This window comes from Candidatus Acidulodesulfobacterium ferriphilum (genome assembly GCA_004195035.1).
GTDB classification, from domain to species: Bacteria; SZUA-79; SZUA-79; order Acidulodesulfobacterales; family Acidulodesulfobacteraceae; genus Acidulodesulfobacterium; species Acidulodesulfobacterium ferriphilum.
Genome location: SGBD01000004.1, coordinates 1 through 57671 on the forward strand (window position 1 = coordinate 1; position 57671 = coordinate 57671).

At 36.0% G+C, this 57671-nt stretch carries 60 protein-coding genes, 2 tRNA genes and 1 other RNA gene (1 of these 63 running past the window's edge); 25 read left to right on the plus strand and 38 right to left on the minus strand.

Annotated features, from left to right (window positions below):
• Together EVJ47_07030 and EVJ47_07035 are read right to left on the minus strand one after the other, a co-directional pair.
• Positions 1-244: nitroreductase (locus EVJ47_07030; protein RZD13987.1), on the minus strand; the 244-nt coding region annotated here is incomplete at its 3' end.
• An 81-nt stretch (positions 245-325) separates the two neighbouring features.
• Entirely contained in the window at positions 326-547 is a 222-nt protein-coding gene (locus EVJ47_07035) for a hypothetical protein (protein ID RZD13988.1), read from the minus strand.
• A gap of 346 nt (positions 548-893) precedes the next feature.
• On the opposite strand from EVJ47_07035, the gene EVJ47_07040 reads away from it, so the two are divergent.
• Positions 894-1007: a hypothetical protein gene (locus tag EVJ47_07040; GenBank protein RZD14191.1), complete on the plus strand. Its 114-nt coding sequence runs from the start codon at positions 894-896 to the stop codon at positions 1005-1007.
• 144 nt (positions 1008-1151) lie between these two features.
• On the opposite strand, the gene EVJ47_07045 is transcribed toward EVJ47_07040, so the two are convergent.
• The 3 genes from EVJ47_07045 to EVJ47_07055 all read right to left on the minus strand — a co-directional run bounded on the left by EVJ47_07045 (position 1152) and on the right by EVJ47_07055 (position 2473).
• Positions 1152-1523 (minus strand): type II toxin-antitoxin system VapC family toxin, encoded by a 372-nt coding sequence (locus EVJ47_07045; protein RZD13989.1) that lies wholly within the window; start codon positions 1521-1523, stop codon positions 1152-1154.
• A gap of 1 nt (position 1524) precedes the next feature.
• Positions 1525-1728 carry a hypothetical protein gene (locus EVJ47_07050; protein RZD13990.1) on the minus strand — a complete coding sequence of 68 codons (204 nt, stop codon included), beginning with the start codon at positions 1726-1728 and terminating at the stop codon, positions 1525-1527.
• Between the two features lie 145 nt (positions 1729-1873).
• Positions 1874-2473, minus strand: a complete 600-nt coding sequence (locus EVJ47_07055; protein RZD13991.1) for a hypothetical protein — start codon at positions 2471-2473, stop codon at positions 1874-1876.
• A 117-nt stretch (positions 2474-2590) separates the two neighbouring features.
• On the opposite strand from EVJ47_07055, the gene EVJ47_07060 reads away from it, so the two are divergent.
• Positions 2591-2731 (plus strand): DNA-binding protein, encoded by a 141-nt coding sequence (locus EVJ47_07060; GenBank protein RZD13992.1) that lies wholly within the window; start codon positions 2591-2593, stop codon positions 2729-2731.
• Positions 2732-3088: 357 nt separating this feature from the next.
• Here EVJ47_07060 and EVJ47_07065 read toward each other — a convergent pair whose 3' ends face one another.
• Complete coding sequence (locus tag EVJ47_07065; GenBank protein ID RZD13993.1) at positions 3089-3280, minus strand: hypothetical protein; 192 nt, start codon at positions 3278-3280, stop codon at positions 3089-3091.
• Between the two features lie 72 nt (positions 3281-3352).
• Between EVJ47_07065 and EVJ47_07070 the strand changes: the two genes are divergently transcribed.
• The 11 genes from EVJ47_07070 (at position 3353) to EVJ47_07120 (ending at position 13751) form a co-directional block, all read left to right on the plus strand.
• The gene (locus EVJ47_07070; protein ID RZD13994.1) at positions 3353-3655 is read left to right on the plus strand and encodes a hypothetical protein; all 303 of its coding nucleotides are present in this window, start codon (positions 3353-3355) and stop codon (positions 3653-3655) included.
• A gap of 11 nt (positions 3656-3666) precedes the next feature.
• Entirely contained in the window at positions 3667-4194 is a 528-nt protein-coding gene (locus EVJ47_07075; GenBank protein ID RZD13995.1) for a hypothetical protein, read from the plus strand.
• A gap of 25 nt (positions 4195-4219) precedes the next feature.
• A complete protein-coding gene (locus tag EVJ47_07080; GenBank protein RZD13996.1) occupies positions 4220-5113 on the plus strand; it encodes a DUF3987 domain-containing protein in 894 nt (297 codons plus the stop codon).
• Positions 5114-5345: 232 nt separating this feature from the next.
• Entirely contained in the window at positions 5346-6587 is a 1242-nt protein-coding gene (locus EVJ47_07085; GenBank protein ID RZD13997.1) for an IS256 family transposase, read from the plus strand.
• 886 nt (positions 6588-7473) lie between these two features.
• Positions 7474-7884 (plus strand): hypothetical protein, encoded by a 411-nt coding sequence (locus EVJ47_07090; protein RZD13998.1) that lies wholly within the window; start codon positions 7474-7476, stop codon positions 7882-7884.
• A gap of 43 nt (positions 7885-7927) precedes the next feature.
• The gene (locus EVJ47_07095; GenBank protein RZD13999.1) at positions 7928-8398 is read left to right on the plus strand and encodes a pyridoxamine 5'-phosphate oxidase family protein; all 471 of its coding nucleotides are present in this window, start codon (positions 7928-7930) and stop codon (positions 8396-8398) included.
• Between the two features lie 22 nt (positions 8399-8420).
• Positions 8421-8993, plus strand: coding sequence for a transglutaminase family protein (locus EVJ47_07100; GenBank protein ID RZD14192.1), 573 nt, complete (start codon positions 8421-8423; stop codon positions 8991-8993).
• 38 nt (positions 8994-9031) lie between these two features.
• The gene (locus EVJ47_07105; protein RZD14000.1) at positions 9032-9967 is read left to right on the plus strand and encodes an NAD-dependent epimerase/dehydratase family protein; all 936 of its coding nucleotides are present in this window, start codon (positions 9032-9034) and stop codon (positions 9965-9967) included.
• 34 nt (positions 9968-10001) lie between these two features.
• On the plus strand, positions 10002-10676 hold the full coding sequence (locus EVJ47_07110) for a class I SAM-dependent methyltransferase (protein RZD14001.1): 675 nt from the start codon (positions 10002-10004) through the stop codon (positions 10674-10676).
• A 187-nt stretch (positions 10677-10863) separates the two neighbouring features.
• Complete coding sequence (locus EVJ47_07115; GenBank protein ID RZD14002.1) at positions 10864-11655, plus strand: class I SAM-dependent methyltransferase; 792 nt, start codon at positions 10864-10866, stop codon at positions 11653-11655.
• Positions 11656-12866: 1211 nt separating this feature from the next.
• Positions 12867-13751 carry a hypothetical protein gene (locus tag EVJ47_07120; GenBank protein RZD14003.1) on the plus strand — a complete coding sequence of 295 codons (885 nt, stop codon included), beginning with the start codon at positions 12867-12869 and terminating at the stop codon, positions 13749-13751.
• Positions 13752-13775: 24 nt separating this feature from the next.
• Here EVJ47_07120 and EVJ47_07125 read toward each other — a convergent pair whose 3' ends face one another.
• Positions 13776-14867 (minus strand): hypothetical protein, encoded by a 1092-nt coding sequence (locus EVJ47_07125; GenBank protein RZD14004.1) that lies wholly within the window; start codon positions 14865-14867, stop codon positions 13776-13778.
• 122 nt (positions 14868-14989) lie between these two features.
• Between EVJ47_07125 and EVJ47_07130 the strand changes: the two genes are divergently transcribed.
• From EVJ47_07130 to EVJ47_07140, 3 genes are all read left to right on the plus strand, one after another.
• Positions 14990-15772 (plus strand): restriction endonuclease, encoded by a 783-nt coding sequence (locus tag EVJ47_07130; protein ID RZD14005.1) that lies wholly within the window; start codon positions 14990-14992, stop codon positions 15770-15772.
• 95 nt (positions 15773-15867) lie between these two features.
• Complete coding sequence (locus EVJ47_07135; GenBank protein ID RZD14193.1) at positions 15868-16932, plus strand: site-specific DNA-methyltransferase; 1065 nt, start codon at positions 15868-15870, stop codon at positions 16930-16932.
• 21 nt (positions 16933-16953) lie between these two features.
• Entirely contained in the window at positions 16954-17427 is a 474-nt protein-coding gene (locus EVJ47_07140; protein RZD14006.1) for a toll/interleukin-1 receptor domain-containing protein, read from the plus strand.
• A 63-nt stretch (positions 17428-17490) separates the two neighbouring features.
• Here the strand turns inward: EVJ47_07140 and EVJ47_07145 are convergent, their stop codons facing one another.
• The 11 genes from EVJ47_07145 to EVJ47_07195 all read right to left on the minus strand — a co-directional run bounded on the left by EVJ47_07145 (position 17491) and on the right by EVJ47_07195 (position 26805).
• Positions 17491-18423 carry a hypothetical protein gene (locus EVJ47_07145; GenBank protein RZD14007.1) on the minus strand — a complete coding sequence of 311 codons (933 nt, stop codon included), beginning with the start codon at positions 18421-18423 and terminating at the stop codon, positions 17491-17493.
• Positions 18411-18854, minus strand: coding sequence for a hypothetical protein (locus EVJ47_07150; protein RZD14008.1), 444 nt, complete (start codon positions 18852-18854; stop codon positions 18411-18413). The genes EVJ47_07145 and EVJ47_07150 overlap by 13 nt, the downstream gene beginning before the upstream one ends.
• Positions 18823-19875: a site-specific integrase gene (locus EVJ47_07155; GenBank protein RZD14009.1), complete on the minus strand. Its 1053-nt coding sequence runs from the start codon at positions 19873-19875 to the stop codon at positions 18823-18825. The genes EVJ47_07150 and EVJ47_07155 overlap by 32 nt, the downstream gene beginning before the upstream one ends.
• 148 nt (positions 19876-20023) lie before the next feature.
• A tRNA-Pro gene (locus tag EVJ47_07160) sits at positions 20024-20100 on the minus strand.
• 10 nt (positions 20101-20110) lie between these two features.
• Positions 20111-20761: a ribulose-phosphate 3-epimerase gene (locus tag EVJ47_07165; GenBank protein RZD14010.1), complete on the minus strand. Its 651-nt coding sequence runs from the start codon at positions 20759-20761 to the stop codon at positions 20111-20113.
• A gap of 9 nt (positions 20762-20770) precedes the next feature.
• Positions 20771-21631, minus strand: coding sequence for a zinc metalloprotease HtpX (gene htpX, locus EVJ47_07170; protein ID RZD14011.1), 861 nt, complete (start codon positions 21629-21631; stop codon positions 20771-20773).
• Between the two features lie 187 nt (positions 21632-21818).
• Positions 21819-22499, minus strand: a complete 681-nt coding sequence (scpB, locus tag EVJ47_07175) for an SMC-Scp complex subunit ScpB (protein RZD14012.1) — start codon at positions 22497-22499, stop codon at positions 21819-21821.
• A gap of 77 nt (positions 22500-22576) precedes the next feature.
• Entirely contained in the window at positions 22577-23335 is a 759-nt protein-coding gene (locus EVJ47_07180) for an MBL fold metallo-hydrolase (protein ID RZD14013.1), read from the minus strand.
• 37 nt (positions 23336-23372) lie between these two features.
• Positions 23373-24080, minus strand: coding sequence for a methyl-accepting chemotaxis protein (locus tag EVJ47_07185; GenBank protein ID RZD14014.1), 708 nt, complete (start codon positions 24078-24080; stop codon positions 23373-23375).
• A 100-nt stretch (positions 24081-24180) separates the two neighbouring features.
• Positions 24181-26271: a hypothetical protein gene (locus EVJ47_07190; protein RZD14015.1), complete on the minus strand. Its 2091-nt coding sequence runs from the start codon at positions 26269-26271 to the stop codon at positions 24181-24183.
• 42 nt (positions 26272-26313) lie between these two features.
• The gene (locus EVJ47_07195; protein ID RZD14016.1) at positions 26314-26805 is read right to left on the minus strand and encodes a universal stress protein; all 492 of its coding nucleotides are present in this window, start codon (positions 26803-26805) and stop codon (positions 26314-26316) included.
• A gap of 187 nt (positions 26806-26992) precedes the next feature.
• On the opposite strand from EVJ47_07195, the gene EVJ47_07200 reads away from it, so the two are divergent.
• On the plus strand, positions 26993-27250 hold the full coding sequence (locus EVJ47_07200) for a ferritin (GenBank protein ID RZD14017.1): 258 nt from the start codon (positions 26993-26995) through the stop codon (positions 27248-27250).
• Positions 27251-27257: 7 nt separating this feature from the next.
• Here the strand turns inward: EVJ47_07200 and EVJ47_07205 are convergent, their stop codons facing one another.
• On the minus strand, positions 27258-27497 hold the full coding sequence (locus EVJ47_07205; GenBank protein RZD14018.1) for a hypothetical protein: 240 nt from the start codon (positions 27495-27497) through the stop codon (positions 27258-27260).
• Between the two features lie 85 nt (positions 27498-27582).
• Between EVJ47_07205 and ffs the strand changes: the two genes are divergently transcribed.
• The 4 genes from ffs (at position 27583) to EVJ47_07225 (ending at position 31584) form a co-directional block, all read left to right on the plus strand.
• An RNA gene (gene ffs, locus EVJ47_07210) (signal recognition particle sRNA small type) lies at positions 27583-27676 on the plus strand.
• Between the two features lie 106 nt (positions 27677-27782).
• A complete protein-coding gene (locus EVJ47_07215) occupies positions 27783-29651 on the plus strand; it encodes an indolepyruvate ferredoxin oxidoreductase subunit alpha (protein RZD14194.1) in 1869 nt (622 codons plus the stop codon).
• A gap of 18 nt (positions 29652-29669) precedes the next feature.
• Positions 29670-30254, plus strand: a complete 585-nt coding sequence (locus tag EVJ47_07220; protein RZD14019.1) for an indolepyruvate oxidoreductase subunit beta — start codon at positions 29670-29672, stop codon at positions 30252-30254.
• 43 nt (positions 30255-30297) lie between these two features.
• The gene (locus EVJ47_07225) at positions 30298-31584 is read left to right on the plus strand and encodes a phenylacetate--CoA ligase (protein RZD14195.1); all 1287 of its coding nucleotides are present in this window, start codon (positions 30298-30300) and stop codon (positions 31582-31584) included.
• Positions 31585-31596: 12 nt separating this feature from the next.
• Here the strand turns inward: EVJ47_07225 and EVJ47_07230 are convergent, their stop codons facing one another.
• Genes EVJ47_07230 through EVJ47_07245 form a run of 4 tightly spaced genes read right to left on the minus strand, consistent with a single transcriptional unit; the run spans position 31597 to position 34782 of the window.
• A complete protein-coding gene (locus tag EVJ47_07230) occupies positions 31597-32358 on the minus strand; it encodes a DUF116 domain-containing protein (protein RZD14020.1) in 762 nt (253 codons plus the stop codon).
• Positions 32359-32371: 13 nt separating this feature from the next.
• The gene (locus EVJ47_07235; GenBank protein ID RZD14021.1) at positions 32372-33583 is read right to left on the minus strand and encodes a methionyl-tRNA formyltransferase; all 1212 of its coding nucleotides are present in this window, start codon (positions 33581-33583) and stop codon (positions 32372-32374) included.
• A 45-nt stretch (positions 33584-33628) separates the two neighbouring features.
• On the minus strand, positions 33629-34210 hold the full coding sequence (gene def / locus EVJ47_07240; GenBank protein ID RZD14022.1) for a peptide deformylase: 582 nt from the start codon (positions 34208-34210) through the stop codon (positions 33629-33631).
• A gap of 38 nt (positions 34211-34248) precedes the next feature.
• Positions 34249-34782, minus strand: coding sequence for a hypothetical protein (locus tag EVJ47_07245; GenBank protein RZD14023.1), 534 nt, complete (start codon positions 34780-34782; stop codon positions 34249-34251).
• A gap of 329 nt (positions 34783-35111) precedes the next feature.
• Here EVJ47_07245 and EVJ47_07250 point away from each other — a divergent pair, with 329 nt between their 5' ends.
• Positions 35112-35540 carry a hypothetical protein gene (locus EVJ47_07250; protein ID RZD14024.1) on the plus strand — a complete coding sequence of 143 codons (429 nt, stop codon included), beginning with the start codon at positions 35112-35114 and terminating at the stop codon, positions 35538-35540.
• A 42-nt stretch (positions 35541-35582) separates the two neighbouring features.
• Positions 35583-35759 carry a hypothetical protein gene (locus EVJ47_07255; protein RZD14196.1) on the plus strand — a complete coding sequence of 59 codons (177 nt, stop codon included), beginning with the start codon at positions 35583-35585 and terminating at the stop codon, positions 35757-35759.
• 5 nt (positions 35760-35764) lie between these two features.
• Here the strand turns inward: EVJ47_07255 and EVJ47_07260 are convergent, their stop codons facing one another.
• Entirely contained in the window at positions 35765-36202 is a 438-nt protein-coding gene (locus EVJ47_07260; protein RZD14025.1) for a universal stress protein, read from the minus strand.
• A gap of 260 nt (positions 36203-36462) precedes the next feature.
• On the opposite strand from EVJ47_07260, the gene EVJ47_07265 reads away from it, so the two are divergent.
• Positions 36463-37161, plus strand: a complete 699-nt coding sequence (locus EVJ47_07265; protein RZD14026.1) for a hypothetical protein — start codon at positions 36463-36465, stop codon at positions 37159-37161.
• Complete coding sequence (locus EVJ47_07270; protein RZD14027.1) at positions 37145-38326, plus strand: aminotransferase class I/II-fold pyridoxal phosphate-dependent enzyme; 1182 nt, start codon at positions 37145-37147, stop codon at positions 38324-38326. Before EVJ47_07265 ends, EVJ47_07270 begins: the two co-directional genes overlap by 17 nt.
• On the opposite strand, the gene uvrC is transcribed toward EVJ47_07270, so the two are convergent.
• From uvrC to EVJ47_07340, 14 genes are all read right to left on the minus strand, one after another.
• On the minus strand, positions 38284-40257 hold the full coding sequence (uvrC, locus tag EVJ47_07275) for an excinuclease ABC subunit UvrC (GenBank protein RZD14028.1): 1974 nt from the start codon (positions 40255-40257) through the stop codon (positions 38284-38286). The two genes, EVJ47_07270 and uvrC, sit on opposite strands and share 43 nt — an antisense overlap.
• 7 nt (positions 40258-40264) lie before the next feature.
• Positions 40265-42268 carry an excinuclease ABC subunit UvrB gene (uvrB, locus tag EVJ47_07280; protein ID RZD14029.1) on the minus strand — a complete coding sequence of 668 codons (2004 nt, stop codon included), beginning with the start codon at positions 42266-42268 and terminating at the stop codon, positions 40265-40267.
• 42 nt (positions 42269-42310) lie between these two features.
• Complete coding sequence (locus EVJ47_07285; protein ID RZD14030.1) at positions 42311-45529, minus strand: PD-(D/E)XK nuclease family protein; 3219 nt, start codon at positions 45527-45529, stop codon at positions 42311-42313.
• Positions 45526-49203 (minus strand): hypothetical protein, encoded by a 3678-nt coding sequence (locus EVJ47_07290; GenBank protein ID RZD14031.1) that lies wholly within the window; start codon positions 49201-49203, stop codon positions 45526-45528. The genes EVJ47_07285 and EVJ47_07290 overlap by 4 nt, the downstream gene beginning before the upstream one ends.
• 56 nt (positions 49204-49259) lie before the next feature.
• The gene (locus EVJ47_07295) at positions 49260-49865 is read right to left on the minus strand and encodes a hypothetical protein (GenBank protein ID RZD14032.1); all 606 of its coding nucleotides are present in this window, start codon (positions 49863-49865) and stop codon (positions 49260-49262) included.
• Between the two features lie 62 nt (positions 49866-49927).
• Positions 49928-50003: transfer RNA gene (locus tag EVJ47_07300), tRNA-Gly, on the minus strand.
• A gap of 123 nt (positions 50004-50126) precedes the next feature.
• Positions 50127-50945: a hypothetical protein gene (locus tag EVJ47_07305; protein RZD14033.1), complete on the minus strand. Its 819-nt coding sequence runs from the start codon at positions 50943-50945 to the stop codon at positions 50127-50129.
• A gap of 15 nt (positions 50946-50960) precedes the next feature.
• Positions 50961-51347, minus strand: coding sequence for a glycine cleavage system protein GcvH (gene gcvH, locus EVJ47_07310; GenBank protein RZD14034.1), 387 nt, complete (start codon positions 51345-51347; stop codon positions 50961-50963).
• Between the two features lie 106 nt (positions 51348-51453).
• Positions 51454-52794 (minus strand): acetyl-CoA carboxylase biotin carboxylase subunit, encoded by a 1341-nt coding sequence (accC, locus tag EVJ47_07315; protein RZD14035.1) that lies wholly within the window; start codon positions 52792-52794, stop codon positions 51454-51456.
• Positions 52795-52800: 6 nt separating this feature from the next.
• Entirely contained in the window at positions 52801-53310 is a 510-nt protein-coding gene (gene accB / locus EVJ47_07320; GenBank protein ID RZD14036.1) for an acetyl-CoA carboxylase biotin carboxyl carrier protein, read from the minus strand.
• A gap of 33 nt (positions 53311-53343) precedes the next feature.
• Positions 53344-53910 carry an elongation factor P gene (gene efp, locus EVJ47_07325; GenBank protein ID RZD14037.1) on the minus strand — a complete coding sequence of 189 codons (567 nt, stop codon included), beginning with the start codon at positions 53908-53910 and terminating at the stop codon, positions 53344-53346.
• A 147-nt stretch (positions 53911-54057) separates the two neighbouring features.
• Complete coding sequence (locus tag EVJ47_07330; protein ID RZD14038.1) at positions 54058-55203, minus strand: aminopeptidase P family protein; 1146 nt, start codon at positions 55201-55203, stop codon at positions 54058-54060.
• Positions 55204-55244: 41 nt separating this feature from the next.
• Entirely contained in the window at positions 55245-55487 is a 243-nt protein-coding gene (locus EVJ47_07335) for a hypothetical protein (protein RZD14039.1), read from the minus strand.
• 83 nt (positions 55488-55570) lie between these two features.
• A protein-coding gene (locus tag EVJ47_07340; GenBank protein ID RZD14040.1) for an HD domain-containing protein crosses the window boundary here: on the minus strand, positions 55571-57671 show its 3' portion. It continues 707 nt past the right edge of the window; the window shows 2101 of its 2808 coding nt (coding positions 708-2808); its start codon lies beyond the right edge, outside the window — the gene reads right to left on this strand; it ends in the stop codon at positions 55571-55573.

A 57671-nucleotide genomic window follows, 5' to 3' on the forward strand; every position in this document is an offset into this window, starting at 1 on the left:
TAGATAAAACTGCTATTATCATAGAAGCGTTCTGCGCCCAAGCGTTGCCTTTCGCAAGAGCTGTTTTCAATTCTTTAAGAACCGTATCTTCATAAACGAACACAAACTTCCATGGCTGATGATTATAACAGGATGCCGAAAGCGAAGCCGACTGGGCTAGCGTCTTTATAAGGTCTTCGCTTATTTCGGTTTTTTCCAACGACCTGTAAGCTCTTCTTGATTCTATTATATCTGATAAGTCCATTTTTATTCTCCGTATATTTAATTAATATGAAATGTGAATTTAATATAAATCTGAATATTTCTATGCAAAATTAAAATTATCCTACCACTCATTCATGTCAACCTTTTCGCATCCTTCCATTATAGCGCTTTCTATCAGTTTTAAATCATCGGAAGAAATTGACCCTCTGAATTTTGATAGACTATCTCCCTTCACGCCTTTGGGAGATAACGAGTTTGCAAAGTCTAGAACGCGAAGCTGCATATCGTACGGTAGTTTATCCACCTGGATTAATATATTTTCCTTTATATGAGCATTTGCCATATCAGATCGCCTTTTATATTTTGCATTAAAAAATTATATATAATGCTATGTATTTTATTATTATTTTATCAGCTTTTTAAATAAATTCCAAACTATAGAAAATTTTCTATAGTATATACTAAAATGAAATTTTTCTAAAAATCATATATCCCGACAAAAGATTTAAAAAAATAATGGGAGACAAAAAAACAAGAAAAACAATAAGTAGTAATTATATAGACGAGGAAGAAAAAGAAATTATAGAATCCTTAAAGGATTTAGATTTAAAATCCATAAAAAATGACACGAAAAATATAAACAAGCTTAAGAATGCCGCAAAAGATTATATAAAAAACAAGATAAGACTATAACTCTTAGAATTTCTTCGGAAGATTTGGAGAAAATAAAAGTTATTGCTTCAAAAAAGGGACTAAAATATCAAACTTTCATTAAAAGTATTATTCACAGTTTCCTGGTATAAGAAAATAAATAAATCTGTCCCCTTTTTGCTTCTTCATCCTTCAAACCGCGTTCAATTTTTTGTATCACATATAAATTATACTTTTCGTGCGGTAGTTTATCCGCCTGGTTTAATATATTTTCCTTGATACGGGCATTTGCCATGTTAGTATAATTTTAATTCCTTTATAAAATTAAAATCTTTTTTGTTGTAAGTAAATAAAGGTATTTTATAATAAAGGGATGTGGCGCCGATTAAGGCATCGGGTATTTTAAGGCTGTGGCTTTTGGAATAAATTTCTATTAAATTTAAGGATATATCAGTAATTTCTTCATTTAGTTTTAAAATCTCAAAGGCTGAAAGGAATTTTTTAATAAGAATAAGCTCTTTTTTGCTTTTAGCCCCGAAATAGAGTTCCATCAAAGTGATGGCGCTTAAGGCAATATTTTTGGGCAGGATATCGTTTTCCAATATGTTTTTTGTAGAAACGTTTCCTTTGAAGAATTCTATCATTACATCGGTATCGCATAATACCACTTTAAAAACCCCACGCCTTTTCCCTGATTTCTTCTTTCGTAATAGCCCTTTTTTTCCATAATCCGAACATTTGGTTCATATCGAATGTTTTTTTCTTTTTCTCTATATTTTCGATATCTTTAATTTTTATATAAGGATTCTGGTTTAAAAAGTTTATGACGGTTTTTGCTTTTTCGATATCTTTTATTTCTAGTACTATCTTCATTATTTAAATCTCCTGTTTGTATTTATAATTCTCTAATTCTTTTTATATCTTATATTAAAAATTATGTGTATTATATTATTATTTTATCAGCTTTTTAAATAAATTCCAAACTATAAAAAATTTTCTATAGGATATGCTAAATACCTTATGCCTTGCTCGGTTTCTTAATCCCGAACTTTTTTGCCAGGAAGCTGATAAACTGTTTCGTATTTCCGATAGTCTTAGCCGCTTTTGTCATATTATAATCGTTCTCCTTAAGAATTTCTTCTACGCGCTCTTTAGTCCATTCTGTCTTTTTGCCAGGTTTTGAAGCCTTATAGATGTCGTTCCAATTTTTGACAAATAAGTAGGGTTCTTTTGGATTGTCGTTTCTTCCGAGCAGTCCTTCTTTTAAAAAAATATCTATGGCATTTAACGCAAATTTCCGTTCTTCTTCCACGTCTTTAGAATCATCTATTTTAACAAAATATGCAACGGATGTCGGAAACATATGATTGCCTATATCGAAAGGGTTGAGTTCTTTATGTCTTGCTTTATTGGATTTCATCTGCAGTCTTCCCTCATTTTCAAATTTTGCGGTAAATAACAGCAGCTTAATCCATGACGCAATTAATCTGTCTTTTTCGGGATATTTATCTAAAGCTTTTATTTCCGGCAACAAATAAAAGTTTAATGGTAGTTTTATATATTTCGGGGTATCTATATCAACGCCTTGGTCTTCTAATGTTTCTTGTATATCGTCCATAATTGTCAATTATATAGAATAAAATTCAGCGTGTCAATTAGTCAATTATTTTTTTACTTGACATTAAATAAATTTGATATATAATAATTGTAAAGTAATTATATAATTGACTAAATTATGGATAAAGATATTTTAATTATAAACGAAGCCGCCGCATTTTTAAGGGTTTCTGCTACTACTTTAAGGCGCTACATAGCTTCAAGGCAGATAACTTTCTACAAACTTCAAGGAAAATCCTATTTAGAGAAGCCGATTTAGAGAAGTTTTTAGCTTCAAAAAAGGTTGAAAGTTTCGATGAATTTAGAAATAAAAATATTTTGTGAATTTAAATTTATATATTTTTACTGCAGATAACCCCGTTCGCTCATTCAAAAGCGAAAATATTCAATATTGATGATTCTATTGCTATGCAGCAGGGTAGAAAAAAGTCATCCGGAAGAACGTTGCGTCAATGGAAGAACAGACCACTTACTTGGAATGCACCGCAATTTTATTTCAACTCAGATAATGCATAAACAATTTCAGGAGCCAGTCTAAAGCAGTTCTTCTAAACCGATGAAAAATTGAAGCCGATTAATTCGGTTTTTTTAAGTTAGTTTATTGAAAGTCCGCAGATTAAAATCGCCAGTCCGCATTGAGATTAGTGGTTTTGCATGGATTTTCAAGCGATATTTCTCTATGTTGTACATAGAAAAATATCGCTACAATCGTGATAATTTCTTTATTTGCGCGAAGAGCGGTAGTAACGAACACGTACACAATATATATAGTTCCGAAGTTTGGATTTGCCTTCCGTTGCGCAAGCATAAACAGGTTTAGTATTTAAAACCGGCAACGGTGTATTCGGAACGCATAAGAAGACAAGTATTAGAGGTAACTATGGGAAAATTATTGGATTTTTATAAACAGCACCGCCGGCTATTTTTGGCGCAAAAGCACCAGAACACGTCTAAAACCCAAAAATTCAGGGATAAGGCGGCTATTAAGTTCTTTTCATTTTGCGAATCTCAAAATTTACTCCATACGGACGGAATCCGCAAAAAGGAAGTGGTAAAAGATTTCTTCGATACTAAAGAAATGTCAAATAAATCAGACGAAACCCGCCGGAAATATTTTTTGGTAATTAGAGAAATTTATAGGCGGTTCTTTAAAATAAATATCGGAATCGAGGTTTTAAAGTGAGCGGTAAAGCTATGAGCATAAAAAACGAATCTAAAATATCGTTTCTGGCAAAAGAAATATCGGAATTTATTAAGCGTGGTTCTTCCACTGCCGAAAAACTTTCCGCTACTTTAAGAGAAATTAAATCTCAAACCGGCATTAAAAGCTTAAAAGATTTAGAGCAGCCTCATATTGTTAATATGATTACAGCATTAAAAAATAACGTTTCATCGGGAAATATGTCTTTATCTAACGCAAATTCATATATCTCAAGCATTAATAATATCGTGAAGTATATAGATAGGGATGATTTACACGTTATTAAAGCGTCTGACTTCGGATTAAGCCGTAATATATCCGAAAAAGACGGAATCAATAAAGAAAATTCAAGAGAATCCGCCGCCGCATTTAAAACTTGGCTTGACCAAAAATACGCGCAAACAAATGATTTGCGTTATGCGTCGCTAAAGCATGCCGTTAATATCCAATCTGTTAATTTAAGATTAAGAGAAAGTCTTCAAATTAAATTATTAAATAAAGACTTGTCCGGAAATACTTGAAAATTTAGATACGGAAGACGGCTCTTTGATTTATCCTTCCGACGTAACGCCCGAAGCGTTTTACATGGTTGCTCAGGGTAGGCCTTACGGAACGTTTTTTCACGGAGAGTTCGGCGGATGGCTTAAATCGCTTGAGAAAAGCTACAACAAGGGATTTAAAGAATTTTTGACTGACGTTTACGACGGATTTTCCCAAAAGAAATTAATTAAAGGTCCAAACGGAACGGGACAGCTTTATAGGATAGACGAACCAGCTATTAATATCTTGAGCGCTTCGACCATCGCCTGGATTTCTGAAAACGTTAAAGAAGCCGACCGCCAGAGCGGGTTTATGCAGAGGTTTACGATATTTTATGCCCAGCAGGATAAAAAAGAAATCGCTCTTCCTATAAGCAATAATCCGCCTAATAGTTTAGTCGAGGAGCTAAAAGAACTTTTAAGCATTAAAGGAGAAATAAAATTATCGGAGGAAGCGAAGCAAATTTACGAAGAGTTTTATTATAGCGAAAACGAATCTAAAAAAAGGCAGTCAGAAATATACGGCAGTTTTCATACGAGGCTTTTTACGCTTGTCATAAAAATTGCAATGGTTTACTGCGTTATGCGAAAAGATAAAGTTATCGGAAAAGAAGATATGGAATACGCTATACAATTAAAATTAATTCTTGAAAAATATCTTTATTCCGTTTACGACAAATTAATAAAAGATAAAAACCAGGAGACCCTGAATAAAATATTAAACATTATCGCAGACAACGGCGGGACTATCGAAAGAAGCAAACTCCTTCGTTATACGCATATGCTTAAAAAAGACTTCAACAATTTTATAGAAACATTAATTGAAAGAAGATCCGTCGCTGTGAGAGTAGAAAAAACTAAAACAAAATCCGCCGTTTATTATAAAATAATAGGCGATTAACGGGCGGCTTACATAATCTTGTGAACTTGTGAATTATTTAATAATATATTATTATAATATAATAAATACCTATATTTAAAGACTATTGGATAATTCGGATAGTGTAAAATATCTTGTGTAAATTTCCAATGGCAAAATAGGCGCACCTCCTATAAAATAGTTATTGACCAAAATAACTTTAAATTAAAGGAGGCAACGCCAATGATATCTTTGTCGGCGGCTTATAAAAGCAATGCTTTTATGCCGACAAAGATGTAAAACCAGTGTATCAGAAATCGTAACTTTATTCAAAGAGATTCAAAAGGAACCGTCTAAAATGTTTGAGCTAATAAGGACTAATATTAAAGAACAGGTCGGCAATTACATATCGGAGCTTTTAGACATAGAACTTAAAGACCATCTTAAAAGGAATAGATACGAGCGTTCCACCTGCACTGACCCAAACTATCGCAACGGTTCCTATGCCCGCCGTTTCTGCATTAAATCAATAGGCGATACCGCTGTAAAAGTCCCAAGGGATAGAAAGGGAACTTATAAGCCTAAGGTGCTTCCCCGCTTCAAAAGATACGAAGACTCGATAAAAGAAGATCTAACCCTGATGTATTTAACCGGCATATCGACCCGCTCGTTATCCCTTTTGTCGAATAAATTAATAGGCAGGAAATTGTCTCCGCAGGAAGTATCAAACGCCAATAAAGAGCTTATTTCCGCTATCGAGAAATGGAGAACGAGGGACTTATCCCCAGAGAATATAAAATATATCTATCTTGACGGCGTTAATTTTCATATGCGGATTAAGAAAATAGAAACGGTTCCGGTACTCGTAGCCATAGGCGTAGATATTAACGGTTACCGTTCCGTTCTGGGCTTCCAGTCCGGCGATAAGGAGTCCGCCTCTTCTTGGCGGCAGTTCTTTAAAGACCTTAAAAACAGGGGCCTAAACGGCTCATCGGTTAAGCTCGGCATAATGGACGGACTTGCCGGCTTAGAGAAGGTATTTAAAGAAGAATTTTATAATTCTTCGGTTCAAAGATGCCAAGTTCATCTTGCTAGAAATGTATTATCCAAAGTGCCGATAAAGCACAAAAAAGAAGTTGCCGACGGCTTAAGGTCAATATTCTATGCCATGTCTAAAGACAAAGCTATGGAATTTTTCAAAGAATTTAAAAATAAATACGATAAGGATTTTCCGTCCGCAGTTAAGTCTTTATCCAACTCGATAGATTCTTCCCTAACATTTTTTAAATTTCCTCAAGAGGACTGGATATCGTTAAGAACAACCAACATCATAGAGAGATTAAATAAAGAATTTAAAAGAAGAACTAAATCTATGGAGATATTAGCCGGGGAAAACAGTTCATATAATCTGCTTGCATTTATATCCATAAAAATGGAAGCGGCTTGGACGCATAATATTGTCGGGAAGGTGCAGCCTAATTTGCCTTTTTATAAAAAATTTACACAAAAAAGTTGACAGTATCATAATTCGCAGACAGTCGTGAAATATTGCTAATTATTGTTAATTATTTAAAAAAGGCAGCCAAAAAGAAAAAGGTCTTTTTTCTTGGCTGCCTAAATATTTTTAACTTTTAATTATTCAATCTTAATTTTTCGCAAAGATATATATTAAAAAGCCTTATAATGGTGGCATTGCGAGATAAATAAATAAAATATTCACAAATATTTCACGAAGGGTTTTTACAATTGGATTTAATGTTTATATTGGGTTGCGGTGAATATTTCACAAATTCGCATGATTTTTTGATAATTGCGGGAATAATTAGAAAGGAATGGGGCTAAACAAGGCAAGCCCCCATCGGGCTCACCTCCGGTTCATCTTGCCTTTTTTGCATCCAGGCGAGACGACCGTGTCTTTAGAAAAGTATTGCTTTATTCGTTACAAAATAAAGCGCCTTTATACTACCAACGATATAAACATATATTTTTCTGTATGTATGAAAAAGTCATATTTTTTGCAGGAAAAGGCATTCTTTTTCAAAACATGCAAAAAAATATATATGTTTAGCATAAAGCCTTTAGCTTTATAAACGCTTAACTCCATATCTTTTTCATCAGAAAAATATGCCGTTTATGCGGCAGGATGTAAAATTAAAGTTTTTATCCACCCCCTGCGGTCAAGCGTGCATACGCTTGTCAGGTTCGGGCGGAAGCCCGATACGATGTTTTAAATGTTTGTTTCGCCGGAGTTTGATTTTGCCGTAAGCCATTACCACAGACTTTATAGATAAAATGATAAACGAGATAAGCGGGCAAAGTTGCAGGTTTGCTTGTTGATTTATGTCATGCTATAATTACTCATACAGCGGTTGAATTAAATAAATAATTTTGGAGGACTAAAATTGGAAACAGACGCTATATTTATCAGGACGCCGGAAATAGACTGGATACCCGCAAGCTCTATTTACGGCGAAAGCGTATTGCATGAAGGCAAAGAAATAGTATTAGTTAAGCAGTTAACCAACAGGCTTGAAAACGGAAAAGGGGTAGCATATTTAATTAAATTCGTTCCTCCCAAAGGCAAGATGATAAGAACGGTAGCGGTTGCCCGTTCCGACGAACACGTTTATATACTTGAAGGCGGACATTGTTATAGGAACGGAGAGCGGAGATTTTTCCCCGGAGATTACGTATTAAATCCCGAAGGTCATCCTCATGCCGCTTTGGTCAATATCGAAACTACGGCTCTCGTAATATGCACCGGAGCTACGGACGAAGTAAAAGAGATAACGGTAATAGAGCCTAAACCGTAAAAAATATCCTTATCTTAAATTTGTTTTTTTATAAACTATAAATATGATTATTAACGACTATAAAACAATTGAAGAAATCCTCAACCGTTCAAGCATAGGAGTGCTTGGACTGTTTGACGGAACGTCGCCGTATACCGTTCCGGTTAACTTTGTATATCATGAAAAGCATATCTATTTACATTCCGCGGAATCCGGGACCAAGATAGACATTTTAAAACAAAATCCAATCGTCAGCTTTTTGGTTTTTATAGACAGGGGCATTATTCCAAATAAAATTCCGTGCAAAATAGGCCAGTCTTTTAAAAGCGTTATGATAACGGGCGAAGCCGCTATCGTTGATGATATAAGCGAAAAAAGAAATGCGCTGGAAGCTATTCTTAAAAAATGTGTTCCCGAAGGCGGATATATTGGATTAACGGAAGAAATGGTCGAAAATTATAAATCCAAACTAAATAGAAGAACGGCTATTATTAAAATAAAGATAAATGAAATCAGCGGGAAAGAAAGACCGTAGTCTAATTGCCGGCTGTGCAGGCATGGAAGCGTATTTACGAACTAGCAAATATATCGATTTCAGCAATCCTGCGGTTTTAGAAAAAGCGGCGGATTTGACTATCGGACTTAAAAGCGAAGAAAAAATTGTCGAAGCCTGTTTCAAGTTTGTAAGGGATTCTATAAAACACAGCTGGGATTACAGGCTAAATCCAGTAACATGCAAAGCTTCCGATGTTTTAATACATGGGCATGGTTATTGCTTTGCTAAAAGTCATCTTTTGGCTGCTCTTTTGAGGGCTAACGGTATTCCGTCAGGTTTATGCTATCAAAGACTTGTTTTAGATATTGATGTTTCAAGTTCGCGTTTTACCCTGCACGGTTTCAATGCGGTTTATTTAAAAAAATATGGGTGGTATCGTATTGACGCCAGGGGTAATAAGCCGGGGGTAGATGCACATTTTTGTCCTCCGGCAGAAAAATTGGCGTTCGATATTCTTTACGCCGGCGAAAGGAATTTAGACGGAATTTTGGCAGAACCTTTGCCCTCCGTTATAAAAGTCTTAACTAAAAATAAAACAACCGAACAGGTTTATGAAAATCTTCCTGACGCATAAGAAGGTTAAATTAATTTATATTTAATGGCCATAAAATCATGAAACATACGATTCTCGGAGCGGGCGGTTCTATCGGAAACGTTTTAACTTATGAATTACTCAAAAACAAACAAAGCGTAAGATTAGTCTCAAGAAGTAAATATCAGATAAATGGAGCGGATTCTTTTAAGGCAGATATAACATCGTTCAATGAAACCTTTGAAAGCGTAAAAGGCTCCGATATTGTATATTTATGCGCAGGGTTGCCCTATGATTATAGGATATGGGTAGAGTTATGGCCGAAGATTATGAAGAATGCGATAGACGCATGCATAAAAGCCAAAACAAAATTAGTATTCTTCGATAACGTCTATATGTACGGAAAGGTTGACGGCAAAATGACGGAATCCACCCCGTATAATCCTGTTAGCAGAAAAGGCGAAGTGCGCGCTAAAATCGCAAACATGCTGGAAACTGAAATAAAAAAAGGCAATATTCAGGCAATTATAGCAAGGGCCGCCGATTTATACGGACCGCACATAACTAAAACAAGTATGGTTTACGTTTTGGTTATAGAAAAACTTATGCAGGGTAAAAGCGCCCAATGGATGCTCGATATTACTAAACCTCATTCATTCACATATACCGTCGATTGCGCAAAAGGACTTTATTTATTAACAAGCAAAGAGGATACTTTCAATCAGGTATGGCATTTGCCGACATTTAATCCAGCAATTAATTTAAAAACTTTTATTGAATTAGTTGCAGGCGAGTTAGGGATTAATCCCAAATATTCTGTTTTGAAAAAATGGATGGTAAAATCGGCGGGAGTTTTTGATAAAAAAGCATCCGAGTTATACGAAATGCTGTATCAATATGAATTTGATTATTATTTTGATTCGTCTAAGTTTAATGAATATTTTAAATATAAGCCTATGCCTTACGGAGAAGGCATAAAAGAAACGGTTCTATTTGTTAAAAACAGCGCATTATAATTTATATTTACGTCTTTAACGGGTTTTTTATATTATGAATAAAAATGAAGTGGAAGAACATTTCGAAAAACAGGCGGGCAGTTACGAAGAATTAATGGTCAAACTTATCCCTGGATATTTAGAGCAGCACGCAATTATCTACGATTTGCTTCCCGAAGGAGAAAAAGCTTATAGAGTGCTTGATTTGGGATGCGGCAACGGAGTTTTATCGGAACAGGTATTAAAAAAATATCCCCATGCCCGTATAGTCGGATTCGATTTAACGGAAGAGATGCTTAAAGCATATAAAAACAAACTTTATAAATATTCCAACAGGTTTGAATTAAAGAAAGGTGATTTTAAAACCGAATCAATCGGGAATAGCTACGATATTATCCTTGCAGGTCTTAGTCTGCATCATCTTGACCTTGAGCAAAGAAGAAATTTCTATAAAACGATTTATTCCGCATTAAACGCGGGAGGGACGTTTATATCCCGCGATATCATAATCGACGAAGACGAAGGCGTAAGAACGCAACAATACGAACTCTGGAAAAGATTTATCGAATCAAACGGAGAAGACCCGGAATTTTGGTATTCAAAGCATATGCAAAAAGACTATCCCGTTATCATTAGCGAACATTTTGCATGGCTAAAAGATGCAGGGTTTATAAAAATAGGTTGTCATTACAGGCTTTTTAATTTTGCGGTTACGTCGGCGATGAAATAAAGCAATTTTTTTCTATCGCAAAATCAGAATAAATAAATCAGAGAAGAGTACCTGATTTATTTATTTTATATTAGTAACTCAGGTGCGGTTCGCCAGGGTAATGGGAACGGATGAATGGCTCTTAGGCTTAAAAGGCTGAATATATGATAAATTTTAATTAATCTAAATTTAAAGGAGGCTTATAAATATGTTAAAGCGCTGGAACGTAAAGTCCTACGACGATAACTTTGATTACGTGTGGAAAAGCGGCCTTAGAGTTATAGATTTACTCTCTCCTAAAAGAGGAGAAAAGATATTAGACTTCGGATGCGGGACGGGTCGTCTGACAGATGAAATAAAAAGTTCCGGCGCTCACGTTAAGGGTATCGACATTTCAGAAGAAATGATAGAAAAAGCAAGGAATTCATATCCCTATATTGATTTTGAAATAGGGAACATAATATCTTACGCGGAAAACGAAACATATGACGGTGTTTTTTCAAATGCCGTGCTTCACTGGATTCCCTTGAAAGACCACGTCAGTTTACTTAAATCGGTTCATGCCTTGCTTAAGCCTCAAGGAAGGTTCGTTGCCGAGTTCGATGCAAAAAGCAATGTTTCTTGTATAATTTCCTCCTTAGATAAGGCAGCCGGTATTTTAAAAGAAAGAAATACGATATGTGGAGACATAAATATTTCGGCTAAAAATCTCTGGTATCATCCATCTGTGTTGGAATATAAATGGCTTTTAGAAAATAACGGTTTTAACGTAACGAGTATCAAGCTTTACGAAAGGCTTACCCCGTTAAGCGGAGGAGAAGATGGTTTTGCGGAATGGGTAAGGTTTGTAAAGGGCTTTGGCCTGCTTAATTCTGTTCCCGAAAATCTTCATGAAGACGTCATAGAAATAGCGGAAGATATCGCGAGGGAAACGCTTTATAAAAACGGCGGGTGGCATGCGGACCATAAGCGTATAATTTTTAAGGCCTTAAGCATTTAGAAATTAGAAGAAGGATACAAGATTTATTTATTTTCACGTCTGGATTTTTTTGTAGTCTAATTTAAAATATTATAAAATAAGTAAATCTGCCCCATTTATTGGAACAGGAAGTAAATAAAATAGCATTAAAAGCTTTAGCCGAAGAAATGCATGAAAAAATATATATAAAACCCGCAAAATAAAGCGCACTATGCGTCCAACGATATAAACATATATTTTTCTGTATGTATTGAAAAAGTATATCTTTTTCATCATAAAAGTATGCCGTTTATGCGGCAGGATGTAAAATTAAAGTTTTTATCCACCCCCTGCGGTCAAGCGTGCATACGCTTGTCAGGTTCGGGCGGAAGCCCGATACGATGCTTTTTATGTTTGTTTCGCCGGAGTTTGATTTTGCCGAAAGGCTTGCTTTCTAAACCGCTTGCCGGTTTGGAAAGCAAAATCAAACGGAGCAAGAAACAAACCTCTATAAGCTTTCTTCAGTTTGTGTTTTTTACAAACTGAAGAAAGCGTGGAAAATGCTTGAAAAACCTAATTTGACGAAAAGTGATTACTATTTTTATAAATTATGGTATAATTAAAACATATATTGTTTAGTCAATTCTTTTTAGGTTTCTCGCTTTAATTGGCGGCGCTTTTTAAGGAACCTATTATCTTCGCAAGAGATTAAAACTTACCTATCTTCGAAAGAAGATCAAAAACTTTCCAATCCGAAACGAACGGATTATTAAATTCGCAAATATTTACTTTGGATTTTTTAAGATTTTTATTTCCACGGTGATTTTTAAGTTTATTTATAAACGATGAAAATACCGGCGCGATTAAAGATTTTAAAAAGGAACTACTTCTGCTCGGAAAAAAATCCGGGTCAATTCTAAAAGTAAATATCCTTTCTAACGCAGGCCGAAATCCTGCACAGTTATTTTGCTAACCGCTTATGGTTTAACTCTAAAAAAACCTTCCAAGACTTGCCGGGTCTTTAAATCCGGAAAATAACTTTTAAAAATATATAGGGATTATTGGCTTATCCTCAAAAGATTTTCTCCTTAGAGCTGGTATTGTCTTTCCAGTGAAAAAGCCATACGAAAAGACATTTTCGACCTTAAATCCTGCATGGGTGTTTCATGGCATTATAGAATATAGGCAGGGTTAAATGCCAATGGCAAAAGTTTGTCTAAATAAAAATAAATATTTTTACGGAGGATATTAAAATGACGAAAATAGAATATAAGATAAATCGGGAATTAAAAGAGATAGAACATTTTCATAAAATGGACGCGCCGTTATCTATCGTTTCGAATAAAACAGACCATGACATCAGGCAGGACATGTGCCGCATAGCTCATGATGCCAGGCATTACGATATAGGCGTAACCGCCAACAGGAAAGCCGATATCGGCAAATGGAGTAACGCCGATATCGAAAAAATGGTAAATTATTATAAGGCTCAGGGACTAAAGGACGCCACTATTATCAACTACGTTTCTTCCTTAAGGTCTTTTTTACATGAAACAGGCAGAACCAATATTAACATTTCCAACGGAGAACTTGGACTTAAAAGAGAAATTGAATATAAGGATAAAAGTCTAAATGTCAAAGGAGTGGATATAAAAGAAAAACTTCTGTATTTTAAAGAAAAAGACGCCAATGTTTACGTTCAGTTGAAAATAGCAAGTGTAGCGGCCTTAAGAAAAGAAGAAAGCGTTCACGCCGGACTCGCGCTTGCCAAAGGTTATGAAGTCGTAAAAAACGGCAGTCTTGAATTAAAAGGCTCATGGTGCAAAAACGGCAGACCCAGAGAAATAAAACTTTCTTCTGAGAAACTTAAAGAACTTGCGGAACTTCGTAAATTTGCAATGAACTGCAATTACGATACCGGCAGGAACTTAAAGCAGGAAATGAACCATCTGGGAAATTCAATTAAAAATGCCGGCTTCAATATACACGCCGTAAGGCATTCCGTTGCACAGGAAAGGTATGCGGAACTTATTTTAAACGGATATTCCGAAAAAGAATCTAAAATAGCCGTTTCCAATGAACTTGGGCATAACAGGGATTATGTAACGAAGGTTTATCTGGGAAAAGATGGGGATTAATATTTCAATATTATTGAATTTGTTTTAGTCGTTCATTAGGTCATTAAATCTTTCATGGAGAGACTTATCTTTTATAGTTTTATAATTAGGATATTTACCATTAATAGCAAGTTTTTCGGCGTCAATAAGATAAGATGGAACCCCTTTTGTTTTTGGTATTAATTTGCTATACGCCAATGCCGAAACGCCCCATAGCAATAATTCCTTGCTAAATTTCATTGGATCGTAAAACGGATTCGAGGAAAGCAATGCGCCTGCAACGGGTATCCCTGTGAAAATAAGGCTATACATATCTATTTTGTTGAAAAACGCTATTGTTTTCTTATATTCAGATTTAGCTACTTCAAAATTCTTTATAAAATCACCAACAATAATATCTTTAGCGTGTTCTTTATTTTCGCATTTTGATATTTCTTTTTTTAAACCATCAAGACTTTTTTGAAATTCTATACGTTCATCTTTATGTTTTTCTTTAAATTTTATTAAATTTTTCATTGGGATTCCACTAAGATTACTAGGAAGCAAACCATCTATGGCAAGATTACATAAATATACATCATCCATTGAGAAACGAATATCTTTATTGAAATTGCCTTCTTGTGAAAAATAGGTTCCGGCAATCCATGAGTCATTGGAATCGGTTAAAAGATTAAGATCACGTTTTTCTGCAACAACCTTGGAAAGATAAAACATGTAAATACCAGCTATATACCGCGGAATTTTAATAAAACCGCCATCCGCTAATTTATCTAATTTGGAAGACATTTCTTGAAAGAGAGATTGTAGCCTAACATCTGTTTTTTCAGGATGTATACGGGCAAAATCATCGAAGCTATGAGAAGAAAATCCTGATGGCATTGCCAACCCTTCTTTGGAGCGTTTAAGTTGTTCGTAAAAATTTAAAAAATTGGTTCCGGCAATATTTTTTTCATCATTCTTTAAGTATAAATCTATTACAATTCCTGCATCTATTGCCTCTTTCACCTCTTTATTATCATAAGGGTCGTAGCTCGCAGGAACAATTCTAAAAATTCTATCCCAGACTAGGATAGATTTTTTCAGAAAATCAATATCGTGAAACTCTATTGTTGGGTAATATAAAGCGTAAAATGCCATCACAATTCCTTTTTATTGTACATTATTATAAAAAAAATGCTTTAAAAAAATTAATATGCTTTATATAAATGCATAAAATGTATTATAATAAAATTAAATATAAAATAAAAGTTTTTATACTCATGAATCCTTGGATTGAATTAAGCATAGAATACGCGAATCAGAGAAATTATTTAGATGATTTATTTCAGGTATACCCCACAATTCCTGAAGGGTTAAGAGAAATAGATAACTATCTCTGGGGTAAAATTGAGAAGTCTTTTAATAAAAGAAATAACATAGAACTATTAAAAAATCTTTTGAAGGCCGAACTCTTTCCGATAAAAGATTCTTATGTTGCTTATTTAAAAAGGGATAAATCCTCAATTGAAAGGAATCCTGCAACAGTAGACCGACTTTGCGGGAGATTGTACGAAATGGGGCTTGATGCAATTTACAATAAATGCTCTGAGCCCAAAGAAACTAATAGGCAAATCGGTCCCTTATTTAGAAGATGGTTAAATAAAAAATCCTTAGGCATCCAACCGGTAGATATTAATGAATTTAAAAAGACAAAAGGAAACGCAATTTTAGATGGAAGCGATGCCGAATTATCAGCTTTCGCAAAAGTTTTTCTAAATTACAACCATAATAAAGGTCTTGATTTTATAAGCCGGTTTAATGGTAAATATATTATTGGAGAAGCAAAATTTTTGACAGATTTTGGCGGACATCAAAATGCACAGTTTAACGATGCAATTTCTACATTAACGCTAAAGAATGTTAATGCCATTATTATTGCAATATTAGACGGCGTTTTATATATAAGTGGTGGCAATAAAATGCATAAAAGTCTAACAACGGGACTTAAGGAATATAATATTATGAGTGCATTAGTTCTAAGAGAATTTTTATATCAAATTTAAAAATTATGTTCATAACATACAAAAATAAAAAAACTGAACAAGAAATCTTAAACAATACGCCAAAGGTTCAACTTAAATTAGTTTACGGGAATCATTTGCGTAATAAGCTTATTCACGGAAATAATTTAAGCATACTCAAAACATTGCTTGATGATTACCAACTTAAGGGCAAGATAGATTTGATTTATATAGATCCTCCGTTTTCTACAAATAACTGCTATAAAATAGGATCATCAAGGTCTAATACTATAAGTATGAATAATAGCGACGATATAGCATATACCGATACAATTGTAAACGAATATTTTCTTGAATTTTTAAGGGAGAGATTGGTTCTTATGAGGGAAATGATGTCTGAGAAGGCATCCATTTACCTTCATATAGATTATAAAATAGGACATTACGTGAAAATCATAATGGATGAAATATTCGGAAAAAATAATTTCAGAAATGATATCACAAGAATTAAATGTAATCCTAAAAATTTTATGAGAAAAGCGTACGGAAATATAAAAGATATGATTCTTTTCTATTCAAAATCCGGAAATAATACATGGAATGAACCAAAAACTTCTTTTAGCAGGCAAGATATTGAAAAATTATTTAAGAAAATAGATGAAAACGGTAGGCGATATACCACAATTCCTCTTCATGCACCTGGCGAAACCGTTAACGGAAAAACCGGCAAACCATGGCGCGATATGAATCCTCCTGAAGGTAGACACTGGAGGAGCGAACCTTCCGTTTTAGAGGAACTGGACAAGCAAGGTTTAATTGAGTGGTCTAAAACAGGGGTTCCAAGAAAAAAAATATATGCTGACGAAAAAGATGGGAAAAGAATGCAGGACATTTGGGAATTTAAAGATCCGCAACATCCTCAATACCCAACAGGAAAAAACTTAGACTTATTGAAATTTATTATTCAGACTTCCTCAAATAAAGGAGATTTGATTCTTGATTCTTTTTGTGGTTCCGGAACAACTCTGGTTGCAGCTCAGGAATTAGGGCGAAACTGGATAGGAATTGACAGTTCAGAGCATGCAATAAAAATTACTAAAAAGAACCTGTCTAAAATTCCGCAAGAACTATTTGCGGATAATTTTGAATATGAATTTTTGGAAGAAAAAACTTTAGAAAACAATTATATTATTTCAGTTTAAAATTATTTCTAATAATCACTTATGGCTCTTAATGTATTTATAAGCTATTCGACATATGATATTCAAAATGCGAAAAATCTTGCCGGTTGGGTTTCTCAGGCAGGGGCACAGCCTTTTATTTCACAATATTCATTAATGCCGGGAACGCCGCTTTCACCAACTATTATAAACAAAATAAAGAACTGCGATATTTTTTTACTCCTTTGGTCGGAAAATGCAAAAAATTCTGAATGGGTTTCTCAGGAAATAGGAATAGCCGTAGGGAATAATAAAACCATTATCCCATTAGTTTTACACCAGGGTATTTATTTGCCCGGCTTCATCAAGGATCTTAAATATATTGATGTTTATAAAGATCCTGTAGCGGCTACAAATGAGATTTATTCCACGATAGCTATTTATGTTAAACAAAAAGAACAGCAAGAAGAAAATATTAAAATAATTCTCGGGGTAGCTGGGGCAATCCTTCTTTTTGTAGCGATTGCAGGAAAATAGGGTATATTAGGATTAGGAATTTTCTATAAATATAAAAATAGGCAGGATAAAATATGATGATATTTATATAGGATATTCGCATTCGATAAGATTCCCAGTTTTTATATTTGTAAGGATACCGTATTTCTGTTGTAGTTGCTCCATGATTTTCTGGTCTTGTTCATTCCAATCAGCTTGATATGTATAGCAAAAGTCGTAAGAAACCATACGATTGAATTTACCTTCCGTAGCGATTCCTAAAACCTTTGGTTTTTTGTAAATTCCCCTTGCAACATGACACGTGCTGAATAATAGGTTTTCTATAGCTTCCTTGCCTATCGATTCAAAGTTATCAATGAAGACGAAACAATAAGTGGTGTCGGAATTATCAGGGGAGACTACCCTGCGTATTATATTTATTTTATCGTTAATTTTGTTATGAGCAAAAACCTGTGCATCGTAAAACATTTTAGAAAGGGAGCGCCTTTGCAATCTGCTGGGTCTAGCCAGCTCCCGCGCGACGAGTTCGTATTTTTCTGAACCTTCATGGGCCTTTTCTATAAGGCTATCCCATCCATAACTTATTTTGTCGGCCTCTTTTTTGGCTTTATATCTCTCTTCACTCTTAAAACTTTCCCATGAACCGCCGGTAAAATGAACAAAGTCTGATTTTTCAATTCCCTGAAACGTTCTTTCGTTTGCAAGGTAGTAGGCAAGTAACTCTTCTTCCCCTCCTTGGATAATCATATATTGTTTGTTATTTATTAAGTTTTCTTTTTCCTGCAAATAATCGGCAAAATCTTTGATAGTATCTAATTCTTTAAAAACAATTTTCGCAAAATCACTAGTAAAAACATGAACCGAATTGTTTTTGACTTCATCCATAAAATTAGAAAAATCCTCTCCTTCCCCCACGAGAACAGATATGAGAAATATTTTTTTAATCGCTGAAGGATCAAATAACTCTGGTCTTCTGCGGGAATTCGCTAAATTTACGGATGTTTTTAAATCAAACAACTGTCTTCTGAAAGTTGCTTTATATTCTTTTTTACTTCAGACTTATTATATTTACCGTTTTTAAGTTTTAGGTTTTTAATTTGAAAAATTATTGCAATATCGTCGAAAATTACCAATAAATCACATAATTCTTTGTTGTCAGGTAATTTTGGATTAGGAAAGCACCAGTCTATAAAAAAGGATTTTGTCGCTAATTCATGAATCAGTTCCTCCGCATTTTTTCCCTTTATATTGAAAAAATCTTTAGAAAATGAATTGGTTGACATAATTTTGACAAAAATTTTAAAAAGTTTTAAAATAAATTTAATCCAAAGCCACTGAAAGACAAGTTCGTCCCGCCTTAGAGGGACAGGCGACGGAAACCGGAGGCGAGTCCGATGGACTTGCTTTGCGTTTTTATCATACCTTTTTATCCCCGCTAAATGCTTCATCCAACTTTGCCCTGAGAGCATTAGGGCTTAAATGCTTATATCTTTCCGACATTTTCTCGGACATATGCCCGGCGGCGTCCCTGATAAATTTGGACTCTACCCCTGCCTCTGTTAGGCGGGTTACGAAGATGTGGCGGCAGGCATGAGGAGTAAGCCCTTCCTTTCCTGATAAACCCGCCCTGCGGACGGACGTTTTAAAAGAGCGCTTTATATCATTAAGACGTTTGCCCTTATAACTGAAAACATATTCGCAGTCCTTCTTTATGTTCTTGAGGACGTTTGTTGCCGCAGTTGAAAGGGGATATATCTTCCATTCCCTCGTCTTATTTATCCATACCCGGATAACCTTGTCTTCCAGGTTTACGTCATCCCATTTCAGGCCAAGGACGTCAGATTTTCTAAAACCGGTTAAAGTTGAAAATCCGATAAACAATTTCACATGAGGAGAAGCAACCGCTATCAACCGCTCCTGTTCCTCTTTAGACAGATATATATCTCGTTTCCCTTCCCTAAGTTTTTTATGACCAGCAGCGGGGTTCTTATCAACCATTCCATTTTTTATACAGTATTCAAAGAAATGGTGAAGTATGGATATTTCTCGGTTGACGGTCCTGAAACTAATTTGGGATTCTTTTTTATCAGTGTTTTTGGGTAAGTTTTCCGTTTCGACTTTTCGCTGAAGGCGGTAATTTTCGATATCGCTAACGGTTATATCTTTAATGTCCTTATTCTTAAAAACAGAAAGGAAATGAATAGATAAATATTTTTTGTTCTTTATATTGCTGCTGCTCGACGAATCAGCCTTTATATACCTATCCCATGCGGTAGTAAAATTTACTACCGTCTTTTTTAAAACAGGTAAATCGTTCTTTTCCCGTGCTATATCGGTTTGCTTTGCCTCTGCAATTAGTTTTGCTGATTGCTTATCGGTAGTTTTAGTTGTTCCCTGGTATTTTTTGCCGCCGTAGGTTATACAGTAATACCAGATATCATTGCCTTTCTTTCGGTAAATAGAAGCCATTTTCTACTCCTCTTAAAGGTAGTAATGGTAGTAAATAAGTAGGAAAACTTTTGCATTTTGCCTCATTTTCATACATAATTTTACATCTTAATTCATATTTTAGTCAAGAGGAAATTTATAGAAAAGGCTTATTTACTGCGGTTTTTAATGGTCGGGACGACTGGATTTGAACCAGCGACCCCTTGCTCCCGAAGCAAGTGCGCTACCGAGCTGCGCTACGTCCCGAAAATAAAAACTAAATTTTTTCCTTCATTTCCATAATTGTCCTTTTGTAATCATCGGTTTTAAATATACCTGAACCGCTGACGATGATATTTGCTCCCGAATTAGAAACATCGGCAATATTAATAACCTTTATGCCGCCGTCAACCTCTACCTGTGTTTCTAATTCGCGCCGCGATATGATTTTACGCATATTTTCTATCTTAAATAAAGACGAGTATATAAATTCCTGTCCGCTAAAACCCGGATTTACGGACATAATTAAAACCAAATCTATATAATCCAATATCTCGTCCAAAGCCGCAATAGGCGTGGACGGATTTATCGCAACCCCTGGGCTTGCGCCCAATTCCCTGATTTTTTCGACAGCCCTGTGCAAATGAATACAACCTTCCTGATGTATCGTCAAAATATCCGCACCGCTCTTAACAAACTCGTCTATATATCTTTCAGGTTTATCAATCATCAAATGAACATCTAAGGGAATATCGGTTTCCGATTTTATTGCGCCGACAAGATCCCATCCGGCGGTTATATTTGGAACAAATATACCGTCCATAATATCGATGTGTATTAAATCGGCGCCCGCTTCTTTTATTAATTCAAGTTCGGCTGCCAAATTTAATAAATTACCCGAAAGAATAGATGGCGCTATTTTTTTCATTATTTTTTATTAAACCCCTCTTGCCATTTCCTTCAGCTTTTCAATCCTGTCTTCCGTTGCGGGATGTGTGCTGAACAGGCTTTTAAAGGCGCCGCTTCTAAGCGGATTTATTATAAACATATGCGCTGTAGCGTGAGTCATCTGATTTGCGGGCATAGGCTCTTCCTCATTTCCTGCTTCTAATTTGTTTAATGCGCTTGCTAAGTAAAGCGGATTGCCGCTTAACGCTGCCCCGCCTTTATCGGCCGCGTATTCCCTCTGTCTCGAGATTGCAAGTTGAATCAATGTGGCAATTAAAGGGGCAAGTATTGCCATTACGATTAAACCGACAATATTGCCTTCCCTGTCGTTGCTCCTTCCCCCAAAACCGGTAAACATCGCCCCCCATTCGGCCATCCATGCAAGCATGCTAATCGCGCCGGCAACGGTAGCCGCAATAGAGCTTATCAGTATATCCCTGTTTTTTACATGGGTTAATTCGTGTCCGATAACGCCCGATAATTCGTTATTGTTTAAAATTCTCATAATGCCTGTCGTAACGCAGACGGCGGCATGCTGTGGGTTTCTACCGGTGGCAAACGCGTTCGGGGTATCTTCATCGACTATGTAAACCTTCGGCATCGGGATATTCCCCCTTACCGCAAGATTTCTGACTATCGAATAAAGCTCCGGCTGTTCCGCCTCCGTAACGGGGGTGGCGTGGTACATGGATAAAACCATTTTATCGCTGAACCAATATGTCCCGATATTCATTATAGCCGCAAAAACTAGAGCTATTACCATGCCCTGTGTTCCTCCAAGCACCCCGCCGGCGGCAATAAGAATAACGGTAAGCAATGTCATTAATACAAAAGTTTTAAAATAATTCATACAATTAAATCCTCATTTTCTCTCTATACGATTGGCAGATTACTAAAATCGGAAACAGGGGGATTTAAGCTTGAAATCGTGTTGCTCTCACCCGTTTTTCCGTATTTCTCGTTTATTCTTGCCTTATAAATTCATTATACCTCAAAATTTTATGGATTTGTTAAAAAATAATTATCTCTAACTTAAATTAATCTTTAAATAAAAGCCCGCCTCCTTCCCCGCCTTCCGCATCTTCTTCCGCCCTTTTATTTATGCTTTCCCTTTTTTCGATAACATCTTCAATCTCGGAGGCGGACGGCAAATCGCCCAAATCCTTAAGGCTAAAAACCTCCAAAAAATGGTCGGTCGTCTTATAAATTAAAGGTTTTCCGATAATGTCCTTCCTGCCTGCAACTTTAATAAGATTTTTTTCCAATAAAAATTTTATTATGCTTCCGGAATCTACCCCTCTTATCGTATCAACTTCGCTTTTAATGATCGGCTGCTTATACGCTATGATGGATAATGTTTCTAATTGCGGTTTCGTAAACTTTTGCGGCTTTACCTTTAAAAATTCGGAAATTATCCCGTAATATTCCGGCTTTGTCTTAAAACTGTAATTATCGTTATTGACGGATAAATATATCCCGTGCCTGCCGCCTTCGTTAAATTCGCCTTTTATAAATTCTATTGCTTTTAAAATCATTTCCTTCTTTTTTTTATCGATTTCCTCTTTCCCTTTATTTTTATTTTTAGAACTTATATCAAAAATTTCGTAAAGCCTTTCCAAAGAGATTGATTCGCCGGATGTAAATATTATAGCTTCCACTGCCGAGGCAAGGATATTTATATCTTCAAAATAATCGTTTAAAGGATTTAACAAAATCATATAATAATTTCGCTAAGTACTGGTAAATAAAATTTAACGGGGCAAAAACGGCTGCGGGTCATAAAGAAACTATTCCGTTATTTGGAATAAAGCCCGACTTTCAGGGAATCGAACCATGTCAAAAATCTGCTAACCATCTCCTTTCCTTTAAAAATGAGACCGTGCTGCGGCGCTATCATTTCGATATCGAGCTTAGAAATCCTATCTATCCAGACCTTTTTCGGCTCGTTCGACGGCATCCATCTCTTATGAAAGTATTCCATATATTTAGTGTGATTGTCAAAATCCTGAACAAATATGTTCGGTTTTCTTTTCCCTTTTAAATCTTCCTTGGGAACAAGCGCCGCCCCAATGTCGCCCGTAAAAAGTATTTTTGAAACAGGGTCGTATAGGTTTAAGTGTCCCGGTGAATGCAGGTAATGCGCAGGAATTATCTCGAAGGCGTAATCCTTTGTCATATTCAGCTTCATACCCGTATCTTCGACCATTATCATATTTTCGGGCCTTGCTCCATAATGCGATATAAATGTGGACCAAATCCTGTCTATTATAACCTTAGAGTCAGTGATGGAAAGCCATAAAGCCAATGCCGAGATTACATCGGGGTCCTGATGGGAGGAAAAGATGTATTTAACTTCAGACATTCTGACTTCGCCGGCAAAAGCGGATGAAACGGAGGAAAACATTTCTATGCCGCCGGGATCCATTATTGTCGCCACCTTGTCGTGTATGAGCAAATATTGATTCGTATCTATTATGTAATCGGGTCTTTCGCCGTCCTTGCCAAAATAAATAAACTTATGATTGGGCGATTCAAATAGAATTTCGGAAATCATATATATACTCACCTATTTCAAGTTAAATTACCTTAAATCACACGCAAATCTCTGAAACTTTGCTGTCTATATTCCTAATAGTTTTCGTAAGCCCTTCGTTTAATTTACTGTCTATCCTGAGAGTATCGTTAAGTTTCGCACTGACCTTTCTAATACCGAATAGAACATTAGATATTTCCTTTGTCGAACTTGAAGACTTTTCCGAAAGTTTTCTTACCTCATCCGCAACAACCGCAAACCCCCTGCCCGCTTCCCCTGCCCTCGCGGCTTCGATTGCGGCATTTAGTGCCAGTAAATTGATTTGGTCGGTTATCGAAACAATGGTGCTAAGTATTTCATCCGTAAAAAGCGTCAGCTTATAAAGTTCGATCGAATCGTTATATGTCTTTTCAAGTGTTGAAAATGAGCTTGAATACATATGGGCTAATGAATCTACGAAATTTTTCATATTGTCTTTAGACTCCCTGCAATTTTTAACGAACCGGTTAAATTTTTCATTAAGTATAGGAAGTTCTTCAGAATCCTTTGCGCATGAGCTAAGAAGGTTGTCTTTGTTCGCTATATCGTCTTCCTGCGAAGAAATTTTTAGCTTTAACGCCTCTATTTCTTTTTTATAACCATCGATAACCCCTGCGGTTTCACTGTTCTTTTTGCTCAAAGACAGGTTAAGTTCATTATTCTTTTTTTTAAGTTCGGCAATTTCGCTAAGTAATTTTTGATATTCTTTACCCGATATAAGTTTCATAGCGCTTCCTTGTTTCAAATAATTTGAAGAATTATTATATCCATCTAAATTTAATACATATTCATTATATTTATATTTATTTTTAATTCAATATATATTTTTATATATTTTTGCATTTTTCGATTATCGCCATGGAGCATTTTATTCCGTCCATCGCGCTTGTTATAATCCCTCCGGAATAACCGGAACCTTCGCCGCAAGGATATAAACCCTTTACGGAGACCGACTCGAAATCATCCCCTCTTTTTATGCGGACGGCGGACGATGTTCCCGCTTCGACGGCGGTTAAAACGGAGTTTGAAATAAACCCCTTAAATCTCGTCTCGAATTCAATTAAAGAAGCTGCTATAAAAATATTTAAAAAATCCGGGATTATATCAAAAAGGTCGTAATATTTGACGGCGGGACGATAAGACGGTTTTGGCAAACCGGCAAATTTATCTGGCGGCAAAGTCAACGATAAAGTATTTTTTGGTAAATTTTTAATAAAAAATTTAAATTTATTTAATAAATCCGAACCTGCAATATCGGCTCCGCTATAAAAATTTAAATCCGCGTCCGCGTTACCGTAATCTTTGCTTTCATTTAGCAAGCCGCCGGTTGAAACGGCGCCCGCAGCTTTATTTTTAACGACCGCAGCCTTACCGATAACGCCGCCTATATAATCCGCCGTCGGTTGAAACGGCGCCGTAAAATTGCCCCCGCCGGCATTGAAAGCCCTGCTTTCCACGCTTTGTCTAAATATCAGCCCGCCCATATCGGAAGAAAGAAGACCGCTATCCATATAATTACCCATGTAATTCAGCATCTCGGGTCTAACCGTTGCTACGATAGCGCTGTTTGAATTTTCGAGATCCCTTCCCGAATAACTCATCCCGTTAACGCAAAGATGATTTTTCTTGGAACTCGAGTTTATAACGAGTCCACCCGGGCACATGCAAAACGAGTATCCGCCGAAACCTTTTGAACTTATATTGTAATACACGCTCTCAAGCTCCTTATTTTTATGCCCTTCGCGGTTTAAGCCGTTTCCTTTTTTGCCGCCCTTGCCTTCCTTGCTCCCTCTAAAAAACAAATGATTAATAAAATCCCTTTTATGTTCTATTCTGAACCCGACAGCAAACGGTTTCTTTTCCATATAGACCCCGCTTTTTTTTAACAGCTCATAGGTGTCGTAACTGTTCGAACCTGAGGCGATAATTAAGAAATCGACTTTCAAAACCCGTTTATCCGTTATAGCCGAATGCAGTACGAACGGTTTTGCATCCCCTTTCGGCGCATTGGTAATTATATCCGTCAATTCCTCTTCGTAAAAGACCTCTGCCCCGTTTTTTATGAGGTAGGTTCTGATATTTTTAAGAATATGCATTAATTCGTCGCTTCCGAGATGAGGCTTATGTTCGGTCAAAATATCGCTTTTCGCGCCCATTTTTACTAAAAAATCTAAAATATAGGACACCAGCGGATCATTTTTCCTTGTCGTAAGCTTGCCGTCCGAAAATGTCCCCGCTCCTCCCTCGCCAAACACGGCATTGCTCCTTTCGTCGAACTTTGCATTGCTCCATAAATCGTTTACATCTTTTATTCTATCTTCCACTCTTTTCCCTTTTTCTATAATAATAGGTTTTATTCCGTTATTTACCAACGAGACGGCCGCAAAAATTCCGGCAGGACCCATCCCTGCAATTAAAACATCGGGCTTATTTTTGCCGGCAATATTATCCGCATATTTTGCGTTTTCCAAAATATTATTCTTTTTGCCGTAAAAAAAGTCTTCTTCCTCTTTACCTGCCTTCCTTGCTTTTACCTTATTTTCGAGTAAATAATTTAAAACGAAATCTTCGATTTCGGCATTTATATTAAGCGCCTCCGTGCCGGCGCCGGCTTCAAGTTTTTTAACTTTTACGCTTACAATGGCTTTAAAGACAGTTTTAGGCTCTTTTTGCCTTAAATCTAAAGATTTTTTAATAATCTTAGAAGAAATTAATAAATCTTTTTTATCTAAATCTAAATCCCTTTTTTTAGAACTAAATTTAAAGTTTTCGAATATATTTTCCAAGCTCTTGGAAAAAAAGTCCTCGTATGCCTTTTCGATATTTCCGTCTGTGTTTATCAAAGCATGTCTTTGATACAGACGGAAATGGTCGCCGCCGCCGATTACCCCTGTCTTAAAATCGTATATAATTAACATAAAATACCAAAATATATCCGTGATTTTATTCGATGCAAAAGTTTATGAGGGATTTACCAAAGATACCGCAGGTTCTTTAGCCAACTCTTCTTTGCTTAATTTGATTGAATTTTTAAGCGGGATTAAAAGCACAGGGCACAGGGAATTTTTTGCAACTGAAAAAGAAATCGAACCCGATATAAATTCCTTAACGCCTATTTTTTGATGAGTTCCAATGGCAATTAAATCCGACCCTTTTTTCCTCGAAAAATTAAGAATTTCGGATGCGGGGAAACCGTAAGATATAAAAATCTCATAATTTAAATAATATAAACCCGACTTTTTTAATCCATCTTCCACGGCTTCATGCGCTTCTTTCATTTTAAGCTGAAGATTGGCCTTCCTGTTTATTATAGAAAACGGAGCGGAAGAGATTACATGCAAAATGTAAAATTTTGCCGCATTTTCCCTAAAAAATGAAGCGGCTTGCGTTAATATAAAAGATGTTTCAAAATTTAAATCAATTGCGACAAGAACCTTTTTTTCTATTTCCATATTTTAATATTATCTAATTCAAACAATTTTTTCAAGGATTGTAAAATATTAATAAACTATTTAAATATTAACCGACATAAATATTAACCGACTTGATTTTTAAGAAAAAATCGGGTACAATTTTACATAATTGAGCCGCTTGTTAGAGCGGAAGCCGAATAATAACAGCAATATTTGCATATGGGGGATGTATATGTGCGAAGATTACCATGACTCGAATTTAACGAAAGAAACAATAAACCTTGAAATGGCAAGACAATCTTTAATCGAAGAATTTCAAGCAATTAACTGGTATCAAGAAAGATTCGAACTTACCGGGGACGAGGAATTAAAAAAAATTTTAGCCCACAACAGGGACGAAGAAAAAGAACATGCGGCAATGCTTATGGAATACATTAGAAAGAATGACCCCGTTCAGGATGACAAATTTCTTCATCACGATTAATCACGGCTTAATTAATCTCCGCCGTTCTAATGTTAAGGTCTTTATCTATTTTTAACAATGTATAATTGTTGACGCACCTCCACCCTCTATCGGAATCGTAAGGCTCCGATGCAACCACGGCTTTATCTTCGTCTATCAAATAATATAAAGAATAATATGCCAGTCTCGGCTGCTTCGCTGGATATTCCCCTTTCTTTTTAGCCTTCGCAAGCCTTAACGCATACAGGTCGTTTTTTGGATCTTTCAATAAAAAATTATTATTTTTTGATTAATATATTAATCAAAATAATGCTTTTCAAAAAGTTTTAATATATGTTATATTAAATATGGGTAATCCGACAATACGGCAGGAAGATCGAAAACCCCGCCAGGTTCGAGAGAAAGCAACGGTATTGATTTAGAATGTGCGTGTTTTCTCGGATTGCCCTGCCATCATCCGGCTTTTATAATACCATAAAAATAACATAAAGTATATCCGATTTTGAATTTTGAAATTAGGATTCAGGTGGATACGATAAACGGAGCAAGCAAAATTGCAAATGTTAACGCCGCCCTTCTCACAGGCAACGAAGCAATAGCCGCCGGCGCTTACAAAGCAGGTGTTCATGTGGCAACAGGCTACCCGGGCACCCCAAGTTCCGAAATCCTTCCCTATCTTGCAAGATTTAACAATGCTATCGTTAACTGGTCGATAAACGAAAAAACGGCGCTCGAAATAGCGATTGGCGCATCTATCGGTTATAAAAGGTCTATGTTCACCACAAAACATGTCGGACTTAATGTAGCTTCGGATCCGCTTATGACTCTTGCGATAACGGGAGTTCGCGGCGGCATCGCCGTTATCACTGCCGATGACCCTGCTATGCACAGTTCTCAAAACGAACAGGACAACAGGTTTTATTCAAAATTTGCCAAAGTTCCGATGTTTGAACCCTCGGATAGCAATGAATGCTTTGAGTTTACCTGTGAGGCTTTTGAAATAAGCGAAAGGTTCGATACGCCCGTTATAATCAGAACGACTACAAGAATATCCCACTCAAAAAGTATTGTCCGTACCCCGCCGGCTTACCTGCCGAACATGAATTCAAATTTAGAAAACGAAAATAATTCTTATCCGAAACCAAAAGAAAAAACCTACATTAAAGACATAGAAAAATTTGTTATGGCTCCTGTTTATGCAAGAAAAAGACATAAAATCGCGATCGAAAGGCTAAAAAAATTGCAGGAATTTTCAAATAATTCCGGCATTAATAATATCGAATATAACAGCCTTGATTTTGGAATAATTACAAGCGGGATTTCATACCAGTATGTTAAAGAAATTGCTCCGTTCGCCTCCGTTTTAAAACTCTCTTTTTCTTATCCCATACCCGATTTACTTATTAAAGAATTTGTAAAAAAAGTAAAAAGCGTCATCATAGTCGAGGAATTAGAACCGTTCATACAAGACGAAATATCCTCTATAGGCATAAACTTAAGGGGCAAAGAGATTTTTAACAGATTTGGAGAACTCACGCCTGATATGGTAAAAGAAGGGCTTATAAATGCCGGCTTTATTAAAAAATATGACAATAAATCGTCTGACAAATTGCAGGGAAAAGGCGGCTCGAGCAAACTTGACAGTCTTTTGGAAAAATTGCCTCAAAGGCTTCCTGCTCTTTGCAGCGGATGCCCGCATACCTCCGTATTTTATGCCCTGAAAAAACTCAAGGTTCCGGTTATGGGAGACATAGGCTGTTATACCCTTGGCGCATTGCCGCCTCTAAATGCAATGGATAGCTGCATATCGATGGGACTTGCCTTTGGAGCGGCGCAGGGCTTATCTTTATCAAATTCCTCGCCTAAAAAAATTGCAGGCATAATGGGGGATTCTACATTTTTTCATTCCGGTATTACTTCACTAATAGACGCAAAATACAATAACGCCTGTTTTACGGCAATTATTTTGGATAATTCGACAACCGCAATGACAGGCGGACAGGATCATCCCGGAACCGGTAAAAACCTGTCCTCGGGTCAAGTCGTATCTAACAAAATAGATATAAAAAGAGTGGTAGAAGGCATTGGAATAGATGAAATATATATCATTGACCCATATAATTATAACGCCGTTTATAAAACCTTAAAAAAGGCGCTAAGCTCCAAAAATTTAAATGTGATTATCACAAAAAGGCCGTGTATTTTATATCCATGCAAAATCGATCTAGGTAAAAAATTTAAGATACTCGAAGGTTGCAACGGATGCGATCTCTGCATGCAAATCGGATGCCCTTCTATCCTTAATTCGGAGAATTTTTTGGATAATAATAAACCGATTCCTTTTATCGATAGCTCGTGCATCGGCTGTTCTATTTGCAAAGATATATGTATATTTAACTTTATCGAAGAAATTAAATCTTAACAAACGAACCTTGAACTTATGGATACGCAAAATATATTAGTATGCGGAATCGGCGGACAGGGCGTGGTTCTTGCCGGAAAGATTATCAGCCACGCCGCTTTCGAGAAAGGCTTCGATGTTAAGACTTCGGAGGTTCACGGCATGTCTCAAAGAGGCGGTTCCGTCTCGACTCATATAAGATTTGGAGATAAGGTATTCTCGCCGCTTATACCGGGACAGAGCGCCGATATACTTCTTTCATTCGATATTTACGAAACTTTAAGATATGCCAGAGATTTTGCGGATAAAAAAACATTAATAATTTCGTCAAATTATGGTAAGATTCCATTGTGGGCATCCGCCCGTGAAAATGACAGGATTTCTATTGCGGAGATTAGCGGGGCTTTAAAAATTAATTTCGATAAACTGCTTATGGTTAATAATAAAGAAACGGCAATGTCTTTAGGAAATATCAAGGTTGCCAATATTATACTAATAGGGCTTTTATCAAAATTTACCGATATAGAAGAGGATTTCTGGCTTAAAGTTATCAAAGACAATGTTCCCAAAAAAACCGAAGAAATAAATATTAAGTCATTTTTAGCGGGTAGAAATGAAAAATAACAACAACATCAAGGTAAATTACTTTGAAAAAAAATATGAGACAATGGATTACCTTGAGTTAAAAACTCTTCAGACTGCGAGGCTTAAAGAGACCCTCAGAACCGTATTCATAAAAAATGATTTTTACAAAAACAAATTAAACGAAGCAGGCATAAAGCACATAAGCGATATCGATAATATTAAAAATATAGACGATATTAAAAACTTGCCGTTTACGGCAAAAATAGACCTCGTAAACAATTATCCTTTCGGCATTTTTTCCCGCCCTTTAAAAGACCTGATAAGGATTCATGCTTCCTCCGGAACTACGGGAAAACCCATTATAGCAGGTTATACAAAACGGGACATCAGGGTATGGTCGCATCTTATGGCTCGTGTTTTATGCGCTGCCGGGCTCGGTAAAAACGATATAGGACAGAATGCTTACGGTTACGGATTATTTACAGGCGGACTCGGCTTTCATTACGGGGCCGAAGCGCTTGGAATGACGATAATTCCAATGTCAACAGGTTTTACGGAGAGACAGTTTACGATGATGGAAGATATAGGCGCTACAGCCCTTTTTTGTACCCCTTCTTATGCCCTTTTTTTAGGAGAGGAGATAAATAAATTTATAAAGGATACATCAAAAATAAAATTAAAAAAGGGGATATTCGGCGCAGAACCATGGTCGAACGAATTCAGGCAAAATATAGAAAGCTCGCTTAACATAGACGCCTACGACATATACGGTTTAAGCGAACTTTTGGGTCCCGGAGTCGCTTTTGAATGCGTATATAAAAACGGTCTCCATATAAACGAAGATAACTTTCTTCCCGAAATAATAAATCCAAAAACTGGCGAAGTCCTTAAGGAAGGTGAACAGGGCGAATTAGTTTTAACGAGCCTGAACAGGCAGGCTATGCCGCTTATAAGATTCAGAACAAAGGATATAACGAGTTTATATAAAGATAAATGCAGATGCGGAAGGTCTTTTGTCAGAATGCATAAGATAAAAGGAAGAACCGACGATATGATTATCTTAAAAGGGGTTAATATTTTCCCTTCCCAAATCGAATCTATAATATTCGGATACGATTACCTTGAACCCGCCTATTTAATCGAACTTTACACCGACAATCTTCTTGACAAAATGAATGTTATTATCGAGCCGAAACAGGAGGTTTTTAACATGGGTGGAAGCAAAATGGACGAATTAACAAAAGAAATTTCACATAAAATTTACGAATTGGTCGGCATTCGGTCTAAAGTAACTGCCGTTCCGCCGAAAACTCTGGAAAGGAGCCAGGGGAAATCCAAACGAATCAGGGATTTAAGAAAGAAAATATAATATTTATATATTTTATACCGCTATCTTTTCTATTAACCCGCATAATGCATTTACATCTACGAGCGTATCCCTGCATGGCCCGTTTGGCCTTATATTGGACAACCCGTAAACAGGCAAAGGAAAACTATCTATAATACCCGAACTCAGGTCCCTTTCGCAAGCCACCGCTATCACGGCCTTCGGCCTTTTTTCCTCCAATACCCTTCTTGCTAATGTTCCGCCCGTTGCTACGGCAATAAAAATACCTTTTTTATCGCTTAATAACGCCAGTTCTTTTATATTACACTTTCCGCATTTAAGGCAATTATGGACATCCTCGGTAATCTTGGCTTTGCAATTATGCAATTGCAAACAATGTGGGAGCAAAATGAGAATTCTATCCTTGAGTATTTGTTTATTTAAGGAAAAAAGCAAAAAATTATTTATCTCTATAAAAGAACTTTGCATCTTATCCCTGTTAATCCTAAAAACAGAGGTAATAAAAAAGGCCATGGGATATAATAATCTGATTAAAATATATCTTGCAGGATAAACTAATGCTGATCGGCTTTTATTTTTTTTAAAAGACAAACTTATAAAAAAAATGGCTAAAACAATAAAAACTATTGCCGCAAAAAACAAAAATATATAAAGGGGTAAATCGGGGCTTAATTTTTCGATTCCGCCGGATATTACCCAAAAAAGGAAAGCCGATATTATCAGCAATACTACAATAGATGCCGATATTATTTTTAAAAAATAAACATGCTCTTTTTTTATAAATTTTACAAACATAGAAATTATTAAATTATTTTAATATATCGCCGGATTTTATCCTGTACCCGTTAATGAAATCCTTATATTCCATAAGCCTTTTACCTTCGGGTTTAAGCCTGAGAAGGCTTAAATATACCCCCTTTTTGACTGTTTTTATAACAAAACCGCACTTATTTGCAAGAATAACCGTGCCGGGTACCGCCGCCTGTATTAATTCAAATGAATTTTGAATATGTCCCTCAATTTCTTCAAAACCGTTTTTTTCCTTTTCAATATAGTCAATATAGTCATAATAGCCGGAATATCCGCCATATATATCCAAACCGTCTTTTGTATTTATATCCCCATCTTTATCTGCATGCTTATTTATATCTTCCGTATTCATATTGTCATTAAATTCGTTATTAAATTCTTTCCCGTTTATCAAGATTTTTGCCTCAAGAAGTTTAACTATTTTACCCTTAAACATAAAAAAAGCCCCGCCCGACTCTCTGAACGCTCTTATTTTTGAGTAAATTTCTAACGGCCCGCCTCGAAAAAAATCTAACCTTTGGGCTGTTAAATCGATGAGTTTTGACTCGGTCATACTGCTTATTTTTATCGAAGACTGAGGATAGGCATACTTAAAAACATTCAATTTTACCCTGAAAATAGTTTTAATAACCTCCGCCAAAAGAACCCCGCCCGCCTTTGAAAGATTTTTATATAGGGTTTCATAATATTCGTCTTTTCCAATTGAAACTTTATTTTGAGCTATAACAGGTCCCGTATCTATCCCGCTATCGAGAGCCATTATAGAAACGCCGCTATATTTAACCCTTTTTAATATTGCATAATGAATAGGGCTTGGTCCCCTCAAATCCGGAAGCAGCGACGGATGAAGATTTAATACTCCATATTGTGGGATAGCCAGTATATCGTCAGGAAGAATCAGCCCAAATGCTACGACAACTATCAGGTCAAGGTCTAACGATTTTAAAAATTCTATTTCATCTTGGTTATTTTTTAGGGTCTCGGGCGTTCTGACTTTTATACCTGCCTCACCTGCAGTTATATTTACGGATGATTTTATAACTTCCTTTGTTTTGCCGTCCCAAACGGGTGATTTCGTATAAATGCACTTTAAGTCCAGAATATTTGTTTTAAAAAGTTCTAAAATGTTTTGCAGCGCTTCCGAGGCAATCTCCGGCGTCCCCATAAAAACAACATTCAAGGGCGTGTTCAGATTATTAAAAGAAGGCATAAATACCTGCAAAGTTAAAATAGCGGCAAATTTCGATATTTGGATTTAAGAAGTATAACTGACATCCTTTTCCTGTTTCTTAACCTTTGATTTTTTAAGCGCGGCGTTGTACAGAGACCGCTTTAACGGTGAAGCCTTATCGATAAATAAAATTCCGTCAAGATGGTCTATCTCGTGCTGAAAGACTATTCCCAGCAAACCTTGCGCCTCTACAATAATCTCTTTGCCGGATAAGTCTAAAGCCCTGACCTTAATTTCGCTTGCCCTTTCGATATCGGCATTAAATTTAGGAATGGAAAGACACCCCTCTTCATAGACGGTCTTTCCTTCTTTAGAAATTATTTCAGGATTAATTGCCACGATAAGGTCTTTATTTGCATTAAGAATATTCCCCTCATCCAAGGAAAAAATTTTATCCTTATCCGTTTTTCTGCTTATATCTATAACTATGATACGCTTATCCTCGCCAACCTGCGTAGCGGCAAGCCCCACACCGTCGGCTTTGTACATCGTATATGCAAGATCTTTGATTAAAGGAATGTTTTCGGGGACTTCATTCGAGCTTAAAGGTTTTGCTTTTATTCGCAGTTTTATATCCGGATATTCTAATATATTTAAAAACCTCATATTCGACTTAATAAATTTCGTTAATAATTATTTTCGAACTATTTTGCAATTGCATTAAAATTAAACTTTTTTTGATAAATCACTAAGCCGTGAAGAGTCAGGGGGAGGTCATACAAATGCTGGGTGGCGGCATTGGGTAACTCATGTTTTACCGGTTGCGGCGGAACCTTTAATGCCGCAAACCCGGCAGGAACATTTTTCTTTTTCACCCTCAAAAGAGGACCATGCCTTAACGGCCCGGGAATATCCTTTTGGGGCGTTATTTTAAACATGCCTGTTATTTCTTTCGAACAGAACCAGATACCGTTGCTCCAAAAATAATAAAATTTATTGTAGTAATAATAAACCTTCTGATTTTTTTTATTGATATAAGCCGTCATATTGCCAGATATATTAAGTATTATAAATTTCTTATTTTCGGAATAATATTTTTCTCCGTTTTTTTTAACATTAAAGTTATCGGTTCCTTTGGAATAAGCATAGCTTGATAATCCAAGAATAAGGCCGCCAGCTAATAAAATAGCAACTAAAATTATTTTGTTTTTTTTGATTTCTTTAAATTTATCAAGCATATAACCTCCAGAGATTCCTTAAATATACCACTATAATTACTAAAAATCAATTTTTATTTTGATATTGCATTCATGTGCAGCTTGTTTTATAATAAAACAAGCAATAGATATAACCTTAATCCTGCATTAGAAATTTTATTTTCTGGATTCCCGCTTTCGCGGGAATGACGACTGTTGGGTTAAGACCTTAATCTCCGCATAGTCATTTCCGCGAAAGCGGGAATCCAGATTTAACATAAGCTTTTGAGTATATAATGTAATTTCTAATGCAGGATTAAGATATAAATGCCGAAAAATACCGAAACATTTTAAATGAAAAAGGAGATGAAATGCCCCTTCTAAGCGAACAGGATGCCGAATTTTTAAAGAAAGATTTTGAAAGCAAACTTAAAAATAATGTTAAAATAATATTTTTCAAGTCCGAAGATGCCTGCCTGTACTGCAAGGAAGTAAAAGATATTCTTGTTGAGGTTTCAGGTTTGAGCGATAAGATAACTCTCGAAGAGTACGATTTCGACAAAGATAAAGAAAAGGTCAAGCAGTATTCCATTAAAAGAACACCCGGAATCGTAATTGAAGGAGAAAAGGATTACGGCGTTCGTTTTTACGGCATCCCCGCAGGCCATGAGTTTATGACCTTAATCCATGGGATAATGAATGTCTCCGCCAAAAATACTGGCCTTTCCGAAAAAACTATCGAAAAACTTAAGGAAATTATAAAGCCTTATAATATTCAGGTATTTGTTACCCCTACTTGACCCCATTGTCCGCCGGCGGCGGTTCTTGCTCATAATTTTGCCATAGAAAACGACAATATAACGGCCGATGTTATAGAAATTCAAGAATTTCCAAATCTTGCCGACAAATATGAGGTTTTTAGCGTCCCAAAGACGGTAATGAACGATAACGGCGAAGTGGTTGGCGCCGTTCCAGAAGCTGTCTTTCTGGGGAAGGTTATGGAAGGATATACAACTTAGAGGACTTATCCTTTATAATGATATAATAAAACAGGTACATCGGATTTTCTGACAACGCTTTCAGCCATCGAGCCAAGCACCGCTCTTGTTAGTCCTTTCCTTCCGTGCGTGCCCATTATAACAATATCGTAACCGCCTTCTTTTATCGCCCCTAAAATAACATTATGCGGCTCTCCGTGCGTAAGTATGGTCTTAACCTTAACTCCTTTTTTCTCGCACTCTTCCTTTAATTTATTCAAAATTGGTTTTTCCTCTTGAACTAAAAAATCAAAGTCATTTAACGACCCGCCCGACAAATCCCCGATATTTTGCAATGCTTGAATATCTATAACATGAATAAATGTTATTTCGGCTTTAATTTCCGAAGCAAAATTAATGGCATTATAAGCCGCGCTTGTAGATGTATCGCTAAAATCCACAGGGCATAAAATACTTTTGAACATGGCTGACTCCTTTAATCTTTTAAAATTTTTAGGTGCATTATTATATTTTATTATTATATTTGTCTTTATTTTTTATATCGCATATATTATCTTAAAGTCAAGAAAAATCTTTACCTTCCCGATTTTTTAAATTATTAAAATGCTTTCAAATTTCCATACCCTAAAAATAACCTAAAAATAAGTATTGAATTATTTTTAAAATATGATATAAAATAAACTGAAGCTTAAAAAGACAGGACAATATAAATATAAACAAACTTATGCAACCAAAACTACATAATTACTGCATCGAAAAAACATTCGAACTGCTTTATAACGATTCGAAGCATGATGTCATAGATACCATTTTTAACCGCGATATTTCGGGCTTGAAACCCGATGAACGCATTAAACTAATGCAACGCGGCTCTTACATTATAGACAGGCTTGCCATTAAAAAATTAAGGGTTCACTGGTTTGGCGGACATTACTTATACCCTCACTCTCATGCGGGCTACATCAGGGGATTTTCGGACGCCGGCACAAAATGCGTCCAGCTGTTTAATATTGCCGCAAAAGATTGGGAAAAGGGGCGGTTTAAAAGGTCATTCATAGCATTAGGCGGAGCGACGCATCTCGTTCAGGACCTGTGCATACCGTTTCACACTACTAATCTGGCATTAAGGAAACATGTTCTTTTTGAAAGATGGATGTCATCGCATTATCTGGATGTAAATTTACCTTTAGAAAACGGAATATACAAATTTAAGCCTTTAAAAGGGCATTATAACGACAAACACCCCTTTGGCTGGGTTGATTACAACGCTCATAATTCTTCGAAATACCTGCCTGAATTATTATATGCAAGAACAAAAATGGAATATTTTAATTCACTCGGTAGAATCCTGCCCGAAGCCATAAAAACATCAGCCGGTTTTCTTGAATTATTCACAAAAAGGGTTAATGGAATCAAAAATTGAAATTTGTCAGAATCATGGGTTGACAAAAAATCTTTATTCCTGCCACGGCGGCAACATATTATCATATACAAAAGATTTATACGGCGGCATTAATAATGCAGGTAGTTTTAATCCTTCACGGCTAAAAATAATAGATTTTTCCGCAGGCATAAATCCATTCGGCTTAAGTAAAAATGCCGTTAAAATCATAAAAAATTACAGGCTGACAAAATTTTTCGTCGAAAATTACCCTGAAAGCTACCCTGAAACCCTGACAGACGCATTATCCATTTATCATAATATAAGTAAAGACTTGTTATTTCTAGGGGCAGGAGCAACCGACCTTATTTTCAACATTACACAGGTTATAAAGCCGGAAACTGTCCTTATAGTCGAACCGTCTTTTTATGAATACGAAAGGGCGGCAATATCGGTAAAATCCTCTCTTATTCATATAAATACATATCCTGCCGATAATTTCAGGCTTTTAAAAAAAAGCTATTTGAATCTTTTAAAAAATATCGGAAAGATAAACAAAAACGATATGGTTTTCATAGCAAGTCCTTCAAATCCGGCAGGAGCCGTTACCACTTTGGACAGTATTAAGGAAATATTAAACCTGCTAAAAAAGAAGGATGCTTTTTTAGTTTTGGATGAATCGTTTATGGATTTTTGCGAGAAATTTTCGGCTAAGCGCCTGACACGCAAATATAATAATTTAATTATAATCCGTTCTTTAACAAAATTTTTTGCAATGCCCGGCGAAAGATTAGGTTACATAATAGCGAATAATGAATTAATCGATAAATTTTTCGACAATATTATTCCATGGAAAATAACCGGTCTTGGAACGGCAATTGCAATCAGTTCTTTAAATGATGGGGATTATATTATAAATACCGCGCAAAAATTAGAAAACATAAAATATAATCTTCACGGCAGACTAAAAGCTTTTAACGCGTTCGAAATAATACCAGGCGAAGCAAATTTCTTTTTAATAAGAATTAAATCCAAAAAGTTTAACGGATTGGATTTAAAAAACTATTTGCTTAAATCGGGTATTTTAATTAGATATTGCGGAAATTATCACGGTCTTGACGATAAATATTTCAGGATAGCCGTCCGAAAGAAATTAGAAAATGATTATTTGATCGGCAAGTTGAAAGAATTTGCCCTGTCATTATGAAAATAATCGTATATATTCCGCGCCGCCATTTTATTGACGCCTTTAATATCGGATAGCCGGACCAAAGAAGCGTTTTTCACATTTTCCACGCTCCCCAGACTATCCATTAAATTCTTGTAAACCGTTCTTCCAACCCCTTTGATGTTTAATAATTCGGAGGAAACTAACGACTTCCGCTTAAGTTTAGAAAAATACGACACGGCAAACCTGTGCGCTTCGTCTCTTAAGCGCATCAGTAAAAAAATTGCCTCTTTATTCTTTCCGAAATTAACCTCGTTCTTTCTGTTCGGCAAATAAATATTATCCGTTTCGATATTTTTACCGCTGTCTTTTGCCTTTGCAATTGCAATTAGCGCAGGCATATCTTTGGCGTCTATCAGTCCTTTTTTCTTAAATTCATTCGACACCCTTACCAAAACATTTAATTGCCCCTTTCCGCCATCCGCCATAATTAAATCAGGCAGCGGGTCTTTTCCTGCCGCCGCATTATTAAACCGCCTGTACAAAGCCTCATACATCATGGCATAATCATCAGGGGTATTTTTTGACCTGATCCTGTATTTTCTATATAATGAGGTATCCTTTTTACCGTTATTAAGAACGGACTTGGAAGCAACCGCATAAGTCCCCGATATATTGGAAATATCAAAACATTCAATAATTTCAGGGATTTTATCAAGGCGCAGAACATCCTTTAATATGCCGAGCAGTTTTTCTTCCCCGCCTTTGCCGTCCGCGCCCTTTTCTCCTTCGTTACCTGTTCTTGCCTGTCCGTCCCCGTCCGCCTTTTCCAAAAAATTCTTTTTTGCATTTTCCAATGCCATTGCTATTATAATATCGCCGTATTTATTCTTTTTTCCGCTATAAACTGTTTTACCGGCGCTGATAATTTTCACCTTTTTGGCCGAAAATTGTTTAATATAACTTAAAAGGCTGTTTTTATCATCGATATTTATGTTTACAGGAATTAAGATTTCATCAGAAATCTTTCCGTCTATTTCCAAATTTTTGGAATAATACTGGTTTAAAAAAGCGGAAAGCATTTCATCGTCATTTAAGTATATGTTTTTAAAGAAAAAATTTTTCGTGCCTACAATTTTTCCGCCTCTAATAATTATTACGACGACGTCCATCTTGCCTTTTTCGCCGTAAAACCCTATCGCATCTATATCTTTTTCATTTTTTAATACGGTTATCTGCTTTTCGTTGATTATAGTTATCGCGTTAATTTTATCTCTGATTTTTATAGCCGCCTCAAAATTTAATCCCCTTACATATCCGTCCATAGACCGCTTTAATTCCTTTAACAACTGCCTGTTTTTTCCGCCCAGTAGGAGCCTTATTCCCTCCACCCTTTCCCTATAGCTTTCAATTCCGATATATCCGCAGCACGGGGCGGCGCACCTGTTTATCTGGTAATAAAGACACGGCTTTTTTTTAACGGCATAAGAATTGAATTTATTGTCGGTGCAAGTCCTTATTTTAAATATCTTGTTTATCGTTTTTATCGTTTGCGTTACGGCAAAAGAGCTTGAATATGGGCCAAAATACTCCCCGTCGCCTTTTTTAAAACTTCTTGTTTTTATGATGTAGGGAAAGCCTGTTTTTGACTTTGCTATCCTGATGTAAGGGTAAGATTTGTCATCCTTAAGGCTTATGTTATATTTAGGTTTATATTGCTTTATTAAGTTATTTTCAAGTAAAAAGGCATCCAGTTCGTTTTGAGAAACTATCGTTTCGATATCATGAATTTTCGAAACAAGATGCTCCGTCTTCACGCCGGCTTTTTTATTCGAAAAATATTGTAAAATCCTCTTTTTTAAATTTTTTGCCTTGCCGATATATATTACATCCCCGCTCATGTTTTTCATAAGATAAACCCCGGAGGACTGCGGAATGTTTTTAAGTTTGGCGGTTAAATCTTCATTCATGGCATAATCAAATATTATCCATTAACATCATATTCTTTTTAACCCTGTTAATTTCGTCCCTGATACGCGCTGCTTCCTCAAAATTCAGTTCTTTGGCAGCCTTTTTCATTTTTTTGGAAAGATTCCTGATTCTTTTTTCAGCCTCTTTCGGATCTATTATTAAAGGTTCTCCCCCGCTTAACCCTCCGGATAAATCGATATAATCCTGTTCAAAAATTGTCGTCAAAAGTTCGGATATATTTTTTTGAATGGATTTAGGGGTTATGTTATGTTTTTTGTTATACTCCTCTTGAATTTTCCTTCTTCTTTCCGTTTCCGATATGGCATACCGCATCGATTCGGTAATTTTATTGCCGTATAATATAACCCTGCCCTTGATATTCCTTGCCGCTCTTCCTATCGTCTGAACCAGCGATGTTTTAGAACGCAAAAAACCTTCTTTGTCGGCGTCTAAAATTCCGATCAACTCAACTTCCGGAAGGTCTAATCCTTCTCTTAAAAGATTTATTCCGACGAGGACATCGAACTCGCCAAGCCTTAACTCCCTTACAATCTTAAACCTCTCTAACGAATCTATATCCGAATGCAAATACTTTGCCTTAACCCCGCTATCTAATAAAAATTCCGTCAAATCCTCGGACATTCTTTTTGTCAGCGTAGTAACAAGCACCCTGCCTCCCTCGTTAACGGTCTTTTTGATTTCCCCTATAATATCGTCAACCTGATTGGTTTCAGGTCTAACCTCCACATGCGGGTCTATTAAACCCGTCGGGCGGATTATCTGCTCCACGACCCGGGAGCTGACGCTTAGTTCATATTCCGCCGGCGTTGCCGAAACAAATATAAGATTATTTATATGGGATGAAAATTCGTCGAAATTTAAAGGGCGGTTGTCGAGCGCGCAGGGAAGCCTGAATCCGTATTCGACAAGCGTCGATTTCCTTGAAATATCCCCGTTGTACATTCCCCTGATTTGCGGAACGCTGACATGGGACTCGTCAATCATGATAATAAAATCATCAGGAAAATAATCGAGAAGGGTTGGGGGCGGCTCGCCCTTTTTTCTGCCTGTTAAATGCCTCGAATAGTTTTCGATACCCGAACAATAACCCATCTCTTGAATCATTTCGAGGTCGTACATAGTCCTCTGCTCAAGCCTCTGCGCCTCGACAAGCTTGCCTGATGATTTAAGTTCTATCAATCTTTCTTTCAGCTCTCCCTTAATAGACTTAACGGCGCCCTGCAAGGTTACCTCGTCCGCGACATAATGCGACGCGGGATAAATTGCAGCCTTTGAAAGTCTCCTTATAATTGCACCTCTAAGCGGGTCGATCTCCGCTATCAAAGAAACTTCGTTTCCAAAAAACTCTATTCTTATTGCAACCTCTTCTTCGTAAGCTGGAAAAATGTCGATTATATCCCCTCTCACCCTGAATGTCCCTCTGTGAAAATCTACATCGTTTCTTTCGTATCTTATCTCGGTCAGCTTGTCCAAAATATCGCTAAAATTGACCTCGTCCCCCTTTTTTACCTCAAGGAGCATATTTCTATAGCTTTGCGGCGAACCAAGCCCATATATGCAGGAAACGGACGCGATAACTATAACATCCCTCCTTGAAAGAATAGAACGGGTTGCCGAATGCTTCATTTTATCTATCTGGTCGTTAATAGCGGAATCTTTTTCTATATAAAGGTCTTTTGACGGAACATATGCTTCCGGCTGATAATAATCGTAATAACTTATAAAAAACTCGACGGCATTTTCGGGAAACAATGCTTTAAATTCGGAATAAAGCTGTCCCGCAAGGGTTTTATTCGGCGCAATTATCAAAGCCGGACTTTCGAGTTCTTTGATAACCTGCGCCATCGTAAATGTCTTTCCCGAGCCCGTCACGCCCAAAAGCGTCTGATACTTATAGCTTTTACCCTTTATCCCTTTAACTAACGAATCTATCGCCTCTGGCTGGTCGCCTGCGGGGGTGTTTTCCGAAACAAGGTTGAACAATGACATAATAGACTATTATAACATTTTTTGGGGTTTTGAATTACTATTTCATGAAGCTTTATTGCACAGCAAGGAATAAGAGCAGTATTCGCAAGTCTTAATATCGGAATTATCGGGAATAAACGGTTTTTCTTTATCCAGCATTTCTTCTATTATATTTTTTAACGAGGGAAGAATTATCTTTTCCATAATTTCGTCTTTATCAGCGCTATTAATTTTTTCTTTATCAAATAAATACTGCCTGTGTCCCCTGCTGCCCGTTTTTTTATCCAATGTTATTAAGTTAATGCAGGCGTTTAAATTTTTATAACCTCCGGTGTTGTGTTCCGACTTGTAAAGATAAAGATAAACAGGGAGCTGAAATGATTTTATAAGTTCTTTAACTTTGCTTCTATCGGGTATGCCCGATATAGCCGAAATATCACCCGCAAGACCGCTTCTGCTATTACATTTATATTCTAAAATCTTCTCGATATCCGGTTTAACAGGTGATCTGCCCGTTTTATAATCTATGATAAGGATATTTTCGTTTTCTTTGATTTCTTGATTCCTTTCGTTATTCTCTCTGCTTTTGTATATATCTTTATACATATCGATTCTATCGATTATGCCGTAGAGTTTTATTGTTTTAGTTTTCTCCCATTGTTTGCCGCCCGCAATTATAAATTCTGCTTCCTTCTTAGTTTCTAAATCTAAAATTTCCATGCAGGTTTTATTCCAGTCATAACTCCTGAGGTCTTTTTTGATGAAATTATATAATAATTTTTTTGCCGTTTCTTTAACGAGAAAAAATTCGCCGTTGTCTATATCTACTTCTAATTCTTTAAGCATATCCGGGCTTTCTATGATATTATCTAAAATATTATCTAATGCGGGTTCTAAATAGCGGTCGGCGTTATAATCAGCCCCATAATTATTTCCTTCTATGAATTGTTTAAAATTATATCTATTTTCCTTGATACCTTCATAAAATTTTTTAAGGATACTATGGATAAATATTCCTGTTTTGTCCGCCCCTATCCTTTTGCCCTGCTCTTTAATTTCTTCAAGGCGGATAATGTATCTATAATAAAACTGCATAGGGCAATTAATATATGTATCTATGGCGGAAACCGATATTTTTTTCATTAAATCGCCCAATATTTTTAAAACTTCATCGCTTTTTTTAATTTCGAAATCGCTTTCTCCGCCTTGAGATTCTTGAAATATTATCGTTTTGAAACCTAAATGGTTTACCTTATCTTCTATATCGAGTTTTTTTGTCTTTTTCTCCTCATCCCAAATAATCTCTTCTATCAACCTGCTTCTAATTCTCTTATCGTTTTTAATATAAACGATATGAGCCTCTCTGGACCCGAATACAAGCCTTCTGAAATGATAGCGATACAGCGCTTCATAATCGTTATAAGTAAATAAACCTAAACTTTTTCTCACAAGATACGGCAGGAACGGATCGAATTTCTTTACCTGCGGCAAAACATCTTCGTTTGCATCGAATATCGCAACCCTGTCAAACTTAAGAACGCGGGTCTCGAGGATTCCCATTATTTGCAAACCCTTAAGCGGAATTCCGTTAAATGCGATAGACTCGTTATCCATATAGTATTTAAATAATCTAAATACCGATTTTTTTGATGCGGGTTCATTATTAAAATATGAATCTTTAAATAAATTTACAGCCTCTATCATTTTTTTGGTAAATTCCGGCGAAAGCTTATATTTCAGAGCATCGTTATTTTCTTTTGTTATTAAATTAACGATTTTTATCAAATTGGATGCAAAGTCTTTTGCCGTTGTTTTATTATCTTCGAAATTTTTAAAAAAATATTCATGAACGGTCTTTATTATATTTGCCGCGGATGCGTCTGCAGCGTTTTTGTTTATTAAATAATTATTTTCTATCTCATTAAGGCTTATGAATATATCTCCGTTTTTTACGATAAGATTTTCTATATTATTTATTGCGGATATAGTTTTTATTCCGCCCAATGTTTTAATATATGGATGCTTCACCAAATTTATATAATCCTTTGCCTGATATTCAGGCTCTATTTTGGGGTTAGCAAACCCTCCGCGCGCGGATATTTTGCTTTGGACCGACATCTGAGCCTTATATATAAGCTCTATCAATGAATAAAGCGGGGTTCTTTTTAGAGGATAACCCATGGTTATGTTGCAACCCGCATCGATGTAGTCCATAATATGATAAAGAAAAGGTAAAAGCGTATTGGAATCGGGCAAAACAACGGCATTTTTTTGGGGATCTAATTTATTTTCATCGAAAATTTCATTTCCGGCAAGCAACTCGGAATGGGTATCGAACCCTTCATAAAAAAATAAAGAGGTGTCATATTCGTTAATAGGGGTTGGGGTTTCGGCCGCGCCCATTTTTGTTATGCAAACTATTTCCGCTTTATCTAACGATTTTTTTAAATTTACGACTATATTATCTTTTAAATACTCCTCTTCTTTTAAAGATTCTATCTGAGTATAAAATTCTGCAATCCCGTTCTTTATTAGAGGCTTTATGACATCCGACTCTGCCCTGTTAAGAAAAATTAGGCCCGCAAAATATATTTTTTCGAATTCGTTAATTACAGACTTAGGCGCATTATTATTTAAAAATTTAGATGCTTCTATATAATTTAAACCTGCAGTCGTTAAATTCTCTTCCCTTAATTTTTCATGAAATTTATGTCTAATTACAGGCAAATAATTATAAAATTTGCTCATATTTTCAGGTATAGCCGCAATATAGGATTCCACCCTGCTAATACTTTCGTTATTCACCGACCCCGCATCGAGTTCGTTAATCGTATTAAATAATTGCATCCCCCATAAAAAGAAATCTTCGAACTTATCCGTGTCCTTAAAAAATTTTAAATCGGTTTCATCTTTAACGATATTATACAAAAACCAGGAGGCATTTATAGCGTTAATTTCCGCTTTGGAGCCGGAACTTTTTTCGGCAATGAATTTTATAAATTCGCTTAGCGAAAATATAGCAGGGGGATAATAAGGAGACTCAAGTTTATTTGCAAGAATAGACCTTAAATATAATGCCGGCCTTTTCCCCGGAAATACCACCGCATATTTTGAAAAATCTTTGTTTAACCCCTTCAACCCGTTATCAATACTGCCGCTCCTGCCATTGCCTACGTTATTATCTCTATTATTCACATTTAATCCGGGGTTTATATCCTCTATAAGTTTATCCGCTATATATTCCAAAAGAAAATCTTTATAAGAAAGCGCATATATATTCATGAAACCTTTTCAACCCTTTTTTCATCGGTATATAAAATATATCCGCTTATATCTATGTCCGGCTTGCAGGTCTTGCAGGTATTGCTGATATTTGAATATATACCCGCAAGTATATCGATGTATTCCCTGACCTGTTTTTTGTATTTAACGGATTTAGTTTCGTCAAGCCTGCCAGTTTTATAATCTATCACCGCTATGCTACCTGAACATATTACAAGCCTGTCTATTCTTTTAAGCTCTCCTGCATAATTTACCGTCTCTTTTTCGTTAAAATTCATGGCATTTTTATCGTTTATAAAAAACCAGTCTTTAACTTCATTTATACTTAATAAATCTATAATGTCTTTTTTAATTATTTCTCTTTCCGAATCGCCTATTTCTATAAAATAATTTTGCGATTTAATAAATTCACGGGTTGCCTCCGGAATAATTTTATCTAATTCGGCTTCATAATTATTTTCGTTTAAAAAATTTATTTTCGATAATATAAAATGCACAATATTTCCTTTTAACAAACCCTTTTTTATATTTTCATCCAAAATAAAGGAAATGTCTTCTTTTTGATATACCCCGTATAAATGTTGTTTCCAATCGTAATTTTTAAATCTCCGGCTAATATTGTTTAATATATTAAAGGATGCGGCAGAATCCTCGTTATTGCATTCATCTAAATAATTTTTTTTACTTCCGATTTCTAAAGTATTTACATCTTCCCCCATATTATCGTCGAAAAAAAGATCAATTAATTTGTTATTACCGTTTCCGAATTTGCAAGGTATCAGTATATAAAGCTCCTCTTTCGCCCTTGTTGACGAGACATAAAAAAGGTTTAATTCATCGATAAACCTCATAGATTTTTCATAAATATATGCTTTTATCTCATCTAAATTTTCGTCGATACTTAATAAAAAATCCTGATTGTCTTTATTTGCGTAATAAAGTTTAATATAGCCGTCTTTATTTTGAGGTTCATTGTATTCTTCGTAACCGGCGCATATATCACCTTTGTATTGACTGCCGCTATATTCCAAAACGATCTCGTTAACGGGAGTTATTTTAATACCCGCATAGGGTATAATTACAACCGGGAATTGGAGACCTTTAGCCTTATGCATGGTCAAAACATTTACGGCGTAATTTGCCGAATCGAGCTTTACTAAAAACTGATCATTTTCCTGCTTATCGTCCTTAAAAAAATCGATAAACATATCTAGGGTGTTTTCGCCCTCCTGTTCCCTGTTTTTTATAATCTCGAGCAGATGCATAAAGAATCCGAGATTATCTTTAAATCTTTCGTAAATGTTAAATTTTTCGTACAATTTACATACGGTATCGTAAGCAGGATAATATCCCGCGCCGTTAAACAGCTCTTCGATGTAATTATCCCATATGTCTTGCCCGTTGCGGCTGCCGTTATTTAGCTGCCATTTTTTAAACTCTATATAAATAAAATCCGTCTTCCTGCTGTTTAAGATAAAATCATTTATTTCCTGTCTCGATGTTAAATCAGATTGAATAACTCCTGCAAAAATTTTTCCGCTGATAAAATTAATAAACGAAAGGTTGTCCGCGGGCTTATTAAGGAATTTCAAAAAGGAAATAACTTCTTTGATTAAAGGATTATTTCTTATATCTGCGCTCTGTTCGGATTCCACGGGAATATTTTCCCGTTTAAGCTTAAGAACGAGACCTGCGGATTCCTGATTGGTCCTTGTTAAAATTGCAATATCTTTAAAGCCGTATTTACCGCTGTTCGTTAAATCTTTTATAATCCTTACTACTTTATTTGCGCATTTTTCTTTAACACCGGCGTCTAAAACATCATCCTGAGGCAAACCGTTTTCGAGGCTGCTGTCGTTTCCCGCTCCCTGTTTATAAGTCTCTGCGCCCTGTTCTTCAGCTTTATCCTTATCCTTATCCTTGCCGTTGCCATTTTCGTTATCCTTTAAAAATCGTTCTATATAAATATAACCTTTAAAATCATCATTAATATCCTGATGATTATCGGGCATATGCTGTTCGTGGTCTTTATAAACATTTTCTATAAGATTGCCTGTCATCTCATCTTCTATATTTTTAATCGTTTTTTGAGCTTTATCCTGATTACCTTTATCCTTGCCTTTACCTTTATATAATAACTTTTCGGCAAGATTTTGAGGGTTAAATGTTTCGTTAAAAAAATCGATAAGCGCTTTTTTAGACCTGAAATTATTCTCAAGTTTTTCTAAATAACAATTTCCGCTATTTATGATATTGCCGTAAAAATAGTTAACAATGCCGTCGAAAAGACTTGCATCACTGCCTTTAAATCTATAAATCGACTGCTTTTTATCTCCTACATAAAAAATGGAGCCGCCGTTTGAGATGCTGTTTTCCACTAAAGCCTTAATATTTTCCCACTGAAGCCTGTCGGTATCCTGAAACTCATCGATTAGATAATGGTAGATTTGCTCCCCGATATTAAAATAAATATCGGGAACTTTGTTGTTATTAATTAACTCATTAACCCTTATTTTTAATTCGTCTATAAATATAACGCCGTCGTTTTTAGATTTTTCGGCGATAACGCTTTTAATTTCTTTTAATATTTTTATGTACGAATAGAACCTTATCCTGTTAACGGTTAAAATTATATCTCTTATGCCTGCTCTTATATCATCCCAGATTTGCTGAAGGCCTGTTAATAAATCTTGATTTTTTAAATTTTTAGAATTAGTAATTATATCTTTTACAGATTGTCTTTGCCAGTATTTGGAAACGAAATCTCTTCCCGTATTTTTTTCCAACCCGTTTTGAAATGTTTTATGCAATCCTATTTTATATGATTTATCCAACCCGTTAATTTCATCTATTAAATTTAATAAATTTCTTAATTTTCCTCCGCATGAGGGAAAATTTCCGAAAGGTTTTTCTATGTTTATTATATCTTTCGTTAATGCTTCTATATACCTGTGGGTTTTGTCCTGAAAATCTTTATCTTCACAAATTTCGAAATATTTTCCGCTCGTATTTTCAATTGCTCTCAAATCTTTTATAATACCGGCAATTACGAAACGGGGATTGAGTCCTGTTTTGCCTTCTATGTCCGTATAATTTTTAATAAAATCCTGAAAGATTTTTTTAATCTCCGCGTCTTCGTTTACCGTTAAAAGCAGTTTATCTATTGCAAAATCGATGTACGGCAGCGGATTCACCCTTATATCGAACCCGGGCGCTATACCTGTTTCCGGCAAAGACGCTTTAATTATTTCCGTTAAAAAACTATCGATTGTCTTAATATTAAAATCGGAGTAATTTCTTATTATATTGTCAACTAAATCGGCCGCTTTGTTTATGAGGGCGGCATCGTCGTCTTTCCCATCTTTTACGCCGGTTAAACCCGTGACGCATTTTATTTGATTTAATGCCTGCTTTTCGCCTATCGCGATAGATTTTAATAACTTTAATATACGTTCCTTCATCTCGGATGCGGCTTTGTTGGTAAAGGTAATGGCTACAATATTATTAAGGCCGTTTGTGTTTATCCCTTCTATCCCTCTTTTTATATTTGCCGACAGAAGAAACTGCGCATATCGTAACGAAAGGTTGTGGGTTTTACCGCTTCCTGCGGAAGCCGATAATTGATAGATGTGGGGGAAAACGAGGTCTTTGTCTTTTTTAAGGACATTATTCATTAGTTTCAAAGTTTACGGAAAAAGCATTTTTTATTTATTTTTTTAATCTCTTAAACTCAATAAATAATATTGGATTTCCTATCCCATATTTTAATAAAATTTACTATTGCCATTTTTATCACATATTTATTGGTTATATATGTTGCATTATTATCCTGGTTTGAAGGCGAGCCGCAATTGCCGTAATAACATGATGCTCCTTCCGCCGAAGGCGACCAGTTTGCCGAACCCTCTCTAAAAACAATGCCAGGAATTATGAATATCTTGTCATGCATAATATTCCAAAAACCCTTGTCCCTTTTAGCTTTAATATAAATGTTCCTGACATGTTCAAGCATATAAGTTCTGTCGGTTCTATCTTTCATTTGCTTGTCATCCCTGTAAATATATATTTTTACCCCTTCATGAGCTAACTTAATCAGTTCTTTTGCGATTTTATAATCGGTAAACGAGTACATTGCTATATAAAGTCTTTTTGCAAAAACCGCCTTCTTAAGCCAATAAATATCTATTTTTTGGAGATTGGCCTCAGGCGAATAATAGGTGTAGGAGACTGCAAAAGCAGGGTCGGGATTTATAATAAAAATAACAGCCATGCTAAATATAATAAATATAACCGGTATAAAAAAATTTAATCCATGTATAAGTATAACTTTTTTCATAGTTTATCCCTTTTTCATTATAGCATATATGCTTTTTTATGCGCCGTGAAGGGCTTGAAAAATGGAGCGGGCAACCGGGTTCGAACCGGCGACACCAAGCTTGGGAAGCTTGTACTCTACCAACTGAGCTATGCCCGCTTATAGGAATAAAAAATTAAACCGCAACTTGCGATGTTGCGTATAACCATTATTAATATATCATAAAAATAAAAAGCTGTAAATAATTTTGGGAAGAACGGCCAAATTTTAAGCCCGCGCCTTTCACGCCCTGCCCGCCGCCTCCTCAAATTCCTGAGGAAGCATAACCAAGGGCTTAAGATTGTAGGCATCTTGAAAGGATTTTGCGAGAGCTTCGGAAAGGCTGCGGAAACTTAAGTCAAATTTTTTACCAACCCTGTTCAGTTCCTGTTTTATACCGGTGATATTATTAAAATATCCGGCGTTAAAATTACCGCTCTCGAATAACTCGATATGCTCAAGCGGGTTATAGTCGGTATAAATCGAACCGTGCTGTAAAAATGCCGTTTCGCCGCGTCTCTGCGAATTGCCGCAAATCTTTTTACCCCCGAATGTTATCTCGTATGAATGGGCTTTTAAAAAACAGTTAAAATCGCTTTTTTTAACCGGTTTATCGATTTTATCGCCGTTTTGACGATTAAAGCCGTTATTATCGGGATTTAAACCTAAGCCGGTAAAAAAAAGGCGCAAAAATTCGCCGACTTTTTTATAAGTTTCCAAAAGTTTCCCTGCAAAAATGCCGCTTTTATATGACGACACTACGCAATAAGTTATCTCGTTTTTATGCAATACCGCTCTTCCCCCCGTCGGTCTTCTAACAATATCGTAATGTTTATTTTTTGCTTTTAAAATAATGCTTTCGCGTGTCTCTTCATCTTTTTGGAAAAATCCTAAAGAAAGAGCGGGCGGGGAAAAATAATACAGTCTTAATGTAGGACGGCTTGAAAAATCGCCCCCTGTCCTATATTTATTCAATAAAAATAAATCGGCGGCCATGTTAACGCCGCCGGGACATCCGCCTGAAATTATCAGGTTAAAACAACCATCCGAATAGCAGTTCATTATTTATTTTTATTATTATCCATTATTTTCTAAATATTCTTCGTAATCCAGATTATCCATGAGGTCATTTAAATCATTTTCGTTCGTAAGCTTGATCTCTAGCAGCCATCCTGAATCATATGGTTCCTCGTTTACAAGCTCCGGTTCATCCTTTAATGATTCGTTAACCCGAACCACATGTCCGCTCACGGGGGCATACAGTTCCGAAACCGACTTTGCCGATTCGATAGTCCCGAAAGACTCATTTTGCTCAAGCTCGTAACCGGGTTCTGGCAGGTCAACATAAATTATATCTCCAAGCTGATCCTGCGCATAATCGGTAACCCCTATAAGCGCATTATCCCTATTAACTTTAACCCAGATATGTTCTGTATTATATTTTAAATTTTTCGGAAACTCCATAAATCCCCCTTTCTTTGTTTTATTATTTTTACATATAAATGCGATAATTATAATATAAACATTTTTTAAAAAAATTCAAATAAAAATTTAACGGTTCGGCTTTGCCTTACCTTTCGATAAACCTCTGAACATACCCTATGTCAACCCTGCCTGAAATATAATCGCTATCGTTTAATATCCTTTTAAGAAAGGGAATGTTTGTTTCGATACCTTCAATCTGAAATTCGTTTAATGCGTTTTTAGCCTTATTGATTGCACCCAGTCTGGTCGAATCATGCACTATTAATTTGGCAATTAAAGAATCATAAAACGGCTGGACGGTGTATCCGCAATAGGCAAAATCGTCAACCCTGACATTTAATCCGCCGGGCTTATTGTAAAATGTAATCAAGCCGGGGGAGGGTTGAAAATTTACCGGATTTTCGGCATTTACTCTTAACTCGATACTGTAACCCTTAATTTTCACATCTTCCTGCTTTATTTTAAGTTTTTCTCCGTTCGCAATTCGGATCTGCTCTTTAATGATATCCGTATTTGTGACAAATTCGGTAACCGGGTGTTCAACCTGAACCCTTGTGTTTACTTCCATAAAGTAAAATTCGCCGCCGGCATCCAAAAGAAACTCAAATGTAGCCGCATTGACATAATTTACTTCCTTAACAACCTTTAATATAGATTCGCCTATTTTTTTTCTCACGGCGGATTTTACGGCAATAGAGGGGGCTTCTTCGATAATCTTTTGATGCCTTCTCTGGATGGAACAATCCCTTTCCCCGAGGTACACGGCATTACCGTACCTGTCGGCAAGAATCTGAAACTCGACATGCCTTGGATTTTCGCAATATTTCTCTAAATAAACATCCTTATCCCCAAAAAAAGACTGCGCCTCCTGCCTTGCCTGATGATAAGCCTGAGATAAATGGGCCGGCGTCAAAACCATTTTTATTCCCCTTCCTCCTCCGCCCATAGAGGCTTTAAGTATTAAGGGATAACCTATTTTCCCCGCGGCTTTTTTTATATCTTCCTCATTATCTCCGATATCATCGCTTCCAGGTAATACTGGAATACCTAAACTTTTAACAAGTTTTCTCGCATTTCTTTTATTCCCCAGCAGGCTCATATTCTCCGATGAGGGTCCTATGAATTTTATGCCGCAATTTTCACAAATTTCTGCAAAATTGGCATTTTCGGACAAAAAACCGTATCCGGGATGGATGGCTTCGCTGTCCGTTATCTCTGCAGCGGATATAATGGAAGATATATTTAAATAACTTTTTGCGGTTGGCGGCGGACCGATACATATGCTTTCATCGGCATACCTCACATGAAGACTGTCCCTATCGGCAGTTGAATAGACAGCAACGGTTTTAATACCCAATTCTTTGCATGCCCTTATAATTCTGACTGCTATCTCGCCTCTATTGGCTATTAATATCTTTCTAAACATATATTTTTATAGGGGCTCCACAAGAAATAAGGGCTGCCCATATTCCACCAATTGCCCGTTTTCAACAAGGATGGAAACAATACGGCATTTTATATCTACCTCAATCTCGTTCATTATCTTCATGGCTTCTATAACACAAACAGGGCTGTTTTTTTCTACAACGGAATCTACCTCGACAAACGGCGGTTTATCCGGGGATGGAGACCTGTAAAAAGAACCCACGAACGGCGATACTATTTCCTTCAGAGTTTCTTTTTTTGATGCAGGTTCCGCTAATTCGGATTTTAGAATTTGTGCCCTTTGCGCAGAAAGCTCGGTTAACTCGGCATGCTCGATACCTTCAATTTGCGCCAAATACTCCTTTTTTTCACGAACCCTGTGCTTCAAATCCTGCGCTGCCGTTTCTTCATGGCTTAATTTGACCGAAACCTCTTCGTCGCCTTTCTTATAGTAAAATTCTTTAATTTTATTAGATTTAATAAATTTTATTAAATCCTTTATATCATTTATATTCATCGGCTTATAAGGCTTTTGTTATTTTATTATTTGTTATTTTAAACTAACCCTTTCTATATATGATTTTGTCCTTGTATCAACCTTAATTATATCACCTTCGTTTAAAAATAGAGGCACATTTATTACAAGACCAGTCTCGAGCGTAGCAGGCTTTGTAGCCCCTGAAACCGTATCGCCCCTCAGTCCAGGCTCCGTTTTTATTATTTTAACTTCAATAAAATTAGGCACCTCGATATTGACGGGCTTGTCGTTGTAATAAAGAACATTAACCTGAATATTTTCGAGCAAAAAGCCTGCGCTGTCGCCAACCGCTTCTTTGCTTATATGTATCTGGTCGTATGTCGCGTTATCCATAAAAATATAATCGTTGCCTTCATAGTAAAGATACTGCATATTTTTTTCTTCCATATTCGGCGTTTCCACCTTTTCGCCGGATCTAAATGTCCTGTCTATTACCTTTCCGTTAATCAGGTTTTTAAGTTTTGTCCTCACGAAAGCCCCGCCCTTTCCCGGCTTTACATGTTGAAAATCAACAATCTCGAAAGGCTCTCTGTCCATCTCTATTCTCAATCCTTTTTTGAAATCCGTTGTGGAATACACAAATAAATACCTCTAAGAAATACCTCTAAGAAACTAGTTAAGTAAATATGCAAATTATATAAATAATAATTTAAACAATTTAAAATAAAATAAAATAAAAATCAACCTTTAATTTTATTAATATATAACTAAATAGTTTTATTTAATTTATTGCAATATATCTTTAACATAAAAACTTTTCTTCTTTATATTCGTAATAACTTGCGCCCCGTCCCTTTCCACATAGCACATATCTTCGATTCTCACGCCAAATTCCCCTTCCAGATAAACTCCCGGTTCAACGGTAAAAACCATCCCCTCTTTAACCGTATCGGCATTTTTATTATAAACATAAGGATACTCGTGTATATCGAGCCCAACCCCGTGTCCGAGAGAGTGGGTAAAATATTTGCCGTATCCTCTTTTTTCTATATAATCTCTTGCGGCTTTATCTAAGTCTTTAAATTTGACCCCGGGTTTTATTTTTGAAATAGCCAATTGCTGCGCAGAATAAACCGCGCCGTAAACATCGGAAAATTTTTTGTCCGGTTTGCCGAAATGAAGCGTTACCGTTTCATCGCTTTTATATCCGTTACATTCCGCTCCAAAATCGAATAACAAAATGCCGTTTCTGTCCACCGGTTTACCTGAAGGCGCCCCGTGGGGCATACTTGAATTTTTATCAGACAGCACAATCGTCTCAAAAGACTCTTTGGAATTATTATTTATCAAGCGCTTTTTATATTCCGCAACAATACCCTGTTCGCTAAATTCTAATCCCGAATCTAACGCCTCTCTCAACGAATTTAAAACTGAATCTTCGGCTATAGAAACAGCTTTTTTTATGTAACTTAGCTCGTTTTTATCCTTTAAAGAACGAATTTTTAATAAAGCATTATGCGAAGGAATTAATTTGACCGAATGCTTAAACGCCTTTTTAAAACTCAGGAATTCTTCGTATGTAAAATAAGGGGATTCAAAAAGTACCGCAGGTTTATATCTATTGCCATTATTGCTATCAATGAATTTTTTCGTTATATCGGCTGCGATATCTTTATATATCTCTTTAACGCCGATTATATTTATATTAAAATCTTTACTTCTGCCTCCATCTTCGGCTTTGCGCACCTCTTTTTTTGCCCGCTGAGCATACCTGCCGTCCACATACAGAGTTATTTTTCCGCTTTCGGACACATAAAGATAACCTTCTCCTGAATAAAAAGTTATATAAAAAATATTACTGCTGTTTTTAATTAAAAAACCGGATGCTTTTTTATTATTTATGGGAAAAATTAAATCCTGAATATTAAGCATGATAACGCGAAATGAAAAGATGCCGATTTTTTCAGCTTACCTTACTTATAAGCGTAAGCCTTTTGTAGGAAATTATTTATGGCCGATATTTGAGCATCTGCCATCTTTTTTTTACCGGCATTTTCCTCATTGATCAGAGATTGCAACCTTTTAATGCTATCCGCAAGGCTATCGTCGAGAGGATTTTCCTTTAACAGGTCTATGTAAATATTAAGAGCATCTTTGTAATGCCCCTGAGACTCGTAAAGCTCGGCAAATGTCTTTGTTTTTAATTCCGTTGCCATAATATATAATTTTTAACATATAACTGTTACATCAGTCAAGTAAAATAAATAAAAAATAAATAAAAATTTGGCAGATAAAAATTTTATAACTCCTCTATAACCGCCTTTTTAATATTCCGAATCTTTAATAGACTTTTAATCTTGCCTTCCCCGTTGTCTTTTACATAAAAAGTATCGAATGCCTTATTACCCTGCGTCGTTATCTTTGAAACAAAAATATTTATGTCGAACCTGTTAAAAATCCTTCCGATGTCGTATAACAAACCCTTTCTGTCCAATGCCTGAATTTCTATTACGGTAAATTCATCGCTCAGATTATTATAAATCTCGACCGAGTTAGAAACATGCGGAGCGCTCTTTTTAAACAACCCTTCATTTTGCCTCTTTTTCTTGAACATATCTTGCAGCAATTCCTTGCCGTTAAAAACATTAAAAAAGGTATTCCTTAACTTATGCCAATCTATTTTTCCGTCAACCTTCTTATAAATATGGTTTACAAAAAAAGTATCTATAAATTTTCCATCCCTTCTTGTATTAATATCCGCACTCATTATGTTAAAATCGAAATAAGAAAGCACGCCAGTTATATCCGAAAAAATTGTTTTTTTATCCTCTCCGCAAATAACTATTTCATAATAATCCTCTTCTATATGCGCTTTTGCCATAAAATTAAATCTATGCTTACCGGTGATTTTAGAAAATAGTTTTAAATGAAGAAGTATATTTTCCGGGCTTTCCCTCATTAAATATCTGGTAGCCGAATAAAATTTACCGATATAGTCATTGATGAAACCCTTTAGATTGCCTGTGGTTATACTTTTAAGGAAGTTATAGCCCCTCTTTCCGGCAAATTGCGATACATATTCATATATCCTGTCTATGTAATATAAATCGCCTCTGAAGTATTCCTCCGAGTTCTTCAAAAACATTAAAGTCCTGTCGTAAAGTTCCACCAAAAGCATCTTTCTCCATGAATTAAACCTTGTTTTGGAAACGGCCATCGAATCGCAAAGGCTGACTATAAATAAAAATTGTAAATGCCTCATGTCTTTAACGGTATATGAAATAGATTTAATTGTTGCCGGATCGTGTATGTCTCTTCTTTCGGATGTCAGCGGAAGCAAAAAGTGATTTAATATTAAGAAATTTACAAAATTTTGCGATTCTTCGTCAAAACCCAGCCTTTTTGCCGCCTTTACGGCAATTTTAGAGCCCACCTGCTCATGATGGGCGGAATACCCCTTTCCGATGTCGTGAAGAAGGAGAGAGAAATTTAAAATAAGCAGGTCGTCGCCTTTTAAATGTTCGAATGTTTCCCTTAAATCTTTATTGATTCTTAAATTTACCATATCTTCGAGATAACGAATCCCGTTGAGCGAATGGGCGTCAACAGTATAAACATGATAAACATCGTTTGTCGAAAGCGAATCTATTTTTTCGAATTCAGGTATTAACGCGCTTAAAATTTTCGTTTCATGCATAAGCAAAAGAGTTTGATAAACCCTTTTTTTCTTTTTTAAAAGATTAATAAAAAAACTTTTTGAATAGTCATCGTTTTTTATTAACTTTCTATGAGCAGAGCAAGCCATTTTCAGCAGGTTTATAGATTCGATATCAAGCCTTTCGCCGGTTATCTGATAAGCATCTAACAGCCTGAAAATATTTTTAACATCCGTTAAAAATATCTTTCTATCCCTTATGCAAATTAAACCGTTTTCAAAATACAGGTTATTGCCGAGATTGACGCTTTTTTCAACATTTAGATTGTAAAGCTGTCTTGACTTTTGAACTAAAACCTCCGGCTTTATCAAAAAATTTATTATAAGTCTTGAAATAATATGTATATTCTTGGCATTTATGTAGTAATCATGCATAAAATATTCAATCTTATTTAAAAACTTGCCGTCTTTATAATAAAAAGCATGGGAAAGCTTTTCCTGAATATCGAATGTAAGCCTGTCTAACTTTTTTTGAGCTATTAAATGCATCATAACCCTGACCTTTAATATAAATTCTTTTCCGCTATAAAGATTTATAATATCCCCCGCATTTAAAGAACTGTCTAACTGCATAAGCTTAAATGTTTCGCTTATTATCTCTTCCCCGTTCCCCCCGCCGCGGGCGGCGCGCACGCCGCCATGCCTGTCGTTGTTATTGCCGCCCTTATCGTTATCCAGACTCCCG

Excerpts from the sequence above, each read along its gene's own strand:
- EVJ47_07195 (RZD14016.1), bottom strand. The coding sequence starts at position 26,805 with ATGGAAATAGAAAAAAAGGTTCTTGTCGCAATTGATTTAAATTTTGAA.
- EVJ47_07245 (RZD14023.1), bottom strand. The coding sequence starts at position 34,782 with ATGCTTGATAAATTTAAAGAAATCAAAAAAAACAAAATAATTTTAGTT.
- EVJ47_07050 (RZD13990.1), bottom strand. The coding sequence starts at position 1,728 with ATGAAGATAGTACTAGAAATAAAAGATATCGAAAAAGCAAAAACCGTC.
- EVJ47_07230 (RZD14020.1), bottom strand. The coding sequence starts at position 32,358 with ATGTTTGTAAAATTTATAAAAAAAGAGCATGTTTATTTTTTAAAAATA.
- EVJ47_07100 (RZD14192.1), top strand. The coding sequence starts at position 8,421 with ATGGAAGCGTATTTACGAACTAGCAAATATATCGATTTCAGCAATCCT.
- EVJ47_07055 (RZD13991.1), bottom strand. The coding sequence starts at position 2,473 with ATGGACGATATACAAGAAACATTAGAAGACCAAGGCGTTGATATAGAT.
- EVJ47_07060 (RZD13992.1), top strand. The coding sequence starts at position 2,591 with ATGGATAAAGATATTTTAATTATAAACGAAGCCGCCGCATTTTTAAGG.
- EVJ47_07105 (RZD14000.1), top strand. The coding sequence starts at position 9,032 with ATGAAACATACGATTCTCGGAGCGGGCGGTTCTATCGGAAACGTTTTA.
- EVJ47_07235 (RZD14021.1), bottom strand. The coding sequence starts at position 33,583 with ATGCCTTCTTTTAATAATCTGAACACGCCCTTGAATGTTGTTTTTATG.
- EVJ47_07265 (RZD14026.1), top strand. The coding sequence starts at position 36,463 with ATGCAACCAAAACTACATAATTACTGCATCGAAAAAACATTCGAACTG.
- EVJ47_07190 (RZD14015.1), bottom strand. The coding sequence starts at position 26,271 with ATGTTAATTATATACGATTTTAAGACAGGGGTAATCGGCGGCGGCGAC.
- EVJ47_07140 (RZD14006.1), top strand. The coding sequence starts at position 16,954 with ATGGCTCTTAATGTATTTATAAGCTATTCGACATATGATATTCAAAAT.
- EVJ47_07115 (RZD14002.1), top strand. The coding sequence starts at position 10,864 with ATGTTAAAGCGCTGGAACGTAAAGTCCTACGACGATAACTTTGATTAC.
- EVJ47_07285 (RZD14030.1), bottom strand. The coding sequence starts at position 45,529 with ATGAATATATATGCGCTTTCTTATAAAGATTTTCTTTTGGAATATATA.
- uvrB (RZD14029.1), bottom strand. The coding sequence starts at position 42,268 with ATGTCATTGTTCAACCTTGTTTCGGAAAACACCCCCGCAGGCGACCAG.
- EVJ47_07250 (RZD14024.1), top strand. The coding sequence starts at position 35,112 with ATGCCCCTTCTAAGCGAACAGGATGCCGAATTTTTAAAGAAAGATTTT.
- EVJ47_07155 (RZD14009.1), bottom strand. The coding sequence starts at position 19,875 with ATGGCTTCTATTTACCGAAAGAAAGGCAATGATATCTGGTATTACTGT.
- EVJ47_07150 (RZD14008.1), bottom strand. The coding sequence starts at position 18,854 with ATGAAGCATTTAGCGGGGATAAAAAGGTATGATAAAAACGCAAAGCAA.
- EVJ47_07125 (RZD14004.1), bottom strand. The coding sequence starts at position 14,867 with ATGGCATTTTACGCTTTATATTACCCAACAATAGAGTTTCACGATATT.
- EVJ47_07035 (RZD13988.1), bottom strand. The coding sequence starts at position 547 with ATGGCAAATGCTCATATAAAGGAAAATATATTAATCCAGGTGGATAAA.
- EVJ47_07075 (RZD13995.1), top strand. The coding sequence starts at position 3,667 with ATGAGCATAAAAAACGAATCTAAAATATCGTTTCTGGCAAAAGAAATA.
- EVJ47_07200 (RZD14017.1), top strand. The coding sequence starts at position 26,993 with ATGTATATGTGCGAAGATTACCATGACTCGAATTTAACGAAAGAAACA.
- EVJ47_07270 (RZD14027.1), top strand. The coding sequence starts at position 37,145 with ATGGAATCAAAAATTGAAATTTGTCAGAATCATGGGTTGACAAAAAAT.
- EVJ47_07065 (RZD13993.1), bottom strand. The coding sequence starts at position 3,280 with ATGCTTGCGCAACGGAAGGCAAATCCAAACTTCGGAACTATATATATT.
- EVJ47_07180 (RZD14013.1), bottom strand. The coding sequence starts at position 23,335 with ATGATTTCCGAAATTCTATTTGAATCGCCCAATCATAAGTTTATTTAT.
- accB (RZD14036.1), bottom strand. The coding sequence starts at position 53,310 with ATGAATATAAATGATATAAAGGATTTAATAAAATTTATTAAATCTAAT.
- EVJ47_07290 (RZD14031.1), bottom strand. The coding sequence starts at position 49,203 with ATGAATAATGTCCTTAAAAAAGACAAAGACCTCGTTTTCCCCCACATC.
- def (RZD14022.1), bottom strand. The coding sequence starts at position 34,210 with ATGAGGTTTTTAAATATATTAGAATATCCGGATATAAAACTGCGAATA.
- htpX (RZD14011.1), bottom strand. The coding sequence starts at position 21,631 with ATGAATTATTTTAAAACTTTTGTATTAATGACATTGCTTACCGTTATT.
- gcvH (RZD14034.1), bottom strand. The coding sequence starts at position 51,347 with ATGGAGTTTCCGAAAAATTTAAAATATAATACAGAACATATCTGGGTT.
- EVJ47_07295 (RZD14032.1), bottom strand. The coding sequence starts at position 49,865 with ATGAAAAAAGTTATACTTATACATGGATTAAATTTTTTTATACCGGTT.
- EVJ47_07335 (RZD14039.1), bottom strand. The coding sequence starts at position 55,487 with ATGGCAACGGAATTAAAAACAAAGACATTTGCCGAGCTTTACGAGTCT.
- EVJ47_07120 (RZD14003.1), top strand. The coding sequence starts at position 12,867 with ATGACGAAAATAGAATATAAGATAAATCGGGAATTAAAAGAGATAGAA.
- EVJ47_07225 (RZD14195.1), top strand. The coding sequence starts at position 30,298 with ATGGATTACCTTGAGTTAAAAACTCTTCAGACTGCGAGGCTTAAAGAG.
- EVJ47_07185 (RZD14014.1), bottom strand. The coding sequence starts at position 24,080 with ATGAAACTTATATCGGGTAAAGAATATCAAAAATTACTTAGCGAAATT.
- EVJ47_07330 (RZD14038.1), bottom strand. The coding sequence starts at position 55,203 with ATGCTTAATATTCAGGATTTAATTTTTCCCATAAATAATAAAAAAGCA.
- EVJ47_07110 (RZD14001.1), top strand. The coding sequence starts at position 10,002 with ATGAATAAAAATGAAGTGGAAGAACATTTCGAAAAACAGGCGGGCAGT.
- EVJ47_07070 (RZD13994.1), top strand. The coding sequence starts at position 3,353 with ATGGGAAAATTATTGGATTTTTATAAACAGCACCGCCGGCTATTTTTG.
- EVJ47_07165 (RZD14010.1), bottom strand. The coding sequence starts at position 20,761 with ATGAAAAAAATAGCGCCATCTATTCTTTCGGGTAATTTATTAAATTTG.
- EVJ47_07095 (RZD13999.1), top strand. The coding sequence starts at position 7,928 with ATGATTATTAACGACTATAAAACAATTGAAGAAATCCTCAACCGTTCA.
- EVJ47_07130 (RZD14005.1), top strand. The coding sequence starts at position 14,990 with ATGAATCCTTGGATTGAATTAAGCATAGAATACGCGAATCAGAGAAAT.
- EVJ47_07220 (RZD14019.1), top strand. The coding sequence starts at position 29,670 with ATGGATACGCAAAATATATTAGTATGCGGAATCGGCGGACAGGGCGTG.
- EVJ47_07305 (RZD14033.1), bottom strand. The coding sequence starts at position 50,945 with ATGAACTGCTATTCGGATGGTTGTTTTAACCTGATAATTTCAGGCGGA.
- EVJ47_07260 (RZD14025.1), bottom strand. The coding sequence starts at position 36,202 with ATGTTCAAAAGTATTTTATGCCCTGTGGATTTTAGCGATACATCTACA.
- scpB (RZD14012.1), bottom strand. The coding sequence starts at position 22,499 with ATGATTTTGTTAAATCCTTTAAACGATTATTTTGAAGATATAAATATC.
- accC (RZD14035.1), bottom strand. The coding sequence starts at position 52,794 with ATGTTTAGAAAGATATTAATAGCCAATAGAGGCGAGATAGCAGTCAGA.
- EVJ47_07085 (RZD13997.1), top strand. The coding sequence starts at position 5,346 with ATGCTTTTATGCCGACAAAGATGTAAAACCAGTGTATCAGAAATCGTA.
- uvrC (RZD14028.1), bottom strand. The coding sequence starts at position 40,257 with ATGAATGAAGATTTAACCGCCAAACTTAAAAACATTCCGCAGTCCTCC.